Annotated in this window: 50 protein-coding genes (2 of these 50 running past the window's edge); 23 read left to right on the top strand and 27 right to left on the bottom strand. The window is 63.9% G+C overall.

Annotation, left to right across the window (positions count from 1 at the left end):
- Positions 1–48 carry the 3' end of an amino acid permease gene (locus M1D44_RS09840; RefSeq protein ID WP_024976215.1) on the top strand. 1335 nt of this gene lie to the left of the window's left edge, so only the last 48 of its 1383 coding nucleotides appear in the window; its start codon lies off the left edge, out of view; it ends in the stop codon at positions 46–48.
- Positions 49–86: 38 nt separating this feature from the next.
- Positions 87–1406, top strand: coding sequence for an MFS transporter (locus M1D44_RS09835; protein ID WP_316853318.1), 1320 nt, complete (start codon positions 87–89; stop codon positions 1404–1406).
- Between the two features lie 3 nt (positions 1407–1409).
- Here the strand turns inward: M1D44_RS09835 and M1D44_RS09830 are convergent, their stop codons facing one another.
- Together M1D44_RS09830 and M1D44_RS09825 are read right to left on the bottom strand one after the other, a co-directional pair.
- Positions 1410–3242, bottom strand: a complete 1833-nt coding sequence (locus M1D44_RS09830; protein WP_316853319.1) for an ABC transporter ATP-binding protein — start codon at positions 3240–3242, stop codon at positions 1410–1412.
- Positions 3243–3408: 166 nt separating this feature from the next.
- The gene (locus tag M1D44_RS09825) at positions 3409–5088 is read right to left on the bottom strand and encodes an L-lactate permease (protein ID WP_024976212.1); all 1680 of its coding nucleotides are present in this window, start codon (positions 5086–5088) and stop codon (positions 3409–3411) included.
- Between the two features lie 260 nt (positions 5089–5348).
- Between M1D44_RS09825 and M1D44_RS09820 the strand changes: the two genes are divergently transcribed.
- From M1D44_RS09820 to M1D44_RS09810, 3 genes are all read left to right on the top strand, one after another.
- A complete protein-coding gene (locus M1D44_RS09820; RefSeq protein ID WP_316853320.1) occupies positions 5349–7712 on the top strand; it encodes a patatin-like phospholipase family protein in 2364 nt (787 codons plus the stop codon).
- A gap of 168 nt (positions 7713–7880) precedes the next feature.
- Positions 7881–9062 carry an efflux RND transporter periplasmic adaptor subunit gene (locus M1D44_RS09815; RefSeq protein ID WP_316853321.1) on the top strand — a complete coding sequence of 394 codons (1182 nt, stop codon included), beginning with the start codon at positions 7881–7883 and terminating at the stop codon, positions 9060–9062.
- Between the two features lie 2 nt (positions 9063–9064).
- The gene (locus M1D44_RS09810; protein ID WP_316853322.1) at positions 9065–12220 is read left to right on the top strand and encodes an efflux RND transporter permease subunit; all 3156 of its coding nucleotides are present in this window, start codon (positions 9065–9067) and stop codon (positions 12218–12220) included.
- A gap of 9 nt (positions 12221–12229) precedes the next feature.
- Here the strand turns inward: M1D44_RS09810 and M1D44_RS09805 are convergent, their stop codons facing one another.
- The 7 genes from M1D44_RS09805 to M1D44_RS09775 all read right to left on the bottom strand — a co-directional run bounded on the left by M1D44_RS09805 (position 12230) and on the right by M1D44_RS09775 (position 18610).
- Positions 12230–13054: an alpha/beta hydrolase gene (locus M1D44_RS09805; protein WP_316853323.1), complete on the bottom strand. Its 825-nt coding sequence runs from the start codon at positions 13052–13054 to the stop codon at positions 12230–12232.
- Complete coding sequence (locus M1D44_RS09800; RefSeq protein ID WP_024976207.1) at positions 13051–14337, bottom strand: MASE1 domain-containing protein; 1287 nt, start codon at positions 14335–14337, stop codon at positions 13051–13053. The genes M1D44_RS09805 and M1D44_RS09800 overlap by 4 nt, the downstream gene beginning before the upstream one ends.
- A 90-nt stretch (positions 14338–14427) precedes the next feature.
- Positions 14428–15069 (bottom strand): glutathione S-transferase family protein, encoded by a 642-nt coding sequence (locus M1D44_RS09795; RefSeq protein ID WP_024976206.1) that lies wholly within the window; start codon positions 15067–15069, stop codon positions 14428–14430.
- A 47-nt stretch (positions 15070–15116) separates the two neighbouring features.
- Positions 15117–16307, bottom strand: a complete 1191-nt coding sequence (locus M1D44_RS09790; RefSeq protein WP_316853324.1) for an aminotransferase-like domain-containing protein — start codon at positions 16305–16307, stop codon at positions 15117–15119.
- Positions 16308–16427: 120 nt separating this feature from the next.
- Positions 16428–16898, bottom strand: a complete 471-nt coding sequence (locus M1D44_RS09785) for a RidA family protein (RefSeq protein WP_316853325.1) — start codon at positions 16896–16898, stop codon at positions 16428–16430.
- A gap of 44 nt (positions 16899–16942) precedes the next feature.
- Complete coding sequence (locus M1D44_RS09780) at positions 16943–17881, bottom strand: DMT family transporter (protein ID WP_112185340.1); 939 nt, start codon at positions 17879–17881, stop codon at positions 16943–16945.
- Between the two features lie 9 nt (positions 17882–17890).
- Positions 17891–18610 (bottom strand): alanyl-tRNA editing protein, encoded by a 720-nt coding sequence (locus M1D44_RS09775; protein WP_316853326.1) that lies wholly within the window; start codon positions 18608–18610, stop codon positions 17891–17893.
- Between the two features lie 129 nt (positions 18611–18739).
- Here M1D44_RS09775 and M1D44_RS09770 point away from each other — a divergent pair, with 129 nt between their 5' ends.
- The 3 genes from M1D44_RS09770 (at position 18740) to M1D44_RS09760 (ending at position 22756) form a co-directional block, all read left to right on the top strand.
- On the top strand, positions 18740–20218 hold the full coding sequence (locus M1D44_RS09770) for an aminotransferase-like domain-containing protein (RefSeq protein ID WP_037031643.1): 1479 nt from the start codon (positions 18740–18742) through the stop codon (positions 20216–20218).
- Positions 20219–20321: 103 nt separating this feature from the next.
- Positions 20322–22244 (top strand): molecular chaperone HtpG, encoded by a 1923-nt coding sequence (gene htpG / locus M1D44_RS09765; RefSeq protein ID WP_316853327.1) that lies wholly within the window; start codon positions 20322–20324, stop codon positions 22242–22244.
- Positions 22245–22252: 8 nt separating this feature from the next.
- Positions 22253–22756, top strand: coding sequence for a DNA-deoxyinosine glycosylase (locus tag M1D44_RS09760; RefSeq protein WP_316853328.1), 504 nt, complete (start codon positions 22253–22255; stop codon positions 22754–22756).
- 139 nt (positions 22757–22895) lie between these two features.
- On the opposite strand, the gene M1D44_RS09755 is transcribed toward M1D44_RS09760, so the two are convergent.
- On the bottom strand, positions 22896–23321 hold the full coding sequence (locus tag M1D44_RS09755; protein WP_235193165.1) for a hypothetical protein: 426 nt from the start codon (positions 23319–23321) through the stop codon (positions 22896–22898).
- Positions 23322–24049: 728 nt separating this feature from the next.
- Between M1D44_RS09755 and M1D44_RS09750 the strand changes: the two genes are divergently transcribed.
- Positions 24050–25078, top strand: coding sequence for an MBL fold metallo-hydrolase (locus tag M1D44_RS09750; RefSeq protein ID WP_439004475.1), 1029 nt, complete (start codon positions 24050–24052; stop codon positions 25076–25078).
- Between the two features lie 82 nt (positions 25079–25160).
- Positions 25161–25400, top strand: coding sequence for a hypothetical protein (locus M1D44_RS09745; RefSeq protein WP_024976163.1), 240 nt, complete (start codon positions 25161–25163; stop codon positions 25398–25400).
- A gap of 7 nt (positions 25401–25407) precedes the next feature.
- Here M1D44_RS09745 and M1D44_RS09740 read toward each other — a convergent pair whose 3' ends face one another.
- Together M1D44_RS09740 and M1D44_RS09735 are read right to left on the bottom strand one after the other, a co-directional pair.
- Positions 25408–26142 (bottom strand): type IV pili methyl-accepting chemotaxis transducer N-terminal domain-containing protein, encoded by a 735-nt coding sequence (locus tag M1D44_RS09740; RefSeq protein WP_152543687.1) that lies wholly within the window; start codon positions 26140–26142, stop codon positions 25408–25410.
- 79 nt (positions 26143–26221) lie between these two features.
- The gene (locus M1D44_RS09735; protein WP_316853330.1) at positions 26222–26953 is read right to left on the bottom strand and encodes a type IV pili methyl-accepting chemotaxis transducer N-terminal domain-containing protein; all 732 of its coding nucleotides are present in this window, start codon (positions 26951–26953) and stop codon (positions 26222–26224) included.
- A gap of 437 nt (positions 26954–27390) precedes the next feature.
- On the opposite strand from M1D44_RS09735, the gene M1D44_RS09730 reads away from it, so the two are divergent.
- The 3 genes from M1D44_RS09730 to M1D44_RS09720 all read left to right on the top strand — a co-directional run bounded on the left by M1D44_RS09730 (position 27391) and on the right by M1D44_RS09720 (position 29763).
- Positions 27391–27900, top strand: a complete 510-nt coding sequence (locus M1D44_RS09730; RefSeq protein WP_024976160.1) for a DUF1993 domain-containing protein — start codon at positions 27391–27393, stop codon at positions 27898–27900.
- A gap of 220 nt (positions 27901–28120) precedes the next feature.
- On the top strand, positions 28121–28879 hold the full coding sequence (locus tag M1D44_RS09725; RefSeq protein WP_024976159.1) for a tetratricopeptide repeat protein: 759 nt from the start codon (positions 28121–28123) through the stop codon (positions 28877–28879).
- 8 nt (positions 28880–28887) lie between these two features.
- Positions 28888–29763, top strand: a complete 876-nt coding sequence (locus M1D44_RS09720) for a class I SAM-dependent methyltransferase (protein WP_316853331.1) — start codon at positions 28888–28890, stop codon at positions 29761–29763.
- Positions 29764–29827: 64 nt separating this feature from the next.
- Here the strand turns inward: M1D44_RS09720 and M1D44_RS09715 are convergent, their stop codons facing one another.
- The gene (locus M1D44_RS09715) at positions 29828–30226 is read right to left on the bottom strand and encodes a nuclear transport factor 2 family protein (RefSeq protein ID WP_112185327.1); all 399 of its coding nucleotides are present in this window, start codon (positions 30224–30226) and stop codon (positions 29828–29830) included.
- 544 nt (positions 30227–30770) lie between these two features.
- Here M1D44_RS09715 and M1D44_RS09710 point away from each other — a divergent pair.
- Entirely contained in the window at positions 30771–31586 is an 816-nt protein-coding gene (locus M1D44_RS09710) for a hypothetical protein (protein WP_439004474.1), read from the top strand.
- A gap of 57 nt (positions 31587–31643) precedes the next feature.
- On the opposite strand, the gene M1D44_RS09705 is transcribed toward M1D44_RS09710, so the two are convergent.
- The 3 genes from M1D44_RS09705 to M1D44_RS09695 are packed head-to-tail and all read right to left on the bottom strand — an operon-like array spanning position 31644 to position 34350.
- Complete coding sequence (locus M1D44_RS09705; RefSeq protein WP_004629032.1) at positions 31644–32819, bottom strand: vWA domain-containing protein; 1176 nt, start codon at positions 32817–32819, stop codon at positions 31644–31646.
- A 16-nt stretch (positions 32820–32835) separates the two neighbouring features.
- Positions 32836–33444 carry a GNAT family N-acetyltransferase gene (locus M1D44_RS09700; protein ID WP_439004473.1) on the bottom strand — a complete coding sequence of 203 codons (609 nt, stop codon included), beginning with the start codon at positions 33442–33444 and terminating at the stop codon, positions 32836–32838.
- A 12-nt stretch (positions 33445–33456) separates the two neighbouring features.
- The gene (locus tag M1D44_RS09695) at positions 33457–34350 is read right to left on the bottom strand and encodes an AAA family ATPase (RefSeq protein ID WP_024976154.1); all 894 of its coding nucleotides are present in this window, start codon (positions 34348–34350) and stop codon (positions 33457–33459) included.
- Between the two features lie 301 nt (positions 34351–34651).
- Here M1D44_RS09695 and M1D44_RS09690 point away from each other — a divergent pair, with 301 nt between their 5' ends.
- A complete protein-coding gene (locus M1D44_RS09690; RefSeq protein WP_024976153.1) occupies positions 34652–35020 on the top strand; it encodes a c-type cytochrome in 369 nt (122 codons plus the stop codon).
- A gap of 11 nt (positions 35021–35031) precedes the next feature.
- Positions 35032–35430: a c-type cytochrome gene (locus M1D44_RS09685; RefSeq protein WP_009238577.1), complete on the top strand. Its 399-nt coding sequence runs from the start codon at positions 35032–35034 to the stop codon at positions 35428–35430.
- 59 nt (positions 35431–35489) lie between these two features.
- On the opposite strand, the gene M1D44_RS09680 is transcribed toward M1D44_RS09685, so the two are convergent.
- Positions 35490–35924, bottom strand: a complete 435-nt coding sequence (locus tag M1D44_RS09680) for a DUF1841 family protein (protein ID WP_024976152.1) — start codon at positions 35922–35924, stop codon at positions 35490–35492.
- Between the two features lie 116 nt (positions 35925–36040).
- On the opposite strand from M1D44_RS09680, the gene M1D44_RS09675 reads away from it, so the two are divergent.
- On the top strand, positions 36041–36976 hold the full coding sequence (locus M1D44_RS09675; protein WP_439004472.1) for a DMT family transporter: 936 nt from the start codon (positions 36041–36043) through the stop codon (positions 36974–36976).
- A 71-nt stretch (positions 36977–37047) separates the two neighbouring features.
- Here the strand turns inward: M1D44_RS09675 and M1D44_RS09670 are convergent, their stop codons facing one another.
- The gene (locus M1D44_RS09670) at positions 37048–38853 is read right to left on the bottom strand and encodes a S10 family peptidase (protein ID WP_316853464.1); all 1806 of its coding nucleotides are present in this window, start codon (positions 38851–38853) and stop codon (positions 37048–37050) included.
- A 604-nt stretch (positions 38854–39457) separates the two neighbouring features.
- Between M1D44_RS09670 and M1D44_RS09665 the strand changes: the two genes are divergently transcribed.
- On the top strand, positions 39458–40045 hold the full coding sequence (locus tag M1D44_RS09665) for a malonic semialdehyde reductase (RefSeq protein ID WP_024976149.1): 588 nt from the start codon (positions 39458–39460) through the stop codon (positions 40043–40045).
- Between the two features lie 60 nt (positions 40046–40105).
- On the opposite strand, the gene nth is transcribed toward M1D44_RS09665, so the two are convergent.
- Positions 40106–40750 carry an endonuclease III gene (nth, locus tag M1D44_RS09660; protein WP_009238572.1) on the bottom strand — a complete coding sequence of 215 codons (645 nt, stop codon included), beginning with the start codon at positions 40748–40750 and terminating at the stop codon, positions 40106–40108.
- A gap of 13 nt (positions 40751–40763) precedes the next feature.
- Complete coding sequence (gene rsxB / locus M1D44_RS09655; protein ID WP_024976148.1) at positions 40764–41594, bottom strand: electron transport complex subunit RsxB; 831 nt, start codon at positions 41592–41594, stop codon at positions 40764–40766.
- A gap of 140 nt (positions 41595–41734) precedes the next feature.
- Here rsxB and M1D44_RS09650 point away from each other — a divergent pair, with 140 nt between their 5' ends.
- On the top strand, positions 41735–42430 hold the full coding sequence (locus tag M1D44_RS09650) for a TetR/AcrR family transcriptional regulator (RefSeq protein WP_024976147.1): 696 nt from the start codon (positions 41735–41737) through the stop codon (positions 42428–42430).
- Positions 42431–42500: 70 nt separating this feature from the next.
- Here the strand turns inward: M1D44_RS09650 and M1D44_RS09645 are convergent, their stop codons facing one another.
- Entirely contained in the window at positions 42501–43772 is a 1272-nt protein-coding gene (locus tag M1D44_RS09645; protein ID WP_316853338.1) for a polyhydroxyalkanoate depolymerase, read from the bottom strand.
- Between the two features lie 204 nt (positions 43773–43976).
- Positions 43977–45173, bottom strand: coding sequence for an amino acid aminotransferase (locus M1D44_RS09640; protein WP_024976145.1), 1197 nt, complete (start codon positions 45171–45173; stop codon positions 43977–43979).
- A gap of 336 nt (positions 45174–45509) precedes the next feature.
- Between M1D44_RS09640 and uvrB the strand changes: the two genes are divergently transcribed.
- A complete protein-coding gene (gene uvrB / locus M1D44_RS09635; RefSeq protein ID WP_024976144.1) occupies positions 45510–47600 on the top strand; it encodes an excinuclease ABC subunit UvrB in 2091 nt (696 codons plus the stop codon).
- A gap of 163 nt (positions 47601–47763) precedes the next feature.
- Positions 47764–49845, top strand: a complete 2082-nt coding sequence (locus M1D44_RS09630; protein ID WP_316853339.1) for a site-specific recombinase — start codon at positions 47764–47766, stop codon at positions 49843–49845.
- A gap of 2 nt (positions 49846–49847) precedes the next feature.
- Here the strand turns inward: M1D44_RS09630 and rbsK are convergent, their stop codons facing one another.
- The 5 genes from rbsK to M1D44_RS09605 are packed head-to-tail and all read right to left on the bottom strand — an operon-like array spanning position 49848 to position 55476.
- Positions 49848–50813 carry a ribokinase gene (rbsK, locus tag M1D44_RS09625; protein ID WP_316853340.1) on the bottom strand — a complete coding sequence of 322 codons (966 nt, stop codon included), beginning with the start codon at positions 50811–50813 and terminating at the stop codon, positions 49848–49850.
- A 37-nt stretch (positions 50814–50850) separates the two neighbouring features.
- A complete protein-coding gene (locus tag M1D44_RS09620; RefSeq protein ID WP_024976141.1) occupies positions 50851–51891 on the bottom strand; it encodes a LacI family DNA-binding transcriptional regulator in 1041 nt (346 codons plus the stop codon).
- An 18-nt stretch (positions 51892–51909) separates the two neighbouring features.
- Positions 51910–52917, bottom strand: a complete 1008-nt coding sequence (locus M1D44_RS09615) for an ABC transporter permease (RefSeq protein ID WP_316853341.1) — start codon at positions 52915–52917, stop codon at positions 51910–51912.
- Positions 52907–54487 carry a sugar ABC transporter ATP-binding protein gene (locus M1D44_RS09610; protein ID WP_316853342.1) on the bottom strand — a complete coding sequence of 527 codons (1581 nt, stop codon included), beginning with the start codon at positions 54485–54487 and terminating at the stop codon, positions 52907–52909. The genes M1D44_RS09615 and M1D44_RS09610 overlap by 11 nt, the downstream gene beginning before the upstream one ends.
- Before the next feature lie 29 nt (positions 54488–54516).
- Positions 54517–55476 (bottom strand): sugar ABC transporter substrate-binding protein, encoded by a 960-nt coding sequence (locus M1D44_RS09605; protein ID WP_316853343.1) that lies wholly within the window; start codon positions 55474–55476, stop codon positions 54517–54519.
- A 422-nt stretch (positions 55477–55898) separates the two neighbouring features.
- On the opposite strand from M1D44_RS09605, the gene iscR reads away from it, so the two are divergent.
- Both iscR and M1D44_RS09595 read left to right on the top strand, forming a co-directional pair.
- Positions 55899–56492 carry a Fe-S cluster assembly transcriptional regulator IscR gene (iscR, locus tag M1D44_RS09600; protein ID WP_316853344.1) on the top strand — a complete coding sequence of 198 codons (594 nt, stop codon included), beginning with the start codon at positions 55899–55901 and terminating at the stop codon, positions 56490–56492.
- A gap of 74 nt (positions 56493–56566) precedes the next feature.
- On the top strand, positions 56567–56996 hold the start of the coding sequence (locus tag M1D44_RS09595; RefSeq protein ID WP_024976136.1) for an IscS subfamily cysteine desulfurase. Its footprint extends 788 nt past the window's final position; the window shows 430 of its 1218 coding nt (coding positions 1–430); its start codon is at positions 56567–56569; its stop codon lies off the right edge, out of view.

Below are 56996 nucleotides of genomic sequence, written 5' to 3'. Positions count from 1 at the left end.
AAGCCCAACGCCGCAGCCGTGTTGGCTGAAGAGGCAAGCGGGGCGTGAGCCCGGCCGCCCAAGAAAGCGAGTTTCGGAGACAACCCATGTCGAACCACACCACCGCGCCGTCGTATGCTGGCCGCGACGGCGCGCATGCGGCAGTACCGGCGCAACCGCTGTCGCGCACGCGCGCCATTGCCGCCATCACCATCGGCAACGGCTTGGAGTTCTATGACTTCGTGGTCTACAGCTTCTTCGCCACGCTGATCGGTCGGCTGTATTTCCCGGTCGGCAACGCCACTGGCCAGTTGCTGATGTCGTTCGCCACGTTCGGCGTCGGCTTCCTGATGCGTCCGCTTGGCGGGCTGCTGATCGGCATGTACGCTGACCGCGCAGGCCGCAAGCCCGCCGTGGCCCTCACGCTGTGGCTGATGGGCCTGTCGTCGCTGATCTTCGTTGTCACGCCGACCTACGCCCAGATTGGCATCCTCGCGCCCATGTTCGTCGTGCTTGCACGGCTCGTGCAGGGTTTTGCCATCGGCGGTGAGATGGGCGCTTCGACCGCGCTGCTGCTGGAGTACGCCGACGACCGCTCGCGCGGTTTCTATACGAGCTGGCAGCCGTTCAGCCAAGGGCTGGCAGCGCTGTTCGGCGCGCTGGTCGGCTTGCTGCTGAGCAACCTGCTGGCGCCCGCGGCGCTGGAGTCGTGGGGTTGGCGGCTCGCGTTCGTAATCGGCATTCTCGTGATCCCGGTCGGCCTGGTTATCCGCCGGCGCCTCGAAGAAACCGCCGCGCCGCACAGCACGCGCGAAGCCGACGCAACGCTGCCGCTGCTGCGCGAACACCGCCGCACGCTGGTGGCGAGCATTCTGCTGATGATCGGCGTGGCTTCGTCCACGTACATCATCGTCTACTACCTCAGCAATTACGCCGTGAGCGTGTTGCACATGCCGCTGTCGCTGGGTATCTGGGCGGCGTGCATTGCGGCGCTGGTGCAGGTGGTGCTGTCACCGTTTGCGGGCCGGCTGGCAGACCGCATCGGGCGCCGCAAGGTCGTGCTGTGGTCGCGTGTTGCGCTGCTGGCGATGATCTATCCGGCCTTCGCGCTCATCAACGCTGAGCCTTCGCTTGCCCGGTTGCTGATCGTGGTCGGCTGCCTGTCGGTGCCGATGTCGATGACCTCGCCGGCGTCGATGGTGCTCGTGAGCGAGGTGCTGCCGCAGCGGCTGCGCGCCACGGGGCTGTCGATCGCCTACTGCGTTGCCATTGCCATCTTCGGTGGCTTTGCCCAGTTCTTCTCGACCGAGCTGATCCAACTCACGGGCAACGCAAACGCGCCGGCCTTCTACGTGATCGGTTGCGGGCTGGTCTCGCTGATCGGCCTGGCGATGGTGCCCGAGACCCTCGGCCGGCGCCTCTCGTAACGCTCAGTCCACCCCGACGAAACCGCCGGTCTGGTGTGCCCACAGCCGCGCATACAGGCCGCCGCGTTCGAGCAACTCGGCGTGCGTGCCGCTCTCGACAATGCGGCCGCCGTCGAGCACCACCAGCCGGTCCATGCGCGCGATGGTTGAGAGCCGGTGCGCAATGGCAATCACGGTCTTGCCCTGCATCAGCGTTTCCAGGCTTTCCTGGATGGCCGCTTCCACTTCCGAATCCAGCGCTGACGTGGCTTCGTCCAGGATCAGGATCGGCGCGTCCTTGAGCAGCACACGCGCAATCGCAATGCGCTGACGTTGGCCGCCCGAGAGCTTCACGCCACGTTCACCCACCAGCGCGTCAAAGCCGCGTCGCCCTTGCACGTCGGATAGCTGCGGGATGAATTCGTCGGCACGCGCACGGCGTACCGCTTGCAACAACTCTGCCTCGGTGCTGTCGGGTTTGCCGTAGCGCAGGTTGTCGCGAATGGAGCGGTGCAGCAGCGATGTGTCCTGCGTGACCATGCCGATCTGCTCGCGCAGGCTCTCCTGCGTCACGGCGGCAATGTCCTGGCCGTCCACCAGAATCCGGCCGCGCTCCACGTCGTACAGCCGGAGCAGCAGGTTCACGAGCGTCGACTTGCCCGCGCCCGACGGGCCGACCAGGCCGATGCGTTCACCGGGGTGCACCACGAGGTCCAGCCCTTCGATCACGCCGCTGCCCTTGCCATAGTGAAAGCCCACGTGCTCGAAGCGCACTTCGCCCCGCGTCACCTGCAGCGGCTTGGCGCCGGGCTGATCGATCACGGCGCGCGGCAGCGCGATGGTCTGCATGCCGTCCTGCACCTGCCCGACGTTTTCAAAGATGCCGTTGACCACCCACATGATCCAGCCCGACATGTTGTTGATGCGGATCACCAGCCCCGTGGTCAGCGCAATGGTGCCGGCGCTCACGCGACCCTGGCTCCACAGCCAGAGCGCGAGCGCCGACGTGCCGACGATCAGCAGGCCGTTCATGGCCGTAATGGTGAAATCCATGCCGCTGATCATGCGGCCGGACAGGCGCGTCTTGTCGGTCTGCTCCGCCATGGCGTCGCGCGCATAGCTTTCTTCATGCTGCGTATGGGCGAACAGCTTGAGCGTGGTGATGTTGGTGTAGCCATCCACGATGCGGCCCATCAGCTTGGAGCGCGATTCCGTGGCGATAACTGAACGCGCCTTCACACGCGGCACGAAGTAGCTCAGGGCCGCGATGTAGCAGCCAATCCACACCAGCAGCGGCACCACGAGCCACCAGTCGGCCTTGGCGAACAGCACCAGCGCGCTGATCGCGTAAATCACGACATGCCAGAGCGCATCCACCGACTGCACGGCGGAATCGCGCAGCGAGAAACCGGTCTGCATGATGCGCTGGGCAATGCGGCCCGCAAAGTCGTTCTGGAAGAACGTCAGGCTCTGCTTGAGCACGTAACGGTGGTTCTGCCAGCGGATCAGGTTCGACAGGTTCGGGTTGATGACCTGGTGCACAAGCACGTCGTGCAGGCCGAAGATGACCGGCCGTGCGATCAGCGCCACAAAGGCCATCCACAGCAATTCGTTGCGGTGACGGCCGAAGAACGCTGAGCCGGGTGTCGCCTGGATCATGTCGACGATACGGCCGAGGAAGTCGAACAGCGCGACTTCGATCAGCGCGCCCAGCAACCCAACGAGCAGCAGGAATGCGAAGACGCCGCGCACTTCGCGCAGGAAGTACGCGTAGAAGCGCCAGACATTGGCCGGAGGCTGCGTGTCGGGCAGGGGACGGAACGGATCGATGAGCTTTTCCAGGCGGCGCAGCAGCATGTCGGGTCGGGGGAGAAGAGACCGACGCCCCAGGGCGGGACGTGCGCGGAAGAGCTGCCCATGATACGCGCGTGAAAGTGCCCTTGCTGGCGGCTCTTGAGACGCATCGCGCCATGAAAAAAGCCGCTCGGTTGAGCGGCTTTCTTGTTCATCCGGGAGGCGGCGCTTAGTGCACCACAATCCGCGTGAACGGCTCCACGTAAGCCTGCAGGGTGATCATCAGGCCCACCAGGAAGGCCAGCGCCAGCGAGTGGAAGAACACGTAGCGCAGGATGTCGCCCTCGTGGCCGTACCACTTGGTGGCGGTGGAGGCCACGACGATGGACTGCGCGTCGATCATCTTGCCCATCACGCCGCCCGAGCTGTTGGCTGCCGACATGAGGATTGGCGACAAGCCGAGTTGCGTGGCCGTGGTCTTCTGCAGGCCGCCAAACAGCACGTTCGAGGCCGTATCCGACCCCGTGAGCGCCACGCCCAGCCAGCCCAGCATCGTGCCGAACAGCGGGTACAGCACGCCGGTGTGGGCGAAGGCCAGGCCCAGCGTTGCGTCCAGGCCCGAATAGCGGGTGAGATAGCCGATGCCGAACATCGCGCAGATGGTCAGCAGCGAATAGCGCGTGAGCTTGATGGTGTTCCAGTATTCCTTGACCATGCGCGGCACCGAGTAGCCCATCAGCAGGCCGCCCACGATGGCCGAGACCAGGATGCCCGTGCCCGCCATCGACAGCACATTGAAGAGGAACACCGCGCCTTCGGCGGTCTCCTTCGCGACCACCGGCGGGCCCTTGAGCACCATCTTGTCCAGACCGGGGATCGGGAACTTGAATTGCCACAGACCGTCTGCGAACGCCTTGAACTGCGGAATGCCCCAGATGAACACGAACACGGTCAGGATCACCCACGGCAGCCAAGCCTGCACGCGCGTGATCTTGGTATTGGCATCAGCGCTGGTAGCGGCACGCGCTTCGGCAGCGGCTTCGGGGTCGACGCGGGAGTTGTCCTCGCGGTTGCGCAGGGCGGTCGAGGTCCAGATCGTCTTGGGCTTCCACACCTTCAGGAACAGTGTGAGCGAGCCCATCGACACCAGTGCGGCAATCACGTCCACCAGCCACGGGCCGTGGAAGTTCGACACCAGGAACTGCGGAATGGCGAACGACACGCCCGCCACCAGAATCGCCGGCCAGATCTGCAGCATGCCGCGGAAGCCCGCGAACGCCCAGATCAGCCAGAACGGCACCAGCACCGAGAAGAACGGCAACTGGCGGCCAACCATGGCCGACAGCTTCAGCAAGTCCAGCCCCGTGACCGAGGCCAGCCCGATGAGCGGCGCGCCCAGTGCGCCGTAGGCCACCGGGGCGGTGTTGGCGATCAGGGCCAGGCCAGAGGCGGCCAGCGGCGAGAAGCCCAGGCCGATCAGGATGGCGCCCGTGACAGCCACCGGCGTGCCGAAGCCCGCTGCGCCTTCAAAGAAGGCACCAAAGCTGAATGCCACCAGCAGCAGTTGCAGGCGGCGGTCTTCGGTAATGCCGGAAATCGAGCTCTGTAAGACCTTGAACGACCCGTTCAAGGTGGTGAGCCGGTGCAGGAAGATGATGTTCAGGACGATCCAGCCAATCGGGAACAGGCCCGAAATGATGCCGAGGCCTGCCGCCTTGCCGGCCATTGCGGTCGGCATGCCGAACACGAACGAGGCGATCCCCACCCCGACAATCAGCGCCAACCCGGCCGCCAGATGGGCCTGCATATGGAAGAACGCCAGCGAGCACAGCAGCACGGCAACCGGTATCCCGGCCGCTAAGGTTGACCACACGGCGCTGCCGAGCGGGTCATAGACTTGATTCCACATCTTGATCTCCTCCTGTTTGGGCGTTTCGGTTCTTCTCGATACCGAACGTCTTCTGCTGCCCCTTTTTCGCAGGGGCAAACGCGGATTGTAGGAACAAGCGTGTCCGGGTAACGGCAATATTCTGTCACTTTCGCCCTGAAAAGTATTCATCGGCGCCAGCGCGTGGTATGGCGCGGCTCAAGCAATTGCACCGGGTAAATCCGGGTTGTGGAATCATTGCGCCTGCAGCGCAGACCACCATCCCATTTCGCCCCCTATCCATGGCTTCTCTGACGGCCTTTCCGATTCGCCGACGCGGCTCCCGATGGGCTGCCGCCGTGCTCGCCGCATTTGTGTCACTGGCGACGCTGTCCCCCGCCGTGCATGGCCAGACAGCGGCAGCGCCCGCCCAGGCGAACACCGAATCGACGCGGCCACGTATCGGTCTGGTGCTTTCGGGCGGCGGGGCGCGCGGCTATGCGCATATTGGCGTGCTCAAGATGCTGGAGCGCATGCGCGTTCCCGTGGATGTGATTGCCGCTACCAGCATGGGCGCCGTGGTGGGCGGGCTGTACGCCAGCGGCATGCGTGCGGATGCGCTGGAGCAGAAGCTCTCGCAGGTCGACCTGAGCGACATCGCCTTCGACCGCAATGATCGCGCCAAGCTGCCGCAATCGCTGCGCGAGGATGATTTCCAGTATCCGATCGGCCTGTCCGCCGGCTATGGCGACGGCAAGCTCAAGCTGCCCACCGGCCTGGTGCAGGGCAACCGCCTGCTTGCGCTGCTCAAGAACTGGACGGCGCAGTGGCCCGACAACATCGAGTTTTCGCGCCTGCCGATTCCGTTCAAGGCCATGGCGACGGATCTGGCCACGGGCGACGGGGTGATTCTCGACCACGGCTCGCTGCCGCTGGCAATGCGGGCCAGCATGGCGGTGCCTGGGCTGTTCGCGCCCATCGAAGTGGGCGGACGCACGCTGGTGGATGGCGGCCTGGTGAGCAACCTGCCCGTGCAGCTCGCACGCGACATGGGGGCAGACATCATCATCGCCGTCAATATCGGGTCAGACTTGCAGCGGCCGGAAGACCTGGCCTCGCCGGCGGCGGTGACGCAGCAGATGATCACCATCCTCGTTGGCCAGAACGTGCGCGCGCAAAAGGCGCTGCTGCGCGGCAAGGATGTGCTGATCGAGCCGCAGCTCTCGGAGCTTTCATTTACCGATTTCGCCAAGGGCCCGCAGGGCGTGCGACAGGGCGAGCGTGCGGCGCAGGGCGCTGAAGCGAAGCTCGCGGCGTTGTCGCTGTCGCCGCAGGCGTATGCCGTGTACCGCGCGGCCCATGAGCCGCAGGGCGTGCTGGTGGCGGGCGCACGCATTGACGCCATTGACGTGACGACCAGCGGCCGCGTGCCGCCCGCGCGTGTGCGCCAGTTGATCAAGGTGCGCGAAGGCGATGCGTATGACGCCGAAACGCTCAACCGCGAGCTGTCGGCGCTGGCCACCACGGGCGACTTCGAAACCGTCACACAGCAACTCGTGGAAGAGAACGGCGTGCACACGCTCAAGATCGACGCGCACGAAAAGTCGTGGGGCAACCAGTTCTTCCTGTTCGGGCTGGGCATGTCGACCAACTTCGACGGGCGCGGCGCATTCAACGTCAACCTCGGCCATCGGTATCCGTGGCTCACGCAGAGCGGGCTGGAGTGGCGCAATGACATCGTGCTCGGCAGCAACCGGGCGGGCATCCACACCGAACTGCGGCAGCCGCTGTGGCAGGCGCGCGGCTTCTACATCGCGCCGTATGCGGAGTATTCGCGCCGCAGATCGGATCTCTACTTTGACGATCTGCCGCCAACCCGAGACGCCAAGCCGTTCAACAACCTGACAATCGAGACAGCGCGCGCTGGCGTTGACCTGGGCATCCCGTTGGGCCGCAAGGGTGAACTGCGCCTAGGCGTGAACTACGTCAGGAAGACGGCGACGTTCAATTATCTGGCACTGATCGCGGACGAGTCCGGGAATATCGTGGATGCGACGACCTTGGATACCTTGCGCGCTCAGCAGCCGGCCTTTCGTGCCCAGCTCACGCTGGACCAGCTCGACGATCCGCTGTTTCCCCGCAGCGGCTACTACCTGTTTGGCAGCATGGAAGCCGGTTTCGGTTCGCTCGACAAGAAGTACAACACCGCGCAGGCCAAGGGACTGTGGGCCACGAGCTACGGGCGCCATACGTTCAACATGGCGTTGGAAGGTGCCGGGCAGTTCGGCGCCAACAGCCCCACGCGCGACAACGGCGGCAATAGTGGCAGTGGCGCCAACGAAGGCTTCTACCTCGGCGGCTTCCAGCATCTCTCGGCCTACGCGCAGGATCAGTTCAACGGCCAGTACCTCCTCTACGGCCGGCTCACGTATCTGTACGACCTTCGTATCGACGATCTGCTCGGCCTGCGCACGCCCGTGTTCGGCGCCAGCGGGGAGGCCGGCAACGTCTGGCAACTGCGCAACAACTTCGGGCGGGGCCCTTACCTGAAGAGCGGCAGCGTATTCGTTGGCGGCAACAGCCCGATCGGGCCGCTGTATTTCGGTTTTGCGGTGGCGCCGCAGGGCGTGTGGAACGTGTACCTGCAGCTCGGCCGCGTCTTCTGAAACAGCATCAAACGGGAGCACACCTGCCTGCACGCGCTGGCACTGCTTGCTTCGTAAGGTCTTGATCAGATTGAAAAATCAATCGATCAGCTTGCGGCGGATGTGCGTGCTAGCCTTCCGCTTCGCTTTTTCAAGACCTCGGGCGCGGTCGCGCCCAGCCCCCTTCTCATGATGTTCACCGTGTTGTTCCGTCGTTCCCGTTCGTCCCGGTGGTTGCTGTGCGCGTGCGCGTTGGCTGTGTTGCAGGCGTGCGGCAAGCGTGCGGATGAGACCGCCAAGCCGGCCGGCCCGCCGGAGGTCGGGTTTGCCGTTGCGCAACGCTCGGATGCGCCACTGGTGACCGAACTGCCCGGCCGCCTGGAGCCGTATCGCACGGCGCAAGTGCGTGCGCGCGTCGACGGCATCGTCCTCAAGCGCGCCTACGACGAAGGGCAGGTGGTCAAGGCCGGACAGGTGCTGTTCCGCATCGATCCGGCGCCGCTCAAGGCCCAGGTGGACGCCGCGCAAGGTGCGCTTGCCCGCGCGCAGGCTCAGCTTGCCATCGCACGCGACAAGGCTGTGCGCTACAAGGGGTTGGCCGCCACACGCGCCGTGAGCGAGCTGGAATACGCAGAAGCGCAAGCCGCCGAACGTCAGGCTGCAGCGGACGTGGTGTCCAGCCGCGCTGCGCTGCAAACCGCGCAGCTGCGCCTGGGCTATGCCACCGTTACAGCCCCGATTGCCGGCCGCTCGCGCCGCGCGCAGGTGACCGAAGGCGCGTTGGTCAAGGAAGACGCTGCCACGCCGCTCACCACCGTCGAGCAGATCGACCCGATGTATGTCGACTTTGCCCAGCCCGCCGCCGAGGTGCTCGCCTTGCAGCGCGCGCTCAAAAAGGGCCAGGCCGCTGCATTGAGCGGCCAGGACATCGGCGTGCAGGTCATCCTGAGCGATGGCGTGGCGTACGAGCGCCCGGGCAAGCTGCTGTTCTCAGATCTGGCGGTGGACCGCGCGACCGACAACGTCTCGATGCGCGCCGTGCTGCCCAACCCCGATGGCTTGCTGCTGCCCGGCATGTACGTGCGCGTGAAGCTCTCGCACGCTGTGCAGCAAGGCGCGGTGACGATTCCGAAGGGCGCGTTGCAGCGCGACCGCCATGGGGCGACGGTGTTTGTGGTGCAGGCAGACAACACGCTGGCGGCGCAGCCCGTGGCTGCGCAAACGTTGGCTGGCGATCAATGGCTGGTGACGAGCGGCCTGTCCGGCGGCGAGCGCATTGCCATTCCCGGCATGCAGACGCTGGCAGCAGGCATGGCGGTCAAGCCGGTTCCTGCGGCACCGCGCGCCGAAACGAAGCCGAAGAAGGGCTGACCATGGCACGCTTCTTTATCGACCGCCCGGTCTTTGCCTGGGTGATTGCGCTGGCCATCATCCTGGCCGGCGTGCTCGCGTTGCCCAAGCTGCCGGTGGCGCAGTATCCGAACATCGCGCCGCCCAACGTCAGCATCTCCGCCAACTACCCGGGCGCGTCCGCGCGCACGGTGGAGAGCGCCGTCACCGCCATCATCGAGCGCGAGATGAACGGCGCGCCGGGGCTGCTGTACATGTCGTCTTCGTCCGACGCGGCGGGCAACGTGTCGATCAACCTGTCGTTCACGCAGGGCACGAGCCCCGATCTTGCGGCGGTGGAGGTGCAGAACCGGCTGAAGATCGTCGAGGAGCGCCTGCCTGAGGTCGTGCGACGCAACGGCATCCGCATCGAGAAGGCGGCCGAGAATTACATGATGTATCTGTCGCTGGCAGCCGAGCGCGGCCGCTTTGACGGCATCGACCTGGGCGACCTCGCTTCGTCTGATCTGATCCCGCAGCTGCGCCGCGTGCCGGGCGTCGGCACCGCGCAGTTGTTCGACGCGGAATACGCCATGCGCATCTGGCCCGATGCCGACAAGCTCACCGCATTGGGCCTCACCGCGGGTGATTTGAGCGATGCCGTGCGCCGCTACAACGCGCGCATCACCGTGGGTGAGATCGGCAGCGCAGCCGTGCCGGGCAGCGCGCCCATCAACGCGAGCGTGACCGGTGACGATGGGCTCACCACGCCGGACGCATTCGGCCAGATTCCGCTGCGTGCGGACGCGCAGGGCCGCATGGTGCTGTTGCGCGATGTGGCCCGCGTGGAACTGGGTGGCAGCGATTACCTGTACCTCTCGCGCATGAACGGCAAGCCGGCCACGACCATCGGCATCAAGCTCGCGCCGGGCGCCAACGCCGTGGGTGTGGCCAAGCGCGTGCGAGCGGTGCTGGACGAAGCGCAGGCGCATTTCCCGCCAGGCGTGCGCTACGAAGTGGCGTACGACAGCTCGCGCTTTGTCGGCATTGCCATCGAGCAGGTCGTCAAGACGCTGCTCGAAGCCGTGGTGCTGGTGTTCCTGGTGATGATGCTGTTCATGCAGAACCTGCGCGCGACGCTCATCCCGACGCTGGTCGTGCCGATCGCGCTGCTGGGTACGTTTGCGGTGATGCTGCCGATGGGCTTTTCCATCAACGTACTGACGCTGTTCGGCCTGGTGCTCGCCATCGGCATCCTTGTCGACGATGCCATCGTGGTGGTGGAAAACGTTGAACGCGTGATGCACGAAGAAGGGCTCTCGCCGCGCGAGGCGACGGCTAAGGCGATGCGCCAGATCAGTGGGGCCATCGTCGGCATCTCGCTGGTGCTGACGGCGGTGTTCGTGCCGATGGCGTTCTTTGGCGGCGCGGTGGGGAATATCTACCGGCAGTTTTCGCTGTCGCTGGCGGTGTCGATGGTCTTCTCGGCATTCCTGGCGCTGACGCTCACGCCGGCGCTTTGCGCGACGCTGCTCAAGCCGGTGCAGGCCGGTCATGGCGCCGAGCGCAAGGGCTTCTTCGGTGCATTCAACCGCGGCTTTGCGCGGTTGACGTCGCGCTACCAGAACGGTGTCGCGCGGCTGCTCAACCGCACGGGCCGCGCACTGGTGGCGTATGGCGCGATCATCGGCGTGGTGGTGTTGCTGTTTATGCAATTGCCGACGGCCTTTCTGCCGGAAGAAGATACCGGCGAATTCATGACCGTCGTCATGTTGCCGACTGGCGCTACGCAGGCGCAGACGCTCGACGTCGTGCGGCAGGCAGAGCAGCACTTCATGACGCAGGAGCCGGCCGTTGCGTCCACGCTGGCCATCACGGGGTTCAGCCTGTACGGCAACGGCCAGAACGCGGCCATGCTGTTCCTGACGCTCAAGGACTGGAAGCAGCGCAAGGGCGCCGACCAGCACGTCGACGCCGTGGTCGAACGCGCCAACGCGGCGTTCGGCAAGATCAAGGGCGCGATGGTCATGGCGATGAACTCTCCCGCGCTGCCGGAACTGGGCAGCAAGCCCGGGTTTGACCTGCGCTTGCAAGACCGCGGCGGTGCCGGCTACGAGCGCCTGGCGCAGGCGCGCGACCACATGCTGGCCGAGGCGGCAAAGCATCCTGCGCTGTCGGAAGTCACGTTCGCGGGCCAGGGCGATGCGCCTCAGGTCCTGATCGATGTGGACCGCAAGAAAGCCCTGTCGATGGGCGTGTCGATCGAAGACATCAACCGCACGCTGGCCGTGATGTTCGGCTCCGACTACGCGGGCGATTTCGTCTATCGCAACCAGGTTCGCCGCGTGATCGTCCAGGCAGACGGCAAGCAGCGCGTCTCGGTCGAGCAGCTTGGCCGCATGCACGTGCGCAGCGCGACGGGGGCCATGGTGCCGCTATCCGCATTCACCACCACGAAGTGGATGGTCGGGCCGCTTAAGCTGGATCGCTACAACGGCTTTCCGGCCATGACGATCACCGGCTCGCCTGCACCCGGTCACAGCTCCGGCGAGGCCATGGCGGCGATGGAGTCGATTGCGCGCAGCCTGCCTGAGGGCTTTGGCTACGAGTGGACAGGCCAGTCGTTCGAGGAGCGTCTGTCGGGTGCGCAGGCGCCGGCGCTGTTTGCGTTGTCGATCCTCGTCGTGTTTTTGTGTCTGGCCGCGCTGTACGAGAGCTGGTCGATTCCGTTGGCCGTCATGCTGGTGGTGCCGCTGGGCGTGTTGGGCGCGCTGTTGGGCGCCACGTTGCGCTTCCTGCCCAACGACATCTACTTCAAGGTCGGGCTCATTGCCACCATCGGCCTGTCGGCCAAGAACGCAATTCTGATCATCGAAGTTGCCAAGGATTTGGTGGCGCAGGGTATGGGCTTGATCGAAGCCACGCTGGAGGCAGCGCGCCTGCGCTTCCGGCCGATCGTGATGACGTCGCTGGCGTTTGCGTTTGGTGTCGTGCCGCTGGCGATTGCGAGCGGTGCGGCATCGGCCAGCCAGCGCGCCATCGGTACGGGCGTTCTGGGCGGGATCATCACGGCGACGGTGCTTGCGGTGTTTTTGGTGCCGGTGTTCTTTGTGGTGGTGCGGGGCTTGTTCAAGGGCAGCGAACGGCAGCGCAGGCTGGACGCGGCGCACGAGCACGAAAGCGTGGGGCCGGCTGCCTGATTGGCGCGATCACTCCGCGGTGGCTGGGCTCTTGCGCCTGGCTACCGCTGGGTCGAAACCGAAGAAGCCGAGGACCTCTGCGGCAACCTGGTCGCGGTCGTTGTCCACGCAGATCATGTGGTAGCTGTTTTCCAGCACCACGCTGCGCGCATGGGGGAGGGTGGCCTGCAGCGTTTCGGCGGAGCGCAGGCTGGTGAGTTCGTCTTCGCGCGAATGGATCACCAGCGTCTGGCACTGCGTATCGGGCGCCCCGGCCAGCGCCCAGCGACGCAGCCGATCCACCTGCCGAATGCACGCCAGTGGCACCCAGGGGTAGTGGAAGCTGTCGCCGCGTGCGAGCTTGGCTTTGATGACCCGCCGCAACAGCGGGTTCTTGATGCCGAATGGCTCGTCCTCTTCCACGCGCATGCGCGCAGCCATGCCCGGGATGCGATACACCGCGTAGCGCAGATTCCGATACCACGGCGTCGACCAGCCATCGATATGGATGGGCGTGGCGAGCAGCGCCAGCCTGTCTTGCGCGCGCACAATGCCATGCCGAACGCGATGCGCCAGCACCAGCGCCAGCAGTGCGCCCATGCACATCCCCGCGATATGCACGGTGTCATGCTCTGCGGCGAGCCGCTCATAGGTTTGCGTGAGCGTTTCAAGCCACGCTTCGGCGCGCATGTGGATCAGGTCTTCGGGCCGCGTGCCGTGGCCGGGCAAGGTCGGCACGTGCGTGACGGCGCCGGCGCTGCGCAGCGCTTTCTGCAGCACGCCCAGGTCGTAGGCTGTGCCGCCCAGGCCATGGATCAGCAGCACAGCCGTGCTGCCGGATGCCGATGGGGTCACAGTGCGGTCTCGACCGACCAGGTACCGGTTACGAGCGCGGTATTGCCAACGGCGTCCGTCAGTGGGCCACCGGTATCCACCACGGTGTGCAGCGTGCCGTCGCGCGCGGTGATGCGCAGTGTCTGGCGGCGTGTGGGCGTTACGATCTCGTCTTCCGGTGCGCCTGTCCCGAGCCAACGCGCGCGCAGCGCATCGCGGTCATCCGGATGCACCAGTTGCAGCACGGTCGAGATCGACGCCATGCTTGCCGGTTCGTGTCCGAACACGAGGGCGACGTCGCCGCCCCAGTCGATGCGGCCGCTGGCGGGGTCGATGGTGTAGACGAGCTGGCCCGACGCCGCCAACGCCAGTTCCACGCGGTTCTGCCACTGCGCGCTTTGCTCGTGCAGTTGTTCGCGCGTGGTCTTGAGCGCGCTCACCAGCAGTACCAGCAGCGCGGCAATGCCCAGGTACAGCTGCGCTTCCAGCAGCGACTGGCCATAGTGATGATCCAGCACGGCGAAGGGGCCGTCGCCCTCAGCGGTTTGCGTGAGCGCCACCAGCGTGAGCAGCAGCACCGCCATCGAGCCACCGCGTCCGCCCCACAGTAGGGCCACCACCACGGCAAAGAACAGCGGGACGTACGTCAGCGCAAAGCCGATTCCGTCGCCAAATTTGGCATCGCTGTTGCCATCGAAGATGACGTACGCTGACAGCGCCAGCGCAACGACGGCCGCCAGACCGAGCACGAAATCCGTACGGTCCGTACCGCCCGAGCGGAACGCGCGAAAGCGCGACCACGCCGCCAGCACCGGCGTGACGATCAGCACGCCCAGGAAATCCGACGCCGCCCAGATGCGCAGCACGTGACCAAACGAGCCGCCTTGCGACCACGCAAACCATGCCGCCCCGAACAGCGCCCCCAGCAGCGCACTGACCGCGCCCGCCACCAGCATCGCGCGTACGAAGTAGAGCCCTTCAAGCGGCACGCGCGCCAGCCGCACCAGCGCCACGGCCAGCGCCGCGCTGCCCGCCTCGTCGAGCACGAAGAGCATCGCGTGGGCCGGGTTGGTGTGTTCAATGGCCGCCAGCGCCAGTTGCGCCACGGCAAACGCTGCCCCCAGCCCCGGCCATTCGCGGTACGGCCGCAGCATGAACGCGGCCATGGTCACGCCCGCCGGCAACCAGATGTAGCCCGTCATGTCGACCGGCCCGTTCAGCCGGTGCGACACGATGGCGGCAACCAGGTAAAGCGCGCCCCACAGGATCGTGGCGACGGTGGTGGAAGGTCGGTTCAATGGCATCCGGGTTTCCCTCGGTGAAAACAAAAAACCGCGCCGGCGTAGGTGCCGTGCGCGGTTGGTGATGCTACCGCAATCGGTTTTGCTGATGGCTTATACGACAGGCAGCGCCAGCACTTCGCGAGCAGCGCGCCGATCGCGCAACTCCGTCATCCAACGCTCAAGGTTGGGTCGGGCGGGGCGCTCCATCGGCAAGCCGAGCCAGCGGTGCGTAGCACAACCGCACACGATGTCGGCCATGGTGAAACGCTGGCCGGCCACGTAGGGCTGCTTGGCCAGCACGGCTTCGAGAATGGCCGTGCTGCGCTCGGAGGCCTGGCGCGAGCGTTCAATGCGCGCGGCGTCGCGCTGGTCTTCCGGCGTGCGCACGAGCTGGAGGAACGCATCCACCATCGACGGGCTGTATGACGTGGTCTGCCAATCCATCCAGCGGTCGGCATCGGCGCGCTCGTGAAGTTCGAGCGGATACAGGTTGCCCGGGCCGTAGCGTGCCGAGAGATAGCGCACGATGGCGTTGGATTCCCACAGCACGAAACGCGTGTCGCCGGAATCGTTCAGGCCGTCCTCGATGACGGGGATCATGCCGTTCGGGTTCATCGCCTTGAATTCCGGCGTGTCGACACCGCCAAAGGCGCCGCCGACGTCGATGCGCTCATGGTCCAGCGACAGCTCATGCGCGCACCAGACGACCTTCTGAACGTTGACCGAAGAGAGTCTTCCCCAGATCCGCAGCATCGACGACGGCTCCTTTCTTGAATGGATGGAATGGATTGTTATGTAATTTAGGCGGCCTTGGGCGTGAGCGCTGCGATTTCCGTGCGGATCAATTCGCCCAGCACGGCAATGCCTTGCTCGATGCGCTCCGGTGCCACCGTCACGAACGCCAGGCGCAGCGTATTGCGACGCGGCGCATTGGCATAGAACGGCGCGCCCGGCACGAAGGCTACGTTGCGCGCGACGGCCTTTTCCAGCAGCGCCATCGTGTCGATGCCTTCCGGCACTTCCACCCAGATGAACATGCCGCCTTCCGGTCGGTTCCAGTGCACACCGGCCGGCATATGGCGCGTCAGCGAGTCGAGCATCGCCTCGCACTGCTTGCCATAGAGGTTTCGAATGCTCGGGATGTGCGTATCGAGCAGACCGGTCTTCAGTACCTCGTACGCCACGCGCTGCGTGAAGCTGGGCGTGTGCAGATCCGATGCCTGCTTGGCCTGCACGAGTTTGAAGTGGATGTGTTCGGGCGCGATGATGTAACCCAGGCGCATGCCCGGCGCCAGGATCTTCGAGAACGAGCCCATGTAGATCACGCCGTCCGGATTGAGCGAGCGCAGCGACGGCAGGGCGTCGCCGGTGTAGCTCAGTTCGCCGTACGGGTCGTCTTCCACGAGCAGCACGCCGAGTTCCTTCGCGCGGGCCACCAAGGCCTGGCGGCGGTCCAGCGGCAGGCGGCGGCCGGTCGGGTTCTGGAAGTTCGGGATCGTGTAGAAGAAGCGCGCGCCGGCGGCCAGCTCTGGCGTGAGCGCGTCCGGCAGCAGGCCTTTGTCATCGGTGGCGATGGACGTATAAGTCGGTTCGAACAGCGAGAACGCCTGCAGCGCACCCAGGTACGTCGGCGTTTCGACCAGCACCTTGCTTTGCGGGTCGATGAAGATCTTGCCCAGCAGGTCCAGCCCTTGCTGCGAGCCCGTGGTGATCAGCACGCGCGAAGCGGTGGTGCCATGACGCTGGGCGATCCACTCACGCAGCACCGACAGGCCTTCGGTCGGGGTGTACTGCAGCGAGGCCTGCGGGTTGTCAGCAAACATGCGGGCGCACGCCGCCTGAATCGCTTCGACCGGGAAGGTGACGGGGGCGGGCAGGCCACCGGCAAACGAAATGACCTCAGGACGTTCGGTGATCTTGAGGATTTCCCGGATCGCCGAGCTGGTCAGTTTCTGAGCGCGGCTGGAGAAGGTACAGGCGGAGTGGTCCATGGTGTGGTCCTTGTGTTGCGGCGCCCACCTCGTGAGCGAGCGCCGTGGGTGGGCAAAACGGTGAGGATAGCAGGCAACGCGCCCGTCTTGGAGGCCAGGGCGCGCGGTTCGATGCGGCGCTTAGGCAACTTCCGCGATCAGTTCGATCTCGACGCAGGCGCCCATCGGAATCTGCGCGACGCCAAAGGCGCTGCGGGCGTGTTTGCCGGCGTCTCCGAACACTTCGGCCAGCAACTCAGATGCGCCGTTGGTCACCAGGTGCTGCTCGGTGAACTCCTGCGTGGAATTGACCAGGCTCATCACCTTGACGATGCGCTTGACGCGGCTGAGGTCACCGCCCAGGTGCGTGTTCAACGTGGCCATCAGGTCGATGGCGATGGCCCGTGCCGCGGCCTTGCCTTGTTCGGTGGTCATGTCGGCGCCGAGCTTGCCAACCCACGGTTTGCCGTCTTTCTTGGCGATATGGCCGGACAGGAAGACCTGATTGCCGGTTTGCGCGGCCATGACGTAGGCGGCAGCGGGGGCGCCGGCGGCGGGCAGTTCGATGCCGAGTTGCTTGAGCTTGGCCTGTGCGTCGTGCGAGGCGGTCATGAAGACTCCTTGGTGAGTGCGGTAAACAAAAGGGGAAGACGTTGCTATCGGCGTACCGACGTTCGCCGGCCGATGCCGACCACGGCAATCACAGCCAACGCAAACAGCACGGTAGGCGCGTCGAGCGATTCGCCCAGCAGCAGCCAGCCGCCGATCAACGTCATGAAAGGTTGCAGCAATTGTATCTGGCCGACCCGCGCAACACCGCCGGCCGCCAGGCCGGAGTACCAGAACAGAAAGCCGATGAACATAGAGAAGGCCGACACGTAGGCCAGCCCGATCCAGGCGCGGGACGACGCATGCGCCAGCGCTTCGGCCTGATGTGTCGACGGCAGCCACGCAAGCGCGCCCACCAGCGGCAGCAGCACGGGCAGCGAGACGACCAGCGCCCAGGCAATCGTCTGCTTGCCGCCCAGTTCGCGCGCGAGCTTGCCGCCGGTGGCATAGCCGAGGGCACCGGTCACCATGGCGGCGAAGAGCAGCCAATCGGCGCGGTGCAGGGCGCCCGCTCCTTGCAGCAGGGCAAATGAAACGACGAGCACACTGCCCACCATTGCGCAGAGCCAGAACCCTGCGGACGGCCGCTCGCGCCCGAACCAGGCAGCAAAGATGGCGGTTGCAAGCGGCAGCAGGCCGGTGATGATGGCGCCATGGGCGGCTGGTACATCGCGCATGGCCAGCGATGAAAACAGCGGAAAACCCACCACGACGCCCATCGCCGTCACTGCAAGTTGCCACCACTGATTGCCGCGCGGGCGTTTGGCCGCAGAAAACGCGCCGGTTGCCGCAAGCAGGCCCAGCGCCAGGATGCTTGCCAGCACCGCGCGCGCCAGCGCCACGAAGGTGGCATCCAGCTCGGCGACGGCCATGCGCGTGAACGGCAGTGTCTGGCTGAAGATGGCCACACCGATGAAGCCGAGCAGCAGGCCGCGGCGTTCAGCGTGGTCAACATGTTGCATGGGCAGGGCGGCGGACTTGTTCATGGCGGCCGCTCAATCTGCAAACGCCACGGCCACGCGTCGGTTCTGGCGGCTCTTCTTTTCAATCTTGGTGACGACCACGCGGCCGATTTCTCCGGTGGCGCGCACGTGGGTGCCGCCACACGGCTGGCGGTCGATGCCGTCGATGTGGATGATGCGGATGGCTGATGCGCCCGCCGGCGGTGCCGCGCCGATGGTGCGCACCAGTTCGGGCTGCGCGGCCAGTTCCTCCGGTGTGATCAGATCGATGCGCACCGGCGTGTTGCGGCCGATGAGTTCATTCAGTTGCGTGGTGAGGGTGTCGCGGTCGAGCGTAGATTCAGGCAAGTCGAAATCGACGCGACCGGCGTCAGGCGAGATGCCGCAGCCCGTGACCGGCACGGGAATCAGCGAGCCCAGCAGGTGCAGGCACGTATGCAGCCGCATCAGCCGGTGGCGGCGGTCCCAGTCGATGGCGGCCGTGACGGGCGTGCCGGGCGCGAGCAGCGTGAGGCCGGCGCTGTCGGCAGGCAGATGCAGCACGGTTTGGCGATCGGGGCTGTAGACGGTGTCGGCAATCGCGATGGTTTGCCCATCGGCCAGGGTGAGCGTGCCGGTGTCGCCAGCCTGGCCACCGCTGCGCGCGTAGAACACCGTCGCGTCCAGCTCAATGCCTTCCGGATGCACGGCGACGACCGTGGCGTCGCAGGTGGCGCGGTACGCGTCTTCGTCAAAGCGTTTCAACGTGGGCATGTGATGTCTCCGGTTCGGTGTGGGCGGAATTCTGACCTTGATCCTACCGAACTGTGTCTGTACAGTACCTGTACACTTTGTCGTGGCGCTTTCTGTACAGTTTTCGGCCCCGCTTCAGCCTTCCTCGTCATGAATTCCACCTCCCACATCATCAGCCTGGACGCCCGTCGCGCGGCCGCCCGCCCGGCGGCGGAGCAGTTGCCTGACCCGATTCCGTCTGCGCAGATGACGCTGGTGGATCAGCTCACCGAATGGGCGCGCATGCGCATTGATGAGCGGGTGTTTCGCGCGGGCATGCGCATGCCGTCGATCCGGCAATTGGCGCAGGAGAAGAGCATTTCGCGGTTCACTGTGGTGGAGGCATACGAGCGGCTGGTGGCGCAGGGGTATCTGGAATCGCGCCGGGGCTCGGGCTTCTATGTGAAGGAGCGCCACACGCCGCTGCCCGAGGAGCCGGTCGCACCGCCGCCCACCGCCGCACGCAAGATCGACGTGACCTGGCTGCTGCGGAACATGTTCCATTCTGCCGAGCCCCGCAAGGCGCCGGGCATCGGCTTTCTGCCCAACGGCTGGCTCGATGGTGAATTGATCGCCAACGCGCTGCGCACCCTTGGCCGGCAGAACGGCAACCAGTTTCTCGCGTGGGGATCGCCGCAGGGTTTTTTGCCGCTGCGTCAGCAGTTGCAGACGCGATTGGCGGAACTGGAGATCGGCGCCCGGCCGGACCAGATCGTCATGACGTCGGGCATCACCTCGTCGCTGGACCTGATCGCGCGCCAGTATGTGCAGCCTGGCGATACGGTGCTGGTGGGCGATCCGGCGTGGTTCCTGATGTTCGGCCGCTTTGCCGCGCAAGGCGCACAGGTGATCGGTGTGCCGTACACCACCGAGGGCCCGGACCTGGTTGCTCTGGAAGGGCTGGTGCAGGTGCGCCGGCCCAAGCTGCTGATCATCAACTCGATCCTGCATAACCCGACGGGCACCTCATTGTCGGCTGCCAAGGCGTTTCAGTTGCTGCGGCTGGCCGAGCAGTACGGTTTCCTGATCGTCGAAGACGATATCTACGGCGACCTTGCCCCGCCCGGACACCCCGGCACGCGGCTGGCGAGCCTGGACCAGTTGCGCCGCGTGATCTACCTGAGCAGCTTCTCCAAGACGCTGGCGGCCAACCTGCGCGTGGGGTTCATCGCCTGCCACCCCGAGCTGGCCAAGAACCTGGTCGACGGCAAACTGCTGACCGGTCTGGTCACGCCAGAGATCAACGAACGCGTGCTCTACAAGATCCTCACCGAAGGCCACTACCGCAAGCACGTGGAGCGCATACGCGCCCGTCTGGATCGCGCCCGTGACGGCGTGCAACGCAGCCTCGAACGCTTGGGCCTGAAGCTGTTTGCGCAGCAGGGCGCCGGCATGTTCCTTTGGGCCGATACGGGGCAGGACACCAATGCCATCGCGCGCGCCGGGCATGAGCACGGCTATGTGTTTGCGCCGGGGAGCCTGTTTTCGCCGTCGCAGATGCCGTCGACGTGGATGCGCTTCAACATTGCGACCAGCGCGGACCCGGACTTGCTCCGGTTCCTGGCGGAACAGCTCGAACGCGGGGCTTGAAAACCGGGCGCCACACCACATCTAGCCTCACAAATTCATGCGGGCGCACGCGCAAAGGTGTAGCCCGCTTCTCTTTCCACTTTCCAGACTTTTTATGCACACCATGAGCGCACCGCACGAGAAGATGGCTTTCCAGGCAGAAGTGAAGCAGCTTCTGCATCTGATGATCCACTCGCTGTACAGCAACAAGGAAATCTTCCTGCGGGAGCTGGTTTCCAATGCGTCAGATGCGGTGGACAAGCTGCGCTTTGAGGGCATCGCCAACCCGTCGCTGCTGGAAGGCGGTGGTGAGCTTGGCATCCGCATCGGTTTTGATGCCGCCGCGCGCACCATCACGATTGCCGACAACGGTATCGGTATGAGCCGCGATGAGGCCATCCGCAACCTTGGCACCATCGCCCGCTCGGGCACGCGCGAGTTCTTCAGCCAACTGTCGGGCGACCAGCAGAAGGATGCCGCGCTTATCGGCCAGTTTGGCGTGGGCTTCTACTCGGCGTTTATCGTGGCCGACCGCGTGACGGTGGAATCGCGCCGTGCCGGCGTGGCCGTCAATGAAGGCGTGCGCTGGGAAAGCACCGGCGACGGCGAATTTACCGTCGACACCATCGAACGCGCCGAGCGCGGTACCACCATCACGCTGCACCTGCGCGAGGGCGAGGACGATTTCCTCTCCGCCTGGCGCGTGAAGTCGGTCGTGCAGAAGTATTCGGACCACATCTCCCTGCCGATCCAGATGCGCAAGGAGGCGTGGGACGAAGAGAAGAAAACGATGGTGGCCCAGGACGAATGGGAAACCATCAACCAGGGCAGCGCACTGTGGGCACGCCCGCGCGCTGATGTGACGGACGATCAGTACATCGCCTTCTATCAGCACATCGCCCACGAAAACGGCAAGCCGCTGGCATGGACGCACAACCGTGTGGAAGGCCGCAGCGAATACACGCAACTGCTGTACATCCCGACCAACGCGCCGTTCGACCTGTGGGACCGCGAGCGCCGCAGCGGCCTGAAGCTGTATGTCAAGCGTGTCTTCATCATGGACGACGCCGAGCAACTGCTGCCGGCCTATCAGCGCTTCGTGAAGGGCGTGATCGATTCGGCCGATTTGCCGCTGAACGTCTCGCGCGAAATCCTGCAGGAAAGCCGCGATGTGAAGGCCATCCGGGAAGGCTCCACCAAGCGCGTGCTGGGCATGCTCGAATCGATGGCCGAGTCGGATGACGCGGCCGAGAAGGAAAAGTACGCCACGTTCTGGCAGAACTTCGGCCAGGTGCTCAAGGAAGGCATCGGCGAAGACCACGCCAACAAGGACCGCATTGCCAAGCTGCTGCGCTTTGCTTCCACGCACAACGAAGACAGCGCCCAGACCGTCTCGCTGGCGGATTACATCGGCCGCATGAAGGAAGGCCAAGACAAGATCTACTACGTGACGGCCGAAAACTGGACGGCTGCCAAGTCGAGCCCGCATCTGGAAATCTTCCGCAAGAAGGGCGTGGAAGTGCTGCTGCTGACCGACCGCGTGGACGAGTGGATGCTCTCGTTCCTGCACGACTTCGAAGAGATGGAACTGGTGTCGGTGGCGCGGGGTGATCTCGACCTGGGTGCGATGGAAGACGAGGCCGAGAAGGCCGAGCACGCCAAGGTGGAGGGCGAGTTCAAGGCGCTGGTTGAGCGTGCCAAGGCGGTGCTGGGCGACAAGGCCAAGGACGTGCGGATCACGCATCGCCTGACCGATTCGCCGTCGTGCCTCGTGGCCGATGAGGGCGATATCAGCGGCACGCTGGCGCGTCTGCTCAAGCAGGCCGGCCAACAAGCGCCCGACAGCAAGCCGGTGCTGGAACTGAACCCGACGCACCCGCTCGTGCGCAAGCTCGCGCTGCTGGAAACCGTGACCGGCAACGACGCCGATCGCGCCGCGTTTGAAGATCGCCTGCATGTGCTGTTCGATCAGGCGCTGTTGGCCGAGGGTGGCGCATTGGCCGACCCGGCGGCCTACGTGCAACGCGTGAACCGCCTGCTGGCCTGACGCCCCGCGTGACGCTCAAGCGGTGCTTTCCGCCCGTGGTCGACGCGCACACGCGCGTGCTGATCCTCGGCAGCCTACCTGGCGAAGCATCGCTTGCGCAATCGCAGTACTACGCTTACAAGCACAACCAGTTCTGGCGCTTGGCCGGCGAGGTGATCGGCCAGGACCTGCCGGGCATGGAATACGCCGCGCGCTTGAAGGCGCTGCTAGCGCATCGCATCGGCTTGTGGGATGTGGTGGCCGAGGCCAAGCGAGAAGGCAGTCTCGACAGCAAGATCCGTGACCATGCTGGCAACGACCTCTCCAGCTTGATTGCCTCGTTGCCAAACCTGGCGGTAATCGCCTTCAACGGCGGGACTGCAGAGCGCATCGGCTTGAAAGCGCTCGGCTCGCATGGCGGTAGTTATCGGATCGTCCGGCTCCCCTCCAGCAGTCCGGCGCATACGATGCCGTATGCGGAGAAACTGTATGCTTGGCGGGAGTTGGAGTCATGGCTCGGTAAAGCTGACTGATGTTGGCGGTGCCAATAAATCGTGATTGTTGTTAAGTGCGATACGTCTTGAATTGGCATTGCCCGACGCCGGGTTTCCATCCCCGGGACTGACTGTCAACGATCTACGGCGTTGGGCAAGGGAGGGCTGTAGGTTCGGTCTACTCTTTTTGAAAGGTGCGGACCGCCATGCTTGCGTCATCCATGCGAACCATATGTCCCATCTTGCCGCCTCGGGTGACATACAGATCCCAATGAATTTGGCTGCCAGGTTTTGCTACCGAGCTAAAAGTTGCCGTTCCGGAGCAATTGGCATCAAGTGCATAGGTACCCTGCAGCTTGTCTCGGCTGATTTTCCCGCCGCGACTTGATGATTGCTTACCTGCAACATTGCCAGCGCCGTCGAAGATCAGTACACCGCTGTGCACCCGCTGCACCCCAGGTTCGCCTGGTTCGATAAACCCGCGGCCGGCGAAGATGTATTCGCCGTTGAGCGTCTGTGCTGAGCAGTTGTACTCCTGCGCCAGTGCAACGACAGGAGCGACGCAGGTGAAGCTGAGTGTCAAGACAACGATCTTACTCATCATGTTCTCCGTAGGCGCGCGACTGGCAAGGCCTTTGTTCTCCGGATACTAAGATCGCTTCGTCGGCATGGTCACAGATCAAGCCCCCCACCTCGAGTAAATCGCCTTAACCATGCCATTGCATTGGCTTGGAGTTTCTTCAGTGAAGCGTTCAACGATCCCTGCCACGTACGTTGCGTGATCTGCGGAGGTCGGCAAGATTCGTACCGGTGCTTGTACGGCCGGGGTTTCGGGGCCGCGGGGCCAGCGGCGGGATTGATTCCAGGCCAAAGTCATTCAAGCATGAAGCAACCTGCGAACTGCATAGACTGATGTGCATGGCTGCGCCGTATGCTTGACTTGATGTTCAGCCATCGCCGTACGCGTTCCCGTAAGCCGGTTCTCGGTCAGCGCGCCCACTCGATACCGTCGGCATTGTTTCAGTTCTGATACGGCTTGGGCTCGGAATCGGCTCTCCGTGGCGATCATGAACCCGAAAACCTTGTCCTGCCGATGTCAGCATGAATGTTGCTCCACATTGCTTCAGCGCACTACCCAGCGACCGCGCTCCGACATACGTGTCGACTGGCAATGGCGACTGTGGCCCTGGCTTTCGTCGTGGCGTCGCCTGGAACGCATGCTCAGGAAAGTCCTGCCCCGCCATCGACGGAATGGATCTTGGTGTGTCTTTGCCAAGCGTCGGCAACCATTTTGATAATGGATGGTGACGGGTCGTTAGGTCGTTCAATCAGATGTTTTTGATTTTGGTCGGCATCGTTCGAGTGATGGAGATGGAGATGAAAATCGGCCAGTTGTTGCTTGCGAGCATCGTTGTCTTGAGCCTCCTCCCTCTTAGGCGAGCGAGCGGCGAAGCAACGGAGACCCGAACCGGCACGCACCTCATCACGCTCGGTACGCGCGGTGGGCCGATTCCCGCCAAGGACCGGGCGCAGTCGTCGAATCTGTTGATCGTCAACGGGACGTACTACCTTGTAGACGCCGGTGATGGCGTGCTGCGCCGAGTGACGCAGGCGGGGGCTAATTTCCGGCAGATCGGGAAAGTGTTCATCACGCACGGCCACGACGATCACACTGCAGGTCTGGGTGCACTCATGTCAGTGGCATGGGATTTTCAGCGCCATGATCCCATCGACGTCTACGGCCCGCCCGGGACCACCGCGCTCGTGAAAGGCGCCATTCAATATTTCACGGTGAATGCGGAAATCCGCTGGGCCGAAGGTAGGCGCACACCGCTTGGCGATGTGTTCGTTGGCCATGACGTTGCGCCGGGGCTGATCTACCAGGACCAGAACATCAAGGTCACTGCTGTGGAGAACACGCACTTCCATATTCCTGAAGGCAGCCCGTACTACGGCAAGTACAAATCCTATGCGTACCGTTTCCAGACCCCCGACCGTGTCATTGTCTTTACCGGTGACACTGGCCCCAGCGACGCAGTGACTGAGCTGGCAAGGGACGCCGATACCCTCGTGTCGGAGGTGGGCTCAAGCGAAGACGTGAAGCAGGTGTTCATCAAGAACGGGACTTGGCAAGGCATGACACCGGAGCAACAGGCGGCGCTCATGCGGCATGAAGTCGAGGAGCATCTAACGCCGGATGCGGTCGGAAGAATGGCGGCACGCGCTCATGTCAAAACGGTGGTGCTTACGCACCTGTTGCCTACGGTCAACGAGCATGACGATTATCAGCGCTATGTGCCTGAGGTGAAGAAATTCTTCTCCGGACAAGTGGTCGTTGCCAAGGACCTGATGGAGTTTTGACCCTACGTCCACTCAGTTCAAGCCATCTTCGCAACACGGTGGTCCCGGGCGGGGTCGTTCGCAATCATTCTGGGCGAGAAGCTTGCAGCACAGGTGTCAAATTAACCAGAATATCAACCAGTTCTGGCGCCTGGCCGGCGAGGTGATCGGCCAGGACCTGCCGGGCATGGAATACGCCGCGCGCATTGGTGTGAAGGCGCTGGGCCACATCGGCGACCGGCATACCATCCTCAAACTCCCTTCCAGCAGTCCTGCTTATGCAGCCGTGCCGTACGCCAAGAAGTTGGTGGCGTGGCAAGCGCTGCGTGGTTGGCTGTCGTAGCGCTCTGCTATCTGGCCAGCCCCTCGTACAGGCCAGTCACGTCATCCATTACCTGAAGAATGCGTTCGCTGGTTGTGGCAACGTTGCGCAACTGCTCTGCGCGCGTGCCTTCGGTCTGCTTGAGCGCTTCGGCAAAGAACAGCCACTGCGTGCTGGCCAGTTGCAACTCACTGTTGATTGCCCCGGAGTTCTGCGGCGCAGACGTGAGGAAGGCCTGAGCGGCGGTAAATTCCTTCATGGCTGAATCGAGATCCTGCGTCATCTGCGCAGAGGTAATGTCCCACGCCCGGAACATGCTCAGCTTGGCAATGCGCTGCGAAAGCATCCGCTGACGGCCGGCCACGTTGATCAGCTTGCCCGTTGCCGTGCCCGAGTGCTTCTCCAGCAGCACTGTGCCCTGTTGCGCGAGCTTCAGAACGTCCTCGCTGGCTTGGGCGATCTTCTTCGCGTTGTCGATGTTCGGGTCACCGCCTGTCAGCAACTGCCTGTAGACGAACCACATCTGTTCAAGTTTGGCGTAGGTGTCCTTGATCTCGGGCGTGGGCGCGAATGCTTTCAATTCCGTGAGTTGCCGATCAAAGAGCGCGACGGATTGTTCGAGAATCTTCTTCGATCGCTCGACCTCCACGCCCAGGCCGATCTGGCAATACGCCTTGGCCATGCGCTGCGACAGCATGCGCTGGCGGCCCGCCTTGTTGATGGCCGCGTTGATCGTCAGCGGTTGCGCGCACGCGCTCCCCATCAGCCCCGACAGCAGGGCGGAGCACACAAGCAAGCGGATGAATTGCAGATAGGGTTTCAAGCGGTTCTCCGTCTCATGATCAACGCAGCGACATGTGCCCGAACGTGCGAGATGCCGGCGTCGATGGCCGGCGCGTGCCTGCACCGGGCTGCGCGGCATCGTCGGTCCCGACGACATTGCGGATCAACAGGTCCATCTCCTGGATGATGTCCGCGAGCACCGTAGTGATCACTGAGAACTCGCGCCCATATGGGCCCGCCCTTGCGGCCGAGACGCGCGCGTTCATGGCGACGATGTTGGCCTGCATGGAGATGCGTCCGAGGTGCGCGGCGATCTCTGCCTGACGCTTTCGCAGCGCGACTTCGCACACGTGCATCTCCTCTTGATAGGCCTGTGTGATGGTCTGCAGAAGTTCCAGCATGGGCGTGGCCTGCGCCACGATGGCATCGAGAGACGTGTTGCGTTGTGTCGTGCCGGTCGACAAGGCATCGATACCGCTTTTGACCAGTACGATGAACTCGCGGACACGTGCATCACCACGCAGCTTGCCGAAGTAGAGCTGACGCAGCGCGTCCGAGAATGCCCCGGGCAGGCGCGCATTGCCCTCGACAAGATCGGTGTGTGCCGACGCGAATGTCGCCAGGCATGACCGTGCGATGTCGAGCGCTGCGGCGTGACCCTGAGCGGCCAACACCATTTGCAGCACGATCCGCTGCGACAGCATGCGTTGCCGTCCGGACAGGTTGATCAGCTCGCCAATGGTCTCGACGGACACATCGGCCCCAGAAGCCGGGGTGGAGGAAGCGTTCATGTCATTGCCTTGGTGGTGGTGCCGACGGCTGATGCCGCGCGTCGGCCAAAAAAAAAGCGCTCCGAAGCGAGCTGGCGACGCACCGGTTGCCCGGGTCGTGCCGTGTCGCCTCGGAGCGCCGTTGCCCCGGACGCCCCCTGCGGAGCGTGTCATTGCGATGTGCCAAAGTGGATCAAGGCCGCCGTTGGCCTTGTCCTTGCCGATGCAATAGCCATGCCACGCGAGAGATGCAGGCGGCCCCGTCGATCAGCACACGTCGAAAGGATTCTGCTGCACTAATCTCGTGCCAAATGCCTCATGACGAGGCGTGCGCGTGCGTCATGCAGCGGCGGAATCGCTGGCCTACACTGTGCCCCTGCGCAAGGAAGCGCGGCGCCGGCGGATCGTGCAGAAGATCGTCGGCGGCCCCAACGATGCATACCAAGGAAATCACCTCCATGACCACACCTTCGATGTACGAGTTTCTGGTCCCGACCGTGAACCGCATGCTGGGTAACCTGTCGGCCCTGCTCGACAAGGCTGCTGCCCACGCAGAAGCGAAGAAGTTCGACCCGGCAAATCTGATGACCGCGCGTCTGGCGCCGGACATGCATCCGTTTCCGCGGCAGGTGCAGATTGCCTGTGACCAGGCCAAGGGCGGTGCGGCGCGTCTGTCGGGCAACGAGGTGCCGTCGTACCCGGATGTGGAGACGACCATTCCAGAGCTGAAGGCGCGCATTGCCAAGACGTTGGAGTTCGTCAACAGCATCGACCCCGCGGCATTTGCCGGCAGCGAAGATCGCCAGATCACGCTCAAGAGCCCGACGCGCGAACTGCAGTTCACGGGCATTGATTACCTGCGTGGCTTCGTGCTGCCGAACCTGTATTTCCATATCACCACGGCTTACGCGCTGCTGCGTCATAACGGTGTGGAGATCGGCAAGATGGATTTTCTCGGGCGCCCCTAAGAAGCGCCTTGCTTCAAAGTCAAATACAACGCCGGCTGCCTGATGACAGGCGCCGGCGTTTATTGATTGGCCGACTGTCAGGCTTGGCTCCATGTGGGTTCGGGGGGTGTCAATGCGCAAACGTTAAGGGCGCGTCACACCCGCGCCGCAGCGCATCTGTCACAATCGCGCCCGTGGCCGACGCGGGGGGCGTCGGTGCATTTCACTATCGGGCCTTCACATGCCGTTTCTCGGAATCGGGTTTCACGTCATCGTCGCGCTGTTCTTTGCGGTGCATGTTGTGCGCAACAACCAGAACATGTACTGGTTGTTCATCCTCTTTGCGTTTCCATTGCTGGGCAGCGTGGTGTATTTCTTCGCCATCTATCTGCCCGAGATGCGCCACTCGCGCGGCGCACGCGTTGCCAGCCGCGCGGTGACACAACTGATCGACCCGAACCGTGCCGTGCGCGAAGCGCGCAACGATTTCGACCGCGCGCCAACCGTGCAACACCGCCTGCGCTTGGGCGAAGCACTCCTGGATGCCGGCGATGCCAAGGAGGCGCGCGAGCATTTCGAGCAGGCCGCTACGGGCCCGTTTGCCGGCGACCCGGCCGTGCTGCTGGGTCTGGCACGCGCGCAGTTCGCCACGGGCGATGCGGCGCTCGCCAAAGGCACGCTCGACAAACTGTTCGAAGCGCATCGCGTGACGCGCCAGCAACCCGAGCCGACATTGCTGTACGCGCGCGCATTGGCCGCGACAAATGCGCCGAATACGCGTCAAGCGTTCGAGCAAGCCCTGACCTGTGCGAATGATGCCGCCGCCCGTTGCCTCTTCGGCGAATGGCTGCTCGCGCAGAACAACGCCGCCGACAAACAGCGCGCGCAGGCCCTGTTTGAAGAGATTCTGCGCGACGCCAAGCACTGGACGCGCTATGCCAAAGACCACAATCGCGAGTGGCTGCAGCGCGCTGCTGCCGCTCAGTCTTCTTCCCGTTGATCCGCTTTATGACGCTGCTGAAACGTAAATCCATCGAGGCCGTCGCCTCGCGCCGCCCGGCTCGCGCAAAGCGCGAAGACCGCCTGGACCACGATGACGAACCGAAGCGCATGGCCCCGCGCTTTGCGCCGGTCACGTTCTCTGAACTGGCCGGTGTGCGCTATCTGCACTTCGGTACCGAATGGGTGCAGGGCGCGATGCGCCTGTCCAAGCCCGATGTCATCGAACTGGAATACGCACAGCAGATGATGGCGTGGTTGCTGTTTCTCGATCCGGCCGCGCGACCGGATTTCCACATCGTGCAGCTCGGTCTTGGCGCTGCCGCGCTGACGAAGTTCTGCCACCGCCAACTTGCGCCCGCGCAGGTGACGGCGGTGGAGTTGAACCCGTCCGTGATCGTCGCGGCGCGCAGCATGTTTGGCATGCCGTTTGACGACGCGCGCTTGAGCGTGCTTGAGCAGGATGCCTACGACTGGGTGATGGACGCCAGCCACCATGGCACCGTCGATGCACTGCAGATCGACCTGTATGACGCCACCGCGCGCGGCCCCGTGTTGGATACGCCGGCGTTCTACAAGGCTTGCCGCCAGGTACTGCGCTCGCCGGGCGTGATGACGATCAATCTGTTTGGCGACCACACCAGTTTCCCGCGCAATATCGAGCGCATTTGCGATGCGTTCGACAACCGCGTGCTGGTCTTCCCAGAGGTGCACGACGGCAACGTGATTGCGCTGGCGTTCAATGGCCCGCCGCTGCACGTTAGTTGGGAAGCCGTGCAGGCGCGTGCCGCTGCGCTGCAGGCCTCACTCAAGCTGCCGACCAAAGGCTGGGCAGACGGACTGCGCCGTGCCAATGCCGGCCAGGAAGACGCGCTGTCCATCTGATCTCTACACGCAGCCAATGCAAAACGCCCCGGCATTGCGGGGCGTTTGCTTTTGGGGGGAGGGCTCAGGCTGCCTCGCCCATGCCGGGCATCTGGTCAATGAAGCCGGTCACCATCTGCATGCGGCCACCGTCAATGCGCACGAAATCGGTGCCCTTGACCAGTGCCTGGCCCTCCGGGCCGAGCGTCCAGCGGAAGCGGATCGTGTCCTGCACAACATCCACGCCGCCGTCGCGCGCAAAGCGGAAGCCGGGGAACTTGGCCTGCACGCCTGCAATCAGCGCGTCGATGCCGTCATGGCCGGTGCCTTGCATGAGCGGATCGACATACGTGGCGCCCTCTGTCCAGGTCTGCGCGACGAGGGCGCTGCGCTGGGCAGCGTCCGTCGCGTTCCACGCGGCGATGTAACGGTCGACCAGCGTATCGGCGAGCGTGTCGTTGGCGGCGAGTTGGGTGGCAGTCATGGCGTTTCTCCGTTCGAAGTGGGAAGCTCTGCCAGCGCGGGGATGAGCGATTGCGCTGGATGGCTTCATCTTCGGCGCCGGCGTGGATGGTGTCGATTACGCGTCAGGTAATTGGCGCTTTCCCGGACAGGAATACGCAGCGCACTGCATCGTCATCCGGTTTCGTCGCCTGATCCGGTCTTTCGCGTGCGCTCGCAGATCGACGGCGAGACTCCGGTAGCCTTCGACCTCTGATTGGAGGTCCGGCATGCACAAGAAAATCACAGGTGAGCCATCGCGCAGTCTCTCGCCGTTGCCATCGTCTGTATCCCCAACAGAGCGCACGGTTCAAGAAGGGACAAGTCAACCGACGGCGCGCACGCGTTCCCCAGCGTTTGCGAGTCTTCCCACCTCGCGTGCCGGCGGATCGGCACGGGTTTCCGCCGCGCCGGCCAAGATTTCCGATACTGAGTTGGCACTCGCTGCGTACCTGCTTGCGCGTGCAGTGGATGGGCGCCCGGTGGCCGCATCGGAAATATCTCGCCTTCGCCTGGCGAACGCCAGCGTGAACGAGACCCGCCAATTGCTTAAGCATGGTCGCGGCAACGTCGACGTGGACGTGCGAGCCACGCACAACGAAAGTACGTGGCGAACGAACGCAGCGCGGACCTTCAGGCTGGAACGTGAACGGAAAGCGAAGATACCCTGGAATGCGTTCAACCAGCGTGCGCCGTATTCCGCCGCGGCAGCATCGGTATTTGGCGCAGGAAATTGTGGCGAGCACACCAGCACGACGAGCGTTTATCACAGTCGCCGGTTGGCGCCCGGCGAAGAGGTGCATTACGTGAGTGATCCGGCCGCAGGACACGCGTGGGCAGAAGGCCGGGTGCCAGCTGCCGCCGCTGCCGAACAGCCGGAGCGAACGGTCGTGATGGACGCCTGGGCCGCTGGGCCCGCGGTGCTCGCATCCGACGGCCGCTTCGCCAAGCGTCGCGACGGCCTGGAAACTACGCTGCACTTCAATGCGGAAACGGGCCGCGACGCCCGTATTGCAGCCAACGATCTGGTTCTGGAGGCACGTTCTGCAGGCCCCGCGGAAATCGCCCGGCGCGTGCAAAGTGAAGCCCGGCCTACCGCTCGCTTCGCTGCCTTTATCGATTCTGTCTTGCCAAGCGGTGTTGGTCACTGGCGTGAGCAGCACGTTCTTGACAGAAACTTCTCGCAACGGGTGAAGGGCAAGCTTGCTGTTCCTGGGGATCGGGCCCAGATTCTTGGGCTGGCTGCGCACGTTGCAGAACAGCTTGGCGTGCCGCCTCAGCAGCGTTCAGCAGAGGCGCGACGAATCGTCGAGGCGGCCCACGCTATGTTGCCGGACCGCTGAGGCGAATGATGCCGGCATCGGTGGGCGGCGAATAGCGAAACAGGCTTCCCGAAAAAATCACTTGGATAGCAGCCGCATCGCAGATTCCAACCCGGCAATCGTCACCGGATACATCCGCGTCTTCACGATCTGGTTGATGACTGAGATGGACTGGCGGTATTCCCACAAGCCTTCCGGCTCGGGGTTGAGCCAGACGAATTTAGGAAACTGTTCGATCAGCCGCTTGAGCCACGTGGCGCCGGCTTCGGCGTTGTTGTATTCGACCGAGCCGCCAGCCTGGAGGATTTCGTACGGGCTCATGGTCGCGTCGCCCACGAAGATCAGCTTGTAATCCGGCGGGTACTTGCGGATGACGTCCCACGTGGAGAAGCGCTCCGCATGGCGGCGCCGGTTGTTCTTCCACAGCCATTCGTAGACGCAGTTGTGGAAGTAGTAATACTCGAGGTGCTTGAACTCGGTCTTGGCGGCGGAGAAGAGCTCTTCCACGCGCTTGATGTGGTCGTCCATCGAGCCGCCCACATCCATCAGCATCAGCACCTTGACGTTGTTGTGCCGCTCGGGGCGCATCTTGATGTCGAGCAGGCCGGCGTTGGCGGCAGTGGAGTGGATCGTGTCGTCCAGGTCCAGCTCAATGTCCGCACCATCACGCGCGAACTTGCGCAGGCGCCGCAGCGCCACCTTGATGTTGCGCGTGCCGAGTTCAACGGTGTCGTCGTAGTCTTTGTATGCGCGTGCTTCCCATACCTTGACGGCGGTGCGGTTGCCCTTCGATGGCCCGCCGATGCGGATGCCTTCCGGGTTGTAGCCGCCGTGCCCGAAGGGCGACGTGCCGCCGGTACCGATCCACTTGTTGCCGCCTTCGTGGCGCTCGTGCTGCTCGTTCAGCAGTTCCTTCAGGCGCTCCATCAGCTTGTCGAGGCCGCCCATGGCTTCGATCTTGGCCTTCTCCTCTGGTGACAGCTCGCGCTCCAGCTTTTTGATGAGCCAGTCCAGCGGGATGTCCGCGCGCCAATCCACCGCACCTTCCACGCCCTTGAAGTAAGCGCCGAACGCCTGGTCGAACTTGTCGAAATGCTTTTCGTCCTTTACCAGCGTCATGCGCGCCAGGAAGTAGAACTCGTCGAGCGACGGCGCGATGACCTGCTGCTTGAGCCCTTCAAGCAGCGTCAGGTATTCCTTGACCGAGACCGGCAGCTTGGCGTGCCGCAGCGTGAAGAAGAAATCGATGAGCATGGTGGTCCTCCGGCGCTTAGGCGCGCGGTTGCTCCAGCTTGTATTGCAGATGGCGTTTCACGGTCAGCCATTCCGATTCGATGATTGAAAACACGACCGTGTCGCGGAAGCTGCCGTCCGGCATGCGTTGGTGATTGCGCAGCACGCCGTCCTGCTTGGCGCCCAGGCGGGCGATGGCCGCGCGGCTCTGGTGATTCATCCAGTGCGTGCGGAATTCCACCGCAATGCAGCGCAGCGTTTCGAACGCGTGCGTGAGCAGCAACAGCTTGCATTCCGTGTTGACGGCCGTGCGTTGGACAGATGCTGCGTACCACGTGTGGCCGATTTCCAGCCGGCGGTTGGCTTCATCCACGTTGAAGAGGCGTGTGGCGCCGACCACCTTGCCGGGTTGCCCATCGCGCATCTCGCGCACGACGAACGGCATGGCGCCGAGGCGTTCGCGCATGTCCAGGGCAATGGCCAGCCAATCGCCGGTCTTGTCAGGCGAGGGCACCGAGGTGTACCAGAGCTTCCACAGCTCACCATCAGCGGCCGCGGCGCGCACGTCATCCAGATGTTCTGGCCCGAGCGGCTCCAGGCAAGCGTGCTGGCCGGACAGCGTGACGGGCTCGATCAGGCGCGGCATGGTCGGACTCGCTCAGCGGTTGGCGCGATTCATGAACACCAGGCGCTCGAACAGGTGCACATCCTGCTCGTTCTTGAGCAGCGCGCCGTGCAGCGGCGGAATCGCGGCGTTCTTGTCCTGGCTGCGCAGCGATTCCGGCGGAATATCTTCGGCCAACAGCAGCTTGAGCCAGTCGATCAGCTCGGACGTAGACGGCTTCTTCTTCAGTCCCGGCAGATTGCGCATCTCGTAGAACGCGTCCAATGCGGCCTTCACGAGCGCCGGCTTGATGCCCGGGTAGTGCACGTCGACGATGGCCTGCATCGTCTCGGCATCCGGAAACTTGATGTAGTGGAAGAAGCAGCGGCGCAGGAAGGCGTCGGGCAGTTCCTTCTCGTTGTTCGACGTGATGATCACCAGCGGGCGGTGCTTGGCGCGGATGGTTTCGCGCGTTTCGTACACGTAGAACTCCATGCGATCCAGCTCGCGCAGCAAGTCGTTCGGGAACTCGATGTCGGCCTTGTCGATCTCGTCGATCAGCAGTACGACAGGTTTATCCGCCTCGAAGGCTTGCCACAGCACGCCCTTGACGATGTAGTTGCGGATATCGTGGACCCGGTTGCTACTTTCCTTGTCGCCCAGCTGCGAGTCGCGCAGGCGCGAGACCGCGTCGTATTCGTACAGGCCCTGCTGTGCCTTGGTGGTCGATTTCACGTGCCACTGCAGCAGCGGCATGCCCAGCGCGGCGGCCACTTCCTCGGCCAGCATGGTCTTGCCCGTGCCCGGCTCGCCCTTGATGAGCAGCGGGCGCTGCAGCGTCATCGACGCATTGACGGCGAGCTTGAGGTCGTCGGTGGCGACGTACTGGTCGGAGCCTTCGAAGCGTGAGCGCTGGTCGGATGGGGCAGGCGAGGTGGTGGTGTTCATCGTGCAAGCCTACTGAGCGGTAAAAGATTTGGAAACGGCCAGTATAAGAGCATTTGGCTGTTTGACGCCGGGCGGCCGCAGGGGGCGGGCGGCCCCGCCATTCCTTGCTGTCAAGTCACGGGAGCCCTAACTGGACTGGCAAAAAAACGGTGCGGTACAATGCGCCGGTTTGACGCACCTCAAATGACCGTCCTCTGGCCAGTTGCCAACGGCGGGTGAATGCGCCCAGCGAGACAGCCGGCTGAGACGAGCCAAGCCGGCAGGGCGAGCAGGATTCTGAAACTCCACGCTTAAGAACGAGATGAAAAAGATCCTCACCATGGTGGCCGCCTTGGGCACATTCGGCGTACTGTCCGCCGCAGCCAACAGCGCTGCCGCAGCCGACGTTCAGGGCAACGCGGCCGCCGCCGAAAACAAGGTCGCCATGTGTATCGGCTGCCATGCCATCCCCGACTACAAGACGTCGTTCCCCGAGGTGTATCGCGTGCCCTATCTGGGCGGCCAGAACGCCAAGTACATCGAAAGCGCGCTGCATGCGTATCAGAAGGGTGACCGCAAGCACCCGACCATGCGCGCCATCGCCGGCTCGCTGACCGACCAGGACATCGCCAACCTTGCCGCGTATTACTCGCAGCAGACGGCCGCTACCCAGAACAACCCCCAGAAGTGACGAGGAAGAACATGAAGAAGATCTCGCTCGCAATCTCGTTCAATCTGGGCGCGCTGATGCTGGCCGCGGCCGTGTCGGCACAGGCTGCTGATATTGAAAAGGGCAAGCAGCTGGTGGAGAAGGGCGCCTGCGTGGCCTGCCATGGTGCTGGCCTGAACGCTCCGATTTCGCCGGACTATCCGAAGCTCGCCGGCCAGCACGGCGACTACATCTATCACGCGCTGCTGGCCTATCAGACCAGCAACAACCCGCTGGTGGGCCGCAGCAACGCCATCATGGCAGGCCAGGTCAACAGCAACCCCGCGACCATCGGCGCCGATGGCAAGCCACGTCCGTTCACGCAGGCCGAGCTGAAGGACATTGCCGCGTACATCGAATCGCTGCCGGGTTCGCTGGTGCTCAAGAAGTAATGCGGCATCGCCGGTAAAGAAAAACCGCTCTTCGGAGCGGTTTTTTTATGGCGTCGGATTCAGCGGGCAGTGGCGCGTTTGCGCACGCATTCGATATAGGCCTCGCCGTCGGGAGGCAGGCCGGTGCGCTGCGCCGTCCACAGCATCTGGCCCAGGCATTCCATCACCTGATGCTGTGCCTCGTGAGGCGAGTCGAGCCGCTGGGCCAGGGCTTCATAAGCGGCGCGAATACCGCGTGGCTGATCCACCGATACCTGCTCGCTGATCGACAGGTGCATCGACAGGTGGAGGAACGGGTTGCTCTGGCCGCTTTCCGGCGTGTAGTCGCGGGCGAGCGCTTCGTCGCCGGCTTCCAGGGTGTCGTGGTATTCGGGATGCTGCAGCATCCAGTCGAGCGCCATGGCTTCGAGCGGCGTGAGGATTTCTGCCTGGCGGTGCTTGCGCCACGCGCCGCAGAAGAATTGACGGACTTCGTCGCGGGAGGGATTGAACATGATTTCGCCATTGTACCGGCGCGCCTGGATGCCCGCCGGCAGCTTGGCGAGACGCCGACGCTACAATGGCGCCCCGCACCCGCAGACGGCGACCCCAAACAAAAACGCCGCACGCCATGAGACAACCGACCGATTCCTCCCTCGCCGCGCGCGCCGCCGACAAGCTCCTCGGCGTGCTGCTGATCGCCGTGTCCGCCGCTTCATTCGGCGCGATGGCCATCTTCACGCACTACGCCTATGCGAGTGATGCCAATGTGGTCGGTCTGCTGATCGTGCGCTTCGTGATCGCGGCGGCGGCGCTGATGGTGGTGATGCGTGTTCGTCGCATCGGCATACCGCCGTGGTCGCGCGTGGCGGGGCTGGCGGCAATGGGCGGCATCGGCTACGCGGGGCAGTCGTTCGCGTTTTTCACGGCATTGAACTACGCGCCGGCCAGCCTGGTGGCGCTGCTGCTGTATCTGTATCCGATGTTCGTGACGGTGCTGGCGGCGATTTTCCTGCGCGAGCGGCTGACCGCCACGGCGATCATCGCGCTGGGGCTGTGCTCGGTCGGGGCGGGGCTGACGGTGGGCGGCGCGGGCCTCTCGGGCGGTAGCCTGCTCGGTATTGCGCTGGGTGTGGCTTCCGCGGTGATCTACTCGATCTACATCACGGTCGGTGCACGTGTCACGCGCGGGCTGGATCCTCTGGCGTGTACGACCGTCATCTGTACCGCTGCGGCCGTCGTCTACACGAGCATGGCGCTGGCCGGCGCGCCTGCGCACCTGCCCGGCACGTTGGGTGGCTGGGCGGCGGCACTGGCCATTGCGGGCTTGTCGACGGTGGTGGCGATCCTGACGTTCTTTGCCGGCTTGCAGAAGCTGGGAGCGGCGCAGGCGTCGATGCTGTCCACGCTGGAGCCGGTGGTGACGGTGCTTCTGGCGGCATTGCTGCTCGGCGAATCGATCGCGCCCATGCAGATGGCGGGCGGCGCATTGATCCTGGCGGGCGTGCTCTGGCTCACGCGTGCAGACGCGAAACCTGCCGGCCACAGCGTGGATGACATGGCCTGAAGCCGGATCCTCACTCCAAAGAAAAACCGCCCAGCGTGAACTGGGCGGTTTTGCTTTCTGCCTTGAGGCGATTACTTCTTCTGCCCGGCCGGCAGGCGTTGCAGGCTCTGCACCCGCATCAGGGCCGGACGATCGGCCATCACGCCATCGTAGAACGAAGCGAGGTCACCCTTGAGCGCGGTGCGCGACGCATCGTTCAGATAGATCATGTGGCCCGACGGGTAGTTCTTGATCGTCAGGTTCTTCGCCTTGAGCGTCGGGTCGAGCGGCATTTGCGCCAGCGTCAGCTCGGTCTGGTGGAACGGCGTGACGGCGTCGAAATAGCCGCTGGCCTGCAGCACCTTCAGGTCGGGATTCAGGCTCATCGTCGAGGCGAGGTCGCCGGCGGTGTACAGCGTGTTGCCACCGCCCTTGTTGGCGCCCGTCGGGTCGATGTGGCTGAAGTCCCAGTTGTTGAACACGGCGTCGTTCAGGTCCACGAACGAGGAGGTCGACGTGTACTTGAGCTGGGTGTTCAGGTAGCTGTTCCACAGCACCGTATACGCGCCACCGATGTTCGAGATCGACGGATCGTTGCTGCCCGAGTTCGGCAGGATGAACGGCGCGATGCCCTGGCCCGTGTAATTGGCGCGGCCGTCATACTGGCCGATCTGGATGCCTGGGTTGAGCGTCAGGAAGAACGTGTACGGCGGGTTGTTGTTCTGCGACGGTACGTTGCCGAGCGCCGCCGGATTGCCGAACGTCTGGATCAGCGAGACCGGATCGGTGCCGATGTACGAGCCCATCGTCTGCGCCGTCGCCAGGTTCAGGTTCAGGCGCACGTTGACGAAGCCGCCATCCGCGGCGCTCGGCGCTTGCGCCAGCGGTGCGAGCGTGTTGTCGGCGTAGTTGCGGGCCTGGACGATGTAGCTGTCGAGATCGGTCGGTGCCGGGTTGAGTGTCGTCTTCTTCCAGTAGAAGGCATCTGCGGCGAGTGTCGGGAAGGTGCCGACGGCCGAGAGCGCATTCGCGTAGTCGAGAATCGACGATTGCAGCGTGATCCCGTTCAGTTCGATACCGTCTTCATGGAGCACCCACGACAGCACCGCACTGCGCGCCGTGCCATACGACTCACCGTACAGGAACTTGGGCGAATTCCAGCGCGAGTTCTTGGTCAGGTAGCGCTGGATGAAGCGGTCGATGGAATGCGCGTCCTGGTCGGTGCCCCAGAAGTCTTTGTTCTTGGCCGGTGCAATGGCGGCTGAATAACCAGTGCCGACCGGGTTGATGAACACGAGGTCGGAGCGGTCGAGCAGGCTGTCCGGGTTGTCGGGCAGTTTGTACGGCGCCGGCGGCGTGAAGTTCGGGAACGACGACTGCAGGCGCTTAGGCCCGAACGAGCCGAGCAGCAGGAACACCGACGACGAACCAGGGCCGCCGTTATAGAAGAACGTCACCGGACGCGGTTTCGAGGGGTCCGGGTTGTCCTGCGTGTACGCCACGTAGAACATCGTCGCGTTGGATTGCGACGTAACCGGGTCGATGGTCGTCAGGTGGCCGGCGGTGGCCGTGTAGGCGATGCTCTTGCCACCGATTGTGACTGTATGGTGGGTGATGGCTGCGCTCTCACCCGGGTCGGCAGCCAGGGCGTCGTTGGGCCCGGTGCCGTAGACGTTCGGGTCGACGTAAGGCTGGTCGGGCGGCACGGCGGCCGTCACCGGCTGGGTGGTTGCGTTGCCGGCGTTGGCGGCAACGCCGCTGGGGTTGGCCGTGGCGGACGAGTCGCCGCCGCCGCAGCCCGCCAGCAGCACGGCTGACAGCGCCGCAGCCGCAAACGATACACCAAGGGTTCGAGACAATCCTGCAAAATCACTGGTCGATAACCTGGATTTTTTCATGGCGATAATGGCCTTCTTCAGGGTGACGAACGCCATCACTTAAAACGTCTAGTTTTAAGTGGGCTCCATATTCGTTTTGCGTTTTGTCATTTCTCTGTGGCGCGAAACGAATATTCTGATTTCCCGCCTTGTCCGCGGAAATTAATTCAATTGCTTTTTATTGGGCAAAAGAGGCCCCTGAAATCCGAGGGGATTTCAAAAAGAAACGACCTTGGGATAAAGCCCTCAGGGGTTTGCGCAAAGCCTGGGAGGGGCTGTGCGAAAACGTCGGGATGAATGCGGCCACGCACCTGTTTTAAAACCAGGCGCGAATCCGATACGTCCAACCCTGCGGGTAATACAATGACGAACCAAAAAGTAGTTCGTAAGCAAACCGTTGTAAAGGGCTCTTTTTCATTGCGTGCGATGGGCTGTAAAAATCACCATGCCCATGCCATGGCGCGTCGCAATAAGTGCGATTAAATACAAACAAGGCATGCCGTTTTTTCTAAAGCATCCGTGCCCTGGCGGGTGCCGGATGTCCATCCGGGGCGTGCAGGTGTCCGGCGCGCGCGGAAACAGCGCATTACAATGCGCTCCTCAACTCTTTCCGGAGCACCTTGCAATGCCGATGCTTGAACCGTCCGTGCTGGACCAACTGTTCCACGCAGCCCGTACCCACAACGTATGGCTGGATAAGCCGGTCGACGACGAACTTCTGCACACGCTGTACGACACCGTGAAGTACGGCCCGACTGCCGCCAACAGCACGCCGGCCCGCTTCGTGTTCGTCAAGAGCGCGGCCGCCAAGGAGCGCCTGATTCCGTGCATGTCGGCCGGCAATCAGGAAAAGACTCGCCAGGCGCCCGTGGCCGTGATCGTTGCGTATGACACGCAATTCCACGAGCAACTGCCCAAGCTGTTCCCGCATACCGATGCGCGTTCCTGGTACGCCGGCGATCAGGCCAAGATCAATGCGGCTGCGCTGATGAACGGCTCGCTGCAGGGCGGCTATCTCGTGCTCGCCGCGCGTGCCCTGGGCCTGGACTGCGGCCCGATGGCCGGCTTCGATGCCAACAAGGTGAACGAGACGTTCTTCCCTGATGGCCAGTGGAAGGTCAACTTCATCATGAACATTGGCTACGGCGACGCCGAAAAGCTGCATCCGCGCAACCCGCGCCTGTCGTTCGAAGAGGCGTGCAAGATCGTTTGATCGACAACTGGTCGCGCAAAGAAAACGGGGACTCGCTTCAGCAGCGGCGGTCCCCGTTTTTTATTCCTTCGGCGCCGGTGTCTTCGGCCTGAATTCGCACAGTGGCTCGATGGCGCAATGCCAGCACTCGGGCTTGCGCGCCTTGCACACGTAGCGCCCATGCAGGATCAGCCAGTGGTGCGCATCCTGGCGAAACGCTTCCGGCACCACCTTCAGCAGTTTCAGCTCGACTTCCAGCACGTTCTTGCCCGGTGCCAGCCCGGTGCGATTGGCCACGCGAAAGATGTGCGTGTCCACGGCAATCGTGGGTTCGCCGAAAGCCGTGTTCATCACCACGTTGGCCGTCTTGCGGCCCACACCCGGTAGTTCTTCCAGCGCGGCGCGGTCACGCGGCACTTCACCGCCGTATTGGTCGAGCAGGATGCGGCACGTCTGCAGGATGTGCTTGCACTTGGTGCGATACAGCCCGATGGTCTTGATGTATTCGGTGATGCCTTCCTCGCCCAGCGCCAGCAGCTTGGCGGGCGTATTGGCCACCGGGAACAGCTTGCGCGTCGCCTTGTTCACGCCAACGTCGGTCGCCTGCGCCGAAAGGAGCACCGCAATCAGCAACTCGAACGGCGTGGTGTATTCCAGCTCGGTGGTCGGCGTCGGGTTGTTCTCGCGCAGGGTCTCGAAGATGGCGTGGCGCTTGGCGGGATTCATCGTCGGGCAGGGTTCAGGGTTTGTCCGCGTCGGGTTTGGTGCCGTGTTCGATCTGGCTGGCGATGCGTTTGCGGCGCGCTTCGGCCTCGTCAATCTGGGCTTGCACATCCGCCGACACGTCGGTCACGTTGCGCGGACCTTGCCCGCGCGCGGCCATCTCGGCCTGCTTCTGGCGCGCGCGTTCAATCGCAGCCTGGATGATCGCCTTCTTGCGGGCCTGTGCGGCGAGTTCGGCGTCGTCAGCCGGTTGTTCGGCGCTGACGGCAGCGAGTTTGGCCGCCGCCTTGGCGGCAAGGCGCGCTTCGTTTTCGGCTTGTTCGCGCTTGAGGCGTGCGTTGCGGAAGACGTAGCGGTCCCGCGCGACATCGGCTTGCTGCTGGCTCCAGGCGTCCCAGCCCGTTCGTTCGCCGGTGACGGGGATCATGTCGATGCAATCGACGGGGCAGGGCGGCACGCAGAGGTCGCAACCGGTGCACCAGTCTTCCAGCACCGTGTGCATCGCCTTGGGCGCACCAACGATGGCGTCGACCGGGCACGCTTGAATGCACAGCGTGCAACCGATACAGCGTTCCGGGTCAATGACGGCGACGGCACGAGGCTGCTCGATGCCGTTGGAAGGGTCCAGCGGCAACAGATCACCTGTGCGGCCGAGCGCGTCGGACAGCCGGCGGACACCTTCCGCGCCGCCGGGTGGGCAGCGGTTGGGTAGCGCCTCGCCGTTGGCCATGGCTTCAGCGTAGGGGCGGCAGCCGTTGTAGCCGCACTTGGTGCATTGCGTTTGCGGCAGGAGGTTTTCGAGCCGGTCGGCCAGGGATGCGGCCACTGCGGGGACCAAGGAAACCACGATGGGACTTGTCGTTTGAATAGCCTGCCATTATCGCCGATTTGGCCCCCGCGCAAGGCGTGCATGCCCTGACATCGCATACGGCGGGCATGTCTTAACCCTATGACATAATTCCTGCGTTCTAAACGGACCGACGTGCCATGCCGTCTCACCCAGCCGCGCCCATCGCCGACATCGAAGTCGATGCTCATGGCGAATCCGCCGCACCCCGCACGCGTCGTGACCCCGCCGGCACGCGCCGACGTATCCTTGCTGCTGCCATCGAAGAGTTTTCGCGGGGCGGCTTTGCCGGCGCCCGCGTCGACGCCATCGCCCGCCGCGCTGAGACCAATGAGCGCATGCTGTACTACTACTACGGCAGCAAGGAAAAGCTTTTTCTGACCGTGCTCGAACACATGTATTTCCGCTTCAAAGAGGCGGAAGAGCAGGTGCAGATCGAGTCGTCGGACCCGCGTGAGGCAGTCATTCAGCTTGCACGGTTCGTCTGGGACTTCTATTACGAGAACCCCGAGTTCATCCGTCTGCTCAACAGCGAAAACCTGCACGAGGCACGGCATCTGAAGACGTCGCCGCACCTGGTCGAGCTGGTCAATCCGGTCATTGATGTGCTGCGCGGCGTGGTCGAGCGTGGCCAGCGCAGCGGCATCTTCCGAGAGGACGTCGATGTGTCGCGCCTGTATCTGACGATCTCGGCGCTGGGTTATTACGTGCTGTCCAATCGCTACACGATCAGCGCCGTCGTGGGCCGCGACATTGCCTCTGCCGACGAGCACGAAGCCTTCGCGCAACTGCATATCAAGATGTTGCTGGCGTATCTGGATCGGCCCAAGGACTGATCGGCGGAAGCATCGTCGCGTGACAAAAAAAGCCTCGCGGGTGCGAGGCTTTTTCTTGGATGCTTAAGGCTTACGCGACTGCTTTGATGCGCGGAGCGCTCTCTTCGTTGCGGCGAATGAAGTCACGCAACTGCGGATACACCTGCTCGCGCCAGCGGCGACCCGAGAAGATGCCGTAGTGGCCGCACTTGGGCGCCGTCAGGTGCTGCTTGCGCGCGTTCGGAATGCCGGTGCACAGGCCATGCGCGGCCTCGGTCTGACCGCTGCCGGAGATGTCGTCCAGCTCGCCCTCGATGGTGAAAAGCGCGGTGCTCTTGATGTCCTGCGGGCGCACCGGCTTGCCTTCCACCACCCACGTGCCATTGGCAAGGTGGAATTCCTGGAACACGTCGCGGATGGTTTCGAGGTAATACTCGGCCGCCATGTCGAGCACGGCGTTGTACTCGTCGTAGAAGCGCACGTGGGCTTCAGCGTCTTCCGTGTCGCCCTCGATCAGGTTCAGGTAGTAGTCGTAGTGCGATGACAGGTGGCGGTCCGGGTTCATCGCCACGAAGCCGGCGTGTTGCAGGAAGCCCGGATAAACCTTGCGGCCGTGCCCCGGATAGTTGGCCGGCACCGTGTAGATCACGTTGTTTTCGAACCAGCTGTGCGACTTGTTGGTCGCCAGCGAGTTGACCGCGGTCGGGCTCTTACGCGCATCGATCGGGCCGCCCATCATGGTCATCGTGCGCGGCGTCTTCTCGCCGTCCGAGGCCATGAGCGAGATGGCGGCCAGTACGGGCACGGTCGGCTGGCACACCGAGATCACGTGCAGCTTGTCGGCACCAATGTGATTGATGAACTCGCGGATGTAGTTGATGTAGTCCGACAGGTGGAAGGCACCTTCTTCGGTTGGCACCATGCGAGCGTCGATCCAGTCGGTCACGTACACCTTGTGATCCTGCAGCAACGTGCGCACGGTGTCGCGCAGCAGCGTGGAGTGGTGGCCCGACAGCGGCGCGCACACCAGCACGATCGGCTCATCCTTGAGCAGCTTGATGGTCTCGGCGTCGTCGGCGTAGCGCTTGAAGCGGATCAGGCGGCAGAACGGTTTCTCGACGATGGTCTGTTCGACGATGGGAATGTCGCGGCCGTTGGATCTGACGGAGCGAATGCCGAATTCCGGCTTCTCGTACTCCTTGCCCAGGCGGTATAGCAGTTCATAGCCCGCGGCGTAGCGTTGCGCGCCGGGCATCAGGGACAGCGGACTCAGTGGGTTGGTGAAGGTCTTGGCGGTCGCTTGGGCCCAAGCCGTCATGGGGCTGAGCAGGGCGCGCTGGAATTCATGAAGCTGGTAAAGCATGGCTGGACCGGTCTCTGGTGGCGGGGGCGACGCAAACGATTATGCACCTAGGCGCATGTTACTGCGATGCAGCATAAACCCTGATAACAGAGTGTTGCGTGGCTCTATGATGCGCCCGTGTCAGTCTAGTCCCATGCAGCAAAAAAGCGGCCGAAGCCGCTTTTCTTTTTGCAATTGCACCTAAGGCGTGACGCCTACCGCACCTTACAGGACGTCAGCGATGGCGTTCACCACGGCGTCGATGTTGTGCGTGTTCAACGCGGCCACGCAGATGCGGCCGGTCGACACAGCGTAGATGCCATGCTCGTTGCGCAGGCGATCCACTTGCGCGGAGGTCAGGCCCGAATACGAGAACATGCCGCGCTGGGCTTTCACGAACGAGAAGTCGGTCTTCACGCCCTTGGCGGCCAGCTTGTCGACCAGTGCGTTGCGCATCGACTTGATACGGTCGCGCATTTCGCCCAGTTCCTGTTCCCACATCGCGCGCAGCTCGGGGCTCGTCAGCACGCTGGCGACGATCGTGCCGCCGTGCGTCGGCGGATTCGAGTAGTTCGTGCGGATCACACGCTTGACTTGCGACAGCACGCGGGTGGCCTCGTCCTTGCTGGTCGTCACGATCGACAGTGCGCCGACGCGCTCGCCGTACAGCGAGAACGACTTAGAGAACGAGCTGGAAACGAAGAACGGCAGGCCCGATTCAGCAAACAGGCGCACGGCCAGGCCGTCTTGCTGGATGCCGTCGGCAAAGCCTTGGTAGGCCATGTCGAGGAACGGAATCAGGTTCTTGGCCTTGATGACTTCCACGACCTGCTTCCACTGGTCGGTGGTCATGTCCACGCCCGTCGGGTTGTGGCAGCAGGCGTGCAGCACGACGATCGTGTTCGGCGCGTAGCTGTTGAGCGAATCCATCATGCCGGCGAAGTTCAAGCCGTGCGACGGGGCATCGTAGTACGCGTAGTTGACGACTTCGAAGCCGGCCGACTCGAACAGCGCGCGGTGGTTTTCCCAGCTCGGGTCGGAAATGGCGACCTTGGCGTTCGGGTACAGGCGCTTGAGGAAGTCGGCGCCGATCTTCAGTGCGCCGGTGCCGCCCAGGGCTTGCGCGGTGACGACGCGGCCTTCGGTGATCAGGGGCGATTCAGCGCCGAACAGCAGCTTCTGCACAGCCTGGTCGTAGGCGGCAATGCCTTCGATCGGCAGGTAGCCACGCGGGGCAGCGGCGGCCAGGCGGGCCTTTTCGGCTTCCTGCACGGCGCGCAGCACCGGAATTTTCCCTTCGTCGGTGAAGTACACGCCCACGCCCAGATTCACTTTGGTGGTGCGGGTATCGGCGTTGAAAGCTTCATTCAGGCCCAGGATGGGATCGCGCGGAGCCAGTTCGACGGCGGAGAAAAGCGACATGAGATGTCTCGATCGGTTGGTTCGGAATTCGGTGGGATCTTGCAGGCGGTGCGGCATGGGCTCCGGGGCGGGTCGCCCGGCGCCTGATGTACAACGAGGCGCGCACGAAGATCGATTGTACCGAATACAGGCTCTAATCGCCCGAAAAATCCTTGCAGAACAGGCGCCTAAAGCGTTTGAACGGCCAGTACAGATGTGCGGGTCCGGCTGTCCAAACGATTGCTCGGGCTGCACGCTACACTAGACGATTGGTTGCAATTGCCGCTGCCGTCCTCACTTTCTGAGGGCGTGCGAGTCACTTTGTCGACTTCCCGCGCTGCCATCCTACCCGCCGCCATGACCGATCTGAGCCAAGTCCCTAGCCCGCACGATGAGTCGAAGTTTGTGACTTTCGAGGGCTCGCCGTTCCAGTTGTACCAGCCGTATCCGCCGGCCGGCGACCAGCCGGAGGCGATCCGCCAGCTCGTCGAGAACATTGGCGACGGCCTGTCGTACCAGACCCTGCTGGGCGTGACGGGCTCGGGCAAGACCTTCACCATGGCCAATGTGATCGCCCAGGTGGGGCGGCCCGCCATTGTCTTTGCGCCGAACAAGACGCTGGCGGCGCAGCTGTATTCGGAGTTTCGCGATTTCTTCCCGCGCAATGCGGTCGAATACTTCGTCTCGTACTACGACTACTACCAGCCTGAGGCCTATGTGCCGCAGCGCGACCTGTTCATCGAGAAGGATTCGTCGATCAACGAGCACATCGAGCAGATGCGGCTCTCGGCCACCAAGAGCCTGCTTGAGCGCCGCGATGTGGTGATCGTGGCTACCGTGTCGGCCATTTACGGTATCGGCAACCCGAGCGAATACCACCAGATGATCCTGACGCTGCGCGCGGGTGACAAGGTCAGCCAGCGTGACGTGATCGCACGCCTGATCGCCATGCAGTACACGCGCAACGAGACGGATTTCCAGCGCGGTACGTTCCGCGTGCGTGGCGACACGGTCGACATTTTCCCGGCCGAGCACGCCGAGATGGCCGTGCGCCTGGAGTTGTTCGACGATGAAGTCGAATCGCTGCAACTGTTCGACCCACTGACGGGGCGCGTGCGGCAGAAGATTCCGCGCTTCACGGTGTACCCGTCGAGCCACTACGTGACGCCGCGCGAGACCGTGCTGCGCGCCATCGAGACCATCAAGGCCGAGCTGCGCGAACGGCTCGATTTCTTCTACAAGGAAAACAAGCTGGTGGAAGCGCAGCGGCTGGAGCAGCGCACGCGCTTCGATCTGGAGATGCTGCAGGAGCTGGGCTTCTGCAAGGGCATCGAGAACTATTCGCGCCATCTGTCCGGCTCCGCGCCGGGCGAACCGCCGCCGACGCTGGTCGACTACCTGCCGCCCGATGCGTTGATGTTCCTCGATGAATCGCACGTGCTGATCGGTCAGCTCAACGGCATGTACAACGGTGACCGCGCGCGCAAGGAAACGCTGGCCGAATATGGCTTCCGACTGCCTTCCGCGCTCGACAACCGGCCGCTCAAATTTGCTGAGTTCGAGACCAAGATGCGGCAGGTGACGTTCGTGTCTGCCACGCCGGGGGATTACGAAAAGAAGACGGCCGGCACGGAAGTCGTCGAGCAGGTCGTGCGCCCCACAGGCCTCGTCGACCCGACGATCGAGGTGCGCCCGGCCACGACGCAGGTCGACGATCTTCTGTCTGAGATTCACGTGCGCGTCGAAGCTGGCGAGCGCGTGCTGGTGACCACGCTCACCAAGCGCATGGCCGAGCAGTTGACCGAGTTCCTGTCGGAGAACGGCGTCAAAGTCCGCTACCTGCATTCGGACATCGATACCGTGGAACGCGTGGAGATCATCCGTGACCTGCGCCTGGGCACGTTCGATGTGCTGGTCGGTATCAACCTGCTGCGCGAGGGCTTGGATATTCCCGAGGTGTCGCTCGTGGCGATTCTGGATGCCGACAAGGAAGGTTTCCTGCGCGCCGAGCGCTCGCTCATCCAGACGATCGGCCGCGCCGCGCGGAACGTGAACGGCACCGCCATCCTTTATGCCGATCGCATGACCGATTCGATGAAGAAAGCGATTGGCGAAACCGAGCGCCGCCGTGCCAAGCAGATCGCTCACAACGAGGAGCACGGCATTACGCCGCGTGGCGTCGTCAAACGCATCAAGGACATCATCGACGGCGTGTACAACGTCGACGACGCGCGCGCCGAACTGAAGGCCGCGCAAGAGGCCGCCAAGTACGAAGATATGAGCGAGAAGCAGGCGTCCAAGGAAATCAAGCGCCTGGAAAAACAGATGCTCGACCACGCCAAGAACCTCGAATTCGAAAAGGCGGCGGCGGTGCGCGATCAGCTTGCGAAGCTCAAGTCGCAGCTCTTTGGCGCGAGCGGCGAAGACCATATCGTTCCGGCTGCCTGAACTGCACGGCCACTTGCGTTGTCGGATTCCCGCCTTGCCGTAGGCGGCGGGGGTTGCTGTTGGCACCATTTCAGATCAAATTCAGGCGCCGCGCGTCGCCTGACCGGGGAATCGGCACGTGCTGCAGCGCTCGACTGCACGCGTCCGCCATCAAGGGAGTTCGATGTTCAATTTTTTGCTTAACCCGTGGCGCAAGTGGCGCGCTTCCCGGCACGCCAGCCATCAACTCGATGCCATCCTCGCCCAGTTCGAACCCACGCGCAGTCTGGCCGAACGCAATGAATGGCTGATCGAGCTGGCTTACTGGCTGCGCCGGGCGGAGCGGCCCGTTGGTGCCGCATCAGAGTCTTGGCGCTATGCACGTCTGCGCTATCTGCTGCAGGTGCTGGAGAACAATCCGGCCCTGGCCGAACGCGTCGGGCAGACATTGCGCAGCATCGTGCAGGACAACGATCCGGTGTCGCTGCTGTGCGATACGGGGTTGTCGTCACGCTCGGGTTTCTGGAGCGAGTTGATCGACCGCTGGCAGGTGCGCTTGCTGCCGCCCGCACCCAATCAGCCGCAGCTGGCAACGTTGTTTGCACTGCTGTTTGTGGGGCCGACCGATGCTCAGTGGGTGGACGGCCTGGACGACGAACTGGTCACGCGCCTTTACGCGCTGTTCCGCGCAGGGATGACCGACGCCGATCACGCCGCTGGTCAGACACGCCTGGAGCGCAGCCTTGGCATCGGCATACAGATACTGATCAGCCAGGTCCGTGCGGCGGGTTTGTCGCGCGGTATCCGCAGCCGCATGGACCATGCGGAACTCACCGATTCTCCGTTCTATCTGCTGGCCGACGCAGCCAACGCGATCTTCCTGGAACGACCCAACACGGAGCTTGCGAGCCCCGCGCGGTTCCTGCAGGAACTCAACTACTTTCGCGCCGTGCTGGACCGCTGCCGCACGGCTACGACCGGCGTGTATCAGCATCTGGACGAGAACGGCGTCTCGGTGGAAGTCGTGTTCCAGGTCGAGCGCATGAAGGCGTGGCTGGGCCGCATCGATTTGCTGCTCACGGCATGGGCGGACACGCAGGGCTCGCGTCGCTTCGTGCATATGACGGCCGAGCTGGTGTCGGCCAGCCAGCATCGCCGCAGCGTGGGGTATCTGATCCGCTCCACGTTTGCTGATCTGGCGCGCAAGGTGGTCGAGCGCTCTGCGGAGAGTGGCGAACACTACATTACCCGCGACGGCAAGGAATACGGCGCGATGGTCAAGGCTGCAGCCGGCGGCGGCGTCATTACGGCGGCCACGGTGTACATCAAGTTCTTCATCACCGGGGCGCATTTGTCGCGCTTTACCGAAGGGTTGTTCGCGTCGATCAACTATGCGGTCAGCTTTCTCGGCATCCATTTCGCGCATTTCACGCTGGCCACCAAACAACCCGCCATGACGGCCCCTGCGCTGGCGCACCGGCTCGACCAGGTGGGCCGCCAGGAAGGGTTGGACCGCTTTGTCGACGACACGGTCGCCATGATCCGCTCCAACGCGGCGGCGATTGCGGGCAATCTTGTGGCCGTGGCGCCGGTGGCTTTCCTGGTGCAGTGGCTGGCCGGGCGTTTCTTCCATACCGATCTGATTTCGGCAGCGAAGGCGATGGCGACCATCGATTCGTTCTCGATTCTTGGGCCGACGCCGCTGTACGCGATCTTCACGGGCGTGTTGCTGTGGGCGTCGAGCCTGGCGGCGGGTTGGGCCGACAACTGGTTCGCGCTGCATCGTGTGCATGACGTGATTGCCTACCACCGGCGCTTGCGTTTCATGGTCGGCACGCAGGGCGCGCAGCGCATTGCCAGCTTCTGGAAGCGCAATCTGTCGGGCATTGTCGCCAACGTGTCGCTGGGCTTCATGCTGGGGCTGGGGCCCGAGATCCTGTCCTTCTTCGGCCCGCATATGGAAGTGCGTCACGTCACGCTGTCGACCGGTGCGGTGGCAACCGCCGTGGGCGTGCTGGGCCCCAGCGTGATGCATACGGCGCCGTTCTGGCTGGCCGTGGCCGGCATTGCGCTGATGGGTGTGCTGAACGTCCTGGTGTCGTTTGCGCTTGCCTTTAACATGGCGATGCGCTCGCGCAACCTGCGCGGGGTCGATCGCAAGCGCGTGACGAGTGCCGTGTGGCGCCGCATCTTGCGCGATCCGCTGTGCCTGCTGGTGCCGCGTGCCCCGACTGTGAGCACGCCGCCCAGCAGCACGCCGGTCTAGGTCTAGTGGGTTGCGGGCGCGGCAGGCGCGCCCAACTCGCTGCGGAACGGAATGGACGGCTGCGCGCCGAGCCGCGTGACTGACACTGCCGCCGCGGCTTGCCCGAATTCGATGGCCGTATCGGGCGCTACGCCTTCCGCCAGTGCCGCGGCCAGCGCGCCGACAAACGTATCGCCGGCAGCCGTGGTGTCGATGGCGTGCGCGATCGGTGCCGGCATCAACAGGCGCGACTGCGCATCTACATAAGCCACGCCGCGCGCGCCCAGCGTGACGATCACGTGCCGCGCACCTTGTGCATGCAGATCAGCGGCGGCATCCAGTGCGGCTTCGGGCGAATCGACGGTGCGGGCTGTCAGTAGCGCGGCTTCGGTTTCGTTCGGGATCAGGAAATCGCAGGCCGCAATCCATGGGGTAGGCAGCGGGCCGATGGCAGGCGCCGGGTTCAGGATGACCGTTTTGCCAAGCCGCTGCCCCAACTTGAGCGCGCACTCCACCGCATCCGGCGGAGATTCCAACTGACAGACGATCACGCGTGCGCGTTCGAACGCAGCCCGCTGCGCTTCGATCATGGCTGGCGTCAGCAATTCGTTGGCGCCGGCCACGATGACGATGGTGTTCTGGCCACTGTTGGCCACGGTCACACAGGCGATGCCGGTAGCCGCCCCGGCGTGCACCGACACCATCGACGTGTCCACGCCCTCGCGGCGCAGGCCGTCGCGCAGTGCGGTGCCGTATGGGTCGTCACCGACGCAGCCGAGCATGGCGACACGCGCCCCCAGGCGCGCAGCCGCCACGGCCTGGTTGGCGCCCTTGCCGCCCGGAATGGTTTCCAGCGCAGGCGCAGCAACCGTTTGCCCGGGACGCGGCAAGCGCGGCGTGCGGATCACGAGATCCATATTCAGGCTGCCGACGATCAGCACGTCGGCAGCGGGGTGGGCGGAAGAGGCGGAAGGGCGCTTGGCCACCATGGCGGGACTACGTTGAAGGCGTGAAAGGAATGCGGGATCAGGCTGCGCGGGCTGGGCGCTCGGGTTCGGCCGTCGACTCGCGCAAAGACAGGCGCGGCGGCAGCACGATGCGGCGCGCACGGTGCTCTTCCACAGGATGGCGCAAGGCGTTGTCGCCGAGGTGTTCAAGCAGCGTCTGCGCGGTGGTCTCGCCCAACTGGCGGATCGATTGGCCAACCGTGGACAGCGCCGGGTAGACGTAGCGGCTCAGTTCGATGTCGTCAAAGCCCATCACGGACAGCGCCTTCGGCACGGGAATGCCCAGTTCCGCCGCGGCGCGCAGCGCACCGATGCCCATCAGGTCATTGCCGGCAAAGATGGCCGTGGGCATCTCGCCTTCGGTCAGCAACTGGCGTGCGGCGCGGTAGCCGCCGGGGCTGGTGAAATCGCCTTCGGCAATGCGGGCGGAGGCTTCCGGCACGCCGGCTTCGCGTAGCGCACGGTGGAAACCGGCCAGGCGCTCTGTCGTCACGCTCAGTGCCGACGGCCCGCTGATGCAGGCGATGCGGCGGTGGCCGAGGTCCAGCAGATGCTTGGTCGCCATGTAGGCGCCTTCTTCGTGATCGACCTGCACCTGATCGGCCTGGATGCCTTCGGTCGGGCGGTCGACCATCACGATGGGCAGAGCGGATTCACCAAGCGCTTCAACCAATGCCGTGTCCGGCCCGGCGCTGCTGACGATGATGCCGTCGACGCGTTTTTCCATCAGCACACGCAGGTAGTCGCGCTGCTTGCGGGGGTCGTCGTCGGAGTTGCAGAGGATGACGCTGTAGCCGGCGGCGGCGCACACATCTTCAATGCCCCGCGCCAACTCCGCAAAGTACGGGTTGGTGGCGGTGGGCACGAGCACGCCAATGGTGCGCGTAGTGCGGTGTTTGAGCGAGCGCGCCACGGCGCTGGGCACATAGCGCGTAGCTCGGATGGCTTCTTCCACGCGTTTGCGCGTCTCCGCATTGACCGGTCTTGTGTTGTTGATGACGTGCGAGACGGTGGTGAACGAAACTCCGGCCAATGCGGCCACGTCCTTGATGGTTGCCATGACGATCTCCTCTGTCTCTTAATGTTGCTTGCTGCGGTTGCGCTTGCTGCGATAGGTATCCATGACCACGGCCGCGACGATGACCGCGCCCGTGATGATTCGTTTGGTGGGCTCGGAGGCGCCGATCTGTGCGAGGCCCGATTCGAGCACCGAGATGATCAGCACGCCGAACAGCGTGCGCACGACCGAGCCGCGCCCACCCATCAGGCTCGTGCCGCCGATCACCACGGCCGCGATCACCTGCAGTTCCATGCCCACGCCGGCGTTCGGATCGGCCGCTTCCAGGCGCGACACCTGGAACAGCGCGGCCAGGCCCGAGAGCAGCCCCATCAACGCGAACACCGCAATCTTGTAGGGGCGCGGATTCACGCCCGCCAGCCGTACGGCTTCTTCATTGGTGCCGATAGCCACGAGGTATCGGCCGAACACCGTGCGCACCAGCACGATCTGGCCAACGATCGTGATGACAATCGCAATCAGGAACGACGGCGCAATGCCCAGCGCGATGGGGTTGGCCAGCCAGTCGACCGCGCTGCCGATGTACACCGTGCGCGAATCGGTGAGGCTGTAGGCGAGGCCGCGCGCCATTTCCAACACACCCAGTGACACGATGAACGACGGGATACCCCAGTGCACCGTGACCGCGCCGGTCAGCATGCCCGCCGCCGTTGCCAGCACCACGCCCGCCAACGCCGCCGGCAACAAGCCCCAGCCAAACTGGGTCATGGCAACGGACAGCACCGAAGCCGCCAGCGCCAGCACCGAGCCGACCGACAAATCAATGCCGCCGATCATCAGAATGAACGTCATGCCCACGGCCATCACCAGCAGGTCGGGGATCTCGTTGGCGATGGTGGTGAACGTGGGCAGCGAGAAGAACGTCGGCGACAGCGTGCTGAACAGCACCAGCATGGCGACCAGCGCAGCGAGCAACCCGCCGACGGTGCCGAGCGACATGCCCAGCGCCGCGCGCGTGCCGGCAGCCGGTGTGGGCGGCGTCGGGGGCAGGGTGGAATCAGAGCGCATCTGCGGTCTCCGAGGGCGATTGTGATGCACGTGAATCGGATTCGCCCGATTCACCAAAAGCGGCGGCGAGCAGGGAATCCTGGCTCCAGCCGTCGCGTTGGAAGATGTGTGTCAGTCGCCCGGCGCGCATGACGCCAATGCGATCGCACAGTTGCATGAGTTCGCGCAGATCGCTCGACACCACGACCAGCGCCTTGCCTCGCGCGGCCAGCGCGTCGAGCAGCGTATAGATGTCGAACTTGGCGCCGACATCCACGCCTCGCGTCGGCTCATCGAATAGCAGCACGGGCGTGTCGCGCTCCAGCCACCGGGCAATCGCAACCTTCTGCTGATTGCCGCCGGAGAGTTCTCCGACCGGTTGCTCGGGCCCAGCGCAACGGATGCGCAATGCGCCGATGTGCCGCTGCGCCAGCGCACGCTCGCGCGCCGGTTGCAGCCAGCCGCGCTTCGTGACGGTGGGCATGTTGCCCAGCGCGATGTTGGTCGCGATGGGCAGGCTCAACATCAGGCCTTCGTCCTTGCGGTCTTCGGTGAGCAAGCTGATGCCGTGACGCACCGCGTCGCCGGGCGAACGGATGCGCACAGGCGCCAGCGGCGAGCCGACTTCGACGGTGCCCGCATCCGCGCGGTCCGCCCCGAAGATCAGCCGCAGCAATTCCGTGCGGCCCGCACCCACTAGGCCGGCGATGCCGAAGATCTCTCCGGGCGCCACGTCGAAGCTCACATCGCGCACGGCTGGCGCACGCGTCAGACCGGTCACCCGCAGCGCCGGCGAGCCGTCACCAAGCCACGGCTCGCGCGCGGCCCGTTGCGTTTCGGATGAGGCGGCCACGTCGCGGCCGACCATCGCTTGGATGAGTGCGTCCTGCGTGACCGTGGCCGCCGGTGCATCGGTGACCAGCTTGCCGTCACGCAGCACAACGATGCGATCGGCAATGCGCGCCAGTTCGTGCAGGCGGTGGGAGATATAGAGGATGGCCACGCCCTCGCGGCGCAGGGCGTCGATGCGCTCGAACAGCGTGGCGCTTTCGTGTGCGCTCAGCATCGCCGTCGGCTCGTCGAGGATGAGCACCCGGCATGCGCTGCCCAGCGCGCGGGCAATCTCGATCATCTGCCGGTGGCCGATGCCGAGCGTGTGTACGGGCGTCCAGGGATCGAGGTCCAGACCAACGCGTGCAAGCGCCTGTTCGGCCCGATGGCGCAGCGCAGCGCGATCCATAAAACCCAGCCGCTGGGGCAGTTCGCCGAGGAACAGGTTCTCGGCCACCGTCAGAGTGGGCACCATGCTCAGCTCCTGCAGCACCATGCGCACGCCCAGCGCTTCGGCAGCGCTGCGCGAATCGGGTGCGTACAGCGTGCCGCCCAGCGTCATGGAACCCGAGGTTGCCGTCTCCAGCCCGCAGAGAATCTTGGAAAGCGTGCTCTTGCCGGCGCCGTTCTCCCCCGTGAGCGCAAGCACCTCGCCCGCGTGCACGTCGAGATCGATATCTCGCAGCACGGGGGCGGCGTAGTGCTTGCTGACGGCGGAGACGCGCAGCAGCGGCGGGCGCGGTTCGTAAGCGGCAGACATGGCTGGCGGCGGCTTGCCGGTCTGTGGCGTTACGTACGCGTGACGAGGTTGACCGGTGTCTCGACGACACCCGACAGCTTCGCCTGCGGCGTCTTGGCGGCCAGCGCCTTCAGGGCGGTCTCGATGCCGTAGACGGCTTGCTGATCGGCGTGCTGATCAGCAGTGGCAACGACACGCCCATCAGCCAGCATGGCCTTGATGGCGTCGATGTTGTCATAGCCGCCAATCAGCACCTTGCCCAGCTTGCCCGCCGCGCGCACGGCCGATACGGCGCCGATGGCCATGTTGTCGTTGCCGCACAGCAGGGCCTTCAGGTCAGGTTCTGAGCGCAGCATGGCGGCCGCCACCTTGTTGCCCTTGTCGATTTCCCATTCGCCCGATTGCACCCCCGCGATCTTCAGCTTGGCGGCTTCGGCCGCATCCTTGAAGCCGGCGGTGCGCTGTTGCGCGTTCGTTGTGGTCGGAATGCCTTCAATAATGCCCACGGCATCGCCCGGCTTGAGCGACTTGGCAACGAAGTCGCCCACGAGTCTTGCCCCCTTGCGGTTGTCCGGCCCCACGAAGGGCACGTTGAGCCCTTTCTCCTTGAGCGCCGCCGGGTCCAGCCGGTTGTCGATGTTGATGACGAGAATGCCCGCGTCCACGGCCTTCTTGACGACCGGCACCAATGCCTTGGAGTCGGCCGGCGCCAGCACCAGCGCATCCACACGCGCGACGATCATCTGCTCGACCAAGCGGATCTGGCCGGCAGTGTCGGTTTCGTCGCGAATGCCGTTGGTCAGCAGCGAGTACTCCGACGCGTGGTCCTTCTGATGCTTGCGGGCGCCGTTCTCCATGGTCAGGAAGAACTCGTTGGCGAGCGACTTCATGACCAGCGCCACTTTGGGCGGCTGGTTGGCGGCGTACGCCAGCGAAAACGGGAACGGCAGAGCTGCAGCTACGGCAGAGCCCGCGCCAAGTTGCAAGGCGCGGCGACGGCGGATATCCATGGTGTCTCCTCCAGGAAGAGGCCTGTCTGGGGCGGGTGGGTGCGGGCATCGTTACTTGTTACGCCATAAGGCGTTCCTAAGGGCAATCGCGCCTCGCTCTTCGCAAACGTTTGCGTATCTGACAGTCTCGGCTACCGCGTAACAGAAGTCAATCAAATTGCGCTTTTCACCGCATAAGGAAAAACCCGCAGTGACGGCGCCTTCGCGACGGCCCCGCAAGTTGCGCTGCGGGAGTGGCGTGATAGCCCTATCGAACGTGGTTGATTGTTTTAGTCCACAATACGGCCTGCCGCGTGGCCATCCCGGTTTCCGGGCTCTGCAAATCCCCTTGCTGCGACGCGGAATCCCCCGACACCTTAGTTGACCGATTTTGTCGGGTTCCTTTATACTTGAGCAAAACGATCAGGTATTTCCCCGACGCCATGAGATTGACCACCAAAGGCCGCTTCGCGGTCACCGCCATGATTGACTTGGCGCTGCGCCAAGAACAGGGTCCGGTCACGCTGGCTGGCATCAGCCAGCGTCAGAAGATTTCGCTGTCGTATCTGGAGCAGCTGTTCGGCAAACTGCGCCGCCACGAAATCGTGGAAAGTGTGCGCGGGCCGGGCGGCGGCTACAGCCTCGCGCGCCGTGCCGACGACGTTACCGTTGCCGACATCATCATCGCCGTGGACGAGCCGCTGGATGCCACCCAATGCGGTGGCAAGGGCAACTGCGGCGGCGAAGAGCATGTCGGCGGTCACTCGGGCCGCTGCATGACGCACGATCTGTGGGCCACGCTCAACCAGAAGATGGTCGAGTATCTCGATTCGGTATCGCTGCAGAACTTGGTCGATCAGCAACGCGAGCGTCAGCCCGAAGTGATCCAGGACATGCGTGAAGCACGTCCGGCCCGCCGCGAACGCGCACCGACACGCGCCCGCGCCGTCGACACGTCTGCCACCACGTCGGTGGCCGCCGAGCCGGTCAAGCGCCCGCCGCTGGTCAACTCCGTTTTCAGTCTGGCGCAGTCGTGATTGCGTCAGCGTGAGGCCGGCCACGACGCCAGCCCCACACAAGAACATCGCCCCCCACACAAGGCAGACAAGATATGAGCACCCCGCAACTTCCCATCTACATGGACTATTCCGCGACGACGCCGGTGGACCCGCGCGTCGTCGACAAGATGATTCCGTACCTGCGTGAGAGCTTCGGCAACCCGGCCTCGCGCAGCCACCCGTTTGGTTGGGAAGCCGAGAAGGCCGTCGAAACCGCGCGCGAGCAGGTTGCAGCACTGGTGAATGCCGACCCGCGCGAAATCGTCTGGACGTCTGGCGCTACCGAGTCCGACAACCTGGCCATCAAGGGCGCTGCCAATTTCTACAGCAGCAAGGGCAAGCACATCATCACCGTCAAGACCGAGCACAAGGCTGTGCTGGACACGACACGTGAATTAGAGCGCCAGGGCTTCGAAGTGACGTATCTGGACGTGAAGGACAACGGCCTGATCGATATCGAAGTCTTCAAGCAAGCCATTCGCC

It is taken from the genome of Ralstonia sp. SA306, from assembly GCF_054792405.1.
This window is presented reverse-complemented; position numbering and strand designations above follow the sequence as displayed.

What these genes read in the sequence shown, in the direction of transcription:
- M1D44_RS09640 (WP_024976145.1), bottom strand. Translation starts at nt 45,173, where the DNA reads ATGTCGCTTTTCTCCGCCGTCGAACTGGCTCCGCGCGATCCCATCCTG.
- M1D44_RS09670 (WP_316853464.1), bottom strand. Translation starts at nt 38,853, where the DNA reads ATGAAAAAATCCAGGTTATCGACCAGTGATTTTGCAGGATTGTCTCGA.
- M1D44_RS09680 (WP_024976152.1), bottom strand. Translation starts at nt 35,924, where the DNA reads ATGTTCAATCCCTCCCGCGACGAAGTCCGTCAATTCTTCTGCGGCGCG.
- M1D44_RS09785 (WP_316853325.1), bottom strand. Translation starts at nt 16,898, where the DNA reads ATGACCGCCTCGCACGACGCACAGGCCAAGCTCAAGCAACTCGGCATC.
- M1D44_RS09665 (WP_024976149.1), top strand. Translation starts at nt 39,458, where the DNA reads ATGCCGATGCTTGAACCGTCCGTGCTGGACCAACTGTTCCACGCAGCC.
- M1D44_RS09685 (WP_009238577.1), top strand. Translation starts at nt 35,032, where the DNA reads ATGAAGAAGATCTCGCTCGCAATCTCGTTCAATCTGGGCGCGCTGATG.
- M1D44_RS09775 (WP_316853326.1), bottom strand. Translation starts at nt 18,610, where the DNA reads ATGCCCACGTTGAAACGCTTTGACGAAGACGCGTACCGCGCCACCTGC.
- M1D44_RS09610 (WP_316853342.1), bottom strand. Translation starts at nt 54,487, where the DNA reads ATGTCTGCCGCTTACGAACCGCGCCCGCCGCTGCTGCGCGTCTCCGCC.
- M1D44_RS09835 (WP_316853318.1), top strand. Translation starts at nt 87, where the DNA reads ATGTCGAACCACACCACCGCGCCGTCGTATGCTGGCCGCGACGGCGCG.
- iscR (WP_316853344.1), top strand. Translation starts at nt 55,899, where the DNA reads ATGAGATTGACCACCAAAGGCCGCTTCGCGGTCACCGCCATGATTGAC.
- M1D44_RS09630 (WP_316853339.1), top strand. Translation starts at nt 47,764, where the DNA reads ATGTTCAATTTTTTGCTTAACCCGTGGCGCAAGTGGCGCGCTTCCCGG.
- nth (WP_009238572.1), bottom strand. Translation starts at nt 40,750, where the DNA reads ATGAATCCCGCCAAGCGCCACGCCATCTTCGAGACCCTGCGCGAGAAC.
- rbsK (WP_316853340.1), bottom strand. Translation starts at nt 50,813, where the DNA reads ATGGTGGCCAAGCGCCCTTCCGCCTCTTCCGCCCACCCCGCTGCCGAC.
- M1D44_RS09730 (WP_024976160.1), top strand. Translation starts at nt 27,391, where the DNA reads ATGACCACACCTTCGATGTACGAGTTTCTGGTCCCGACCGTGAACCGC.
- htpG (WP_316853327.1), top strand. Translation starts at nt 20,322, where the DNA reads ATGAGCGCACCGCACGAGAAGATGGCTTTCCAGGCAGAAGTGAAGCAG.
- M1D44_RS09830 (WP_316853319.1), bottom strand. Translation starts at nt 3,242, where the DNA reads ATGCTGCTGCGCCGCCTGGAAAAGCTCATCGATCCGTTCCGTCCCCTG.
- M1D44_RS09675 (WP_439004472.1), top strand. Translation starts at nt 36,041, where the DNA reads ATGAGACAACCGACCGATTCCTCCCTCGCCGCGCGCGCCGCCGACAAG.
- M1D44_RS09735 (WP_316853330.1), bottom strand. Translation starts at nt 26,953, where the DNA reads ATGAACGCTTCCTCCACCCCGGCTTCTGGGGCCGATGTGTCCGTCGAG.
- M1D44_RS09795 (WP_024976206.1), bottom strand. Translation starts at nt 15,069, where the DNA reads ATGCTGCGGATCTGGGGAAGACTCTCTTCGGTCAACGTTCAGAAGGTC.
- M1D44_RS09620 (WP_024976141.1), bottom strand. Translation starts at nt 51,891, where the DNA reads ATGGCAACCATCAAGGACGTGGCCGCATTGGCCGGAGTTTCGTTCACC.
- M1D44_RS09825 (WP_024976212.1), bottom strand. Translation starts at nt 5,088, where the DNA reads ATGTGGAATCAAGTCTATGACCCGCTCGGCAGCGCCGTGTGGTCAACC.
- M1D44_RS09810 (WP_316853322.1), top strand. Translation starts at nt 9,065, where the DNA reads ATGGCACGCTTCTTTATCGACCGCCCGGTCTTTGCCTGGGTGATTGCG.
- M1D44_RS09650 (WP_024976147.1), top strand. Translation starts at nt 41,735, where the DNA reads ATGCCGTCTCACCCAGCCGCGCCCATCGCCGACATCGAAGTCGATGCT.
- M1D44_RS09700 (WP_439004473.1), bottom strand. Translation starts at nt 33,444, where the DNA reads ATGCCGCGCCTGATCGAGCCCGTCACGCTGTCCGGCCAGCACGCTTGC.
- M1D44_RS09715 (WP_112185327.1), bottom strand. Translation starts at nt 30,226, where the DNA reads ATGACTGCCACCCAACTCGCCGCCAACGACACGCTCGCCGATACGCTG.
- M1D44_RS09740 (WP_152543687.1), bottom strand. Translation starts at nt 26,142, where the DNA reads ATGGGGAGCGCGTGCGCGCAACCGCTGACGATCAACGCGGCCATCAAC.
- M1D44_RS09690 (WP_024976153.1), top strand. Translation starts at nt 34,652, where the DNA reads ATGAAAAAGATCCTCACCATGGTGGCCGCCTTGGGCACATTCGGCGTA.
- M1D44_RS09615 (WP_316853341.1), bottom strand. Translation starts at nt 52,917, where the DNA reads ATGCGCTCTGATTCCACCCTGCCCCCGACGCCGCCCACACCGGCTGCC.
- M1D44_RS09800 (WP_024976207.1), bottom strand. Translation starts at nt 14,337, where the DNA reads ATGCCATTGAACCGACCTTCCACCACCGTCGCCACGATCCTGTGGGGC.
- M1D44_RS09705 (WP_004629032.1), bottom strand. Translation starts at nt 32,819, where the DNA reads ATGCTCATCGATTTCTTCTTCACGCTGCGGCACGCCAAGCTGCCGGTC.
- M1D44_RS09750 (WP_439004475.1), top strand. Translation starts at nt 24,050, where the DNA reads ATGTTTTTGATTTTGGTCGGCATCGTTCGAGTGATGGAGATGGAGATG.
- M1D44_RS09815 (WP_316853321.1), top strand. Translation starts at nt 7,881, where the DNA reads ATGATGTTCACCGTGTTGTTCCGTCGTTCCCGTTCGTCCCGGTGGTTG.
- M1D44_RS09725 (WP_024976159.1), top strand. Translation starts at nt 28,121, where the DNA reads ATGCCGTTTCTCGGAATCGGGTTTCACGTCATCGTCGCGCTGTTCTTT.
- M1D44_RS09720 (WP_316853331.1), top strand. Translation starts at nt 28,888, where the DNA reads ATGACGCTGCTGAAACGTAAATCCATCGAGGCCGTCGCCTCGCGCCGC.
- M1D44_RS09645 (WP_316853338.1), bottom strand. Translation starts at nt 43,772, where the DNA reads ATGCTTTACCAGCTTCATGAATTCCAGCGCGCCCTGCTCAGCCCCATG.
- M1D44_RS09790 (WP_316853324.1), bottom strand. Translation starts at nt 16,307, where the DNA reads ATGGACCACTCCGCCTGTACCTTCTCCAGCCGCGCTCAGAAACTGACC.
- M1D44_RS09770 (WP_037031643.1), top strand. Translation starts at nt 18,740, where the DNA reads ATGAATTCCACCTCCCACATCATCAGCCTGGACGCCCGTCGCGCGGCC.
- uvrB (WP_024976144.1), top strand. Translation starts at nt 45,510, where the DNA reads ATGACCGATCTGAGCCAAGTCCCTAGCCCGCACGATGAGTCGAAGTTT.
- M1D44_RS09755 (WP_235193165.1), bottom strand. Translation starts at nt 23,321, where the DNA reads ATGATGAGTAAGATCGTTGTCTTGACACTCAGCTTCACCTGCGTCGCT.
- M1D44_RS09820 (WP_316853320.1), top strand. Translation starts at nt 5,349, where the DNA reads ATGGCTTCTCTGACGGCCTTTCCGATTCGCCGACGCGGCTCCCGATGG.
- M1D44_RS09780 (WP_112185340.1), bottom strand. Translation starts at nt 17,881, where the DNA reads ATGAACAAGTCCGCCGCCCTGCCCATGCAACATGTTGACCACGCTGAA.
- M1D44_RS09605 (WP_316853343.1), bottom strand. Translation starts at nt 55,476, where the DNA reads ATGGATATCCGCCGTCGCCGCGCCTTGCAACTTGGCGCGGGCTCTGCC.
- M1D44_RS09695 (WP_024976154.1), bottom strand. Translation starts at nt 34,350, where the DNA reads ATGAACACCACCACCTCGCCTGCCCCATCCGACCAGCGCTCACGCTTC.